This window comes from Methylobacterium sp. C33D (assembly GCF_053345825.1).
In genome coordinates this window covers 1-55,885 of sequence record NZ_JBKFAV010000028.1, presented here as the reverse complement: position 1 = coordinate 55,885, position 55,885 = coordinate 1, and the positions used below count along the sequence as shown (strand labels likewise).

Sequence of the window (55,885 nt, the reverse complement as noted above, 5' to 3'; positions counted from 1 at the left end):
GGGTCGACGCGCCGCCGTTGCCCATCGAGCGGCCGGCGCGCTGCGTGTACATGCGGAAGGCCTGCGGCTCCTCGTGGCGCACGGTCACCAGCCGGTTGCCGCGCAGGATGAAGGTGATGCCGGCCAGCCCCGGCTCCTCGGCGTCGCTGACCTTCGAGAGCACCCGGCCGGTCATGTAGCGGGCGCCGTCCTCGACGTAGAGCAGCTCCGACGGCTCGATGTCCTTCATCTCCTCGCGGGTCGGCACCTCGATGCCCGCGAACGACTCGACCTTCAGTTCCTCCTCGCGGCTCGGGCGGATTAGGTCGAGCCAGACCGTGTCCTCGGGGATCGTGTCCTGGAGATCGATGACGCGGCGCTCAAGCAGCGTGGCTCCGGCGCCGACGGCGGGCTGGTGGATGAAGATCACGTACGGGTCTCGGATGCGGATCGGTCACGGAACAGCGCGGGGCCGCAGCCCGCATCCGGCACCACGATGGCCGATGCAAGCTGTGCCGCGGATGTGGCGCTGTTTTCTGACGCTTCCGTGACATCGCGGTCCGGCCCGTCAGAACAGCTCGATGTCGGGGGCCGCGGGGCCGGCCACAGCCTGGCCGGGGGAGGAGCCTGGGGAGGAGCCGGGGTCTTGGCCGAGGGCCTGCGCGTCGACGCGGCGCTGGATCTGGGTGACGTAGCGCGCCCGCGCGGTCCCGAGGATCTCCGCGGGCGTGATCGCCCGCTCCGGCTCGGTGCCCGAAAGCCGGCGGCGCAGGCCGTCGAGGCAGAGCTGCAGCGTCGCGTTCGCGGCATCGACCGCCTCGATCTGCTGGCGGACGACGTCCTGGAACTGAACCTGGCCGAAGACCGACAGCACCTCGTGGCCCACCGCCGCATTCTGCGCCTTGACCTCGGCGAGGTCCGTCCGCGCCATCCCGAGGAGCACCCGGGTGGTCGTCTCGGCGATCCCGCCGAGTTCGGCCATCAGGGCACGGAGGCGCTCCTGCTCGGTCCGGGTCGCGTCGTCCCCGCGGTCGGCGATCAGCACCCGGCTGATCGTCTGCTGCACTCCGGCCACCTGCAGGCGCGCCTCGGCCATCGCGGTCTGCGCGCTCTGCGCGAGATCCTGGAGTTCCCGGGCGATCACCCGGAAGCCGGACCCCTGGGCACCGGCGCGGGCCGCCTCGATGTTGGCGTTGAGCGCCAGCATCCGGGTCGCCGCCCCGACCTTCTCCAGGCTGAGGATCAGGGCATCGAGCCCGCGCATCTGCTCGACGGCCGCCTCGACGGTGCTGCGCTCCTCGCGCGTCTCGCTCAGGCGCCGGTCGAGATAGGCGCCGAGGGCCGCCGCCAGGGATTGCAGCGCGGCGTCGCTCTGCTCGGCGAAGCCCACGATGCGGTCGTGCGCGCCGCCGATGCAGGCGGCGCTGCGCCCCTGGGCGGCGTCGAGCGTCCGCAGCGAGGCGAGGATCGCGGCGGCGGCCGCCTCCGTCTGCGCGGCGATGCTGCGCAGTTGCTCGCGCGTCACCGCGAAAAAGGGATCGAGGTCGCCGAGATCCCGCGCCACCGCCTCCGCCCGATTCGCTCCGGGTGCCGCGGGAACCGGAACGCCGCTCGTCACGGCTTCCGGCAGGGCCGCCGCCGGCGGGGCGACCGGCCGCGCCGGCGGCCACGGCGGCTGCAGCCCGCGGGCCACCAGGGCCCCGCAGAGCGCCGCGGCGGCCGCGTACAGGAGCTGCGCGGGCGGCGCGAGGCCCAGGACCAGCGGTACGCCCCCGATCGCGCCCCCCGCTGCGGCGCTGAGCAGGAGCGTCCGCAGGTCGGTCTTCGCGGAGGTGAGGGCGGCGGGTCGCATCGGGGGAGCGGACACTCGGTCTGAGGCAAGGGCGGAGGCTGGGCGGAGGCTGGGCGGAGGCGCGGGCCCGGACGGGGCCGAGGCCCGCGGTGCGGGCCTCGGCGGAGGGGGCGCCGCGATCAGGCGGCGCGGCGCTGAAGCGCGGGGGCGACCTGGGTCAGGACCTGCAGCAGCTTGTCCGCCTGGACCGGCTTCACCAGCCAGCCGGTCGCGCCGGCCCGGCGCGCGTCGTCGCGCTTCAGGCCTCGTCGGGCTCGTAGTGCCACGCGGTCAGGGGCGCGCCCGAGGCCGCGGCGCGCGTCCAGGCGGCCTGCCGGTCCGCTTCGGGGAGGTCGCCGAGCCAGGCCGGCGGCCCCTGCCGCTCCGGCACGGCAGGGGCCGCGATCGCCGCGGGGAGCCACGCCCGCAGGGCCGTCACCCGGCCCGCCATCACGGCGTCGGCGTCGACCGGCAGGGCCGCGCGGCTCTCCAGAGCGTCGATCCAGTGGCCGACCAGATCGAGGCTGTCGAGGAGCCCGTCCACGATGGCGGGTTCCAGGACGAGCTTGCCGGCCCGGACCTCGACCAGAAGGTCCTCGGTCGCGTGGACCAGATGGGTCAGCGGCCCGATGTCGAAGAGGCCGGACGTCCCCTTGAGGGTGTGCACCGCTCGGAAGACGTCGTCGAGGGGCTCGGCGCCGGGCGCCTTCTCCAGGGCCAGCATGCCGCTCCCCGCGCGCTCCAGCAGCTCGCGGGCTTCGGGGATGAACTGGGCGAGCAGGGCGTTGGTCACGGTGCGGCTCCGGCCATCACGGTGGCGACCTCGACGAGGGCGTCCGGGCCCACCGGCTTGACGAGGTAGAGGTTGGCGCCGGCCGCGAAGGCGCGCGCGGGGTCGGGGCCGGCGCTCTCCGTGGAGATCATCACGGCCGGCACGGCCTGGAGCTCCGGCATGGTCCGGCCCTGCCGCAGGAAGGCGTAGCCGTCCATCTTGGGCATGTTCACGTCGACGAGGACGAGGTCGAAGCTCTCGGTGACGGCCTTCTCCAGGCCCTCGAAGCCGTTCACGGCCTCCTCGACCGCGAAGCCGGCCTCCTCCAGCACCTCGCGGTAGTACATGCGCACCGTGGTGGCGTCGTCGACGACGAGGATCCGCGCCATGTCAGGCCTCCGCGCTGAGGGGCTTCTGGTAGACGATCGCCTCCGCGAACTTCCGGAGGTCGAACAGCGAGGAGATCCGGCTCATCGACTCGGAATGGCCGAGGCAGACGAAGCCGCCGGGATTGAGCGCCTCGTAGAGGGTCTGGGCGGCGCCGCGGCGGGACGCGTCGTCGAAGTAGATCAGAAGGTTGCGGCAGAACACGACGTCGAAGCCGCGGAACTGCCGGGTCGAGAGCGGGTCCGAGAGGTTGACCCGCGCGAAGGCGATCGAGTCGCGGATGTCGGGGATCACCTCGTGGGCGCCCTGCGCCCGCCGTGTGTAGCGCTCCAGCGTCGCCCGGGGGACGTGCTGGACCGCGCGGTCCCCGTAGAGGCCGCGCCTGGCCTGGTCGAGCACGGCGGTGTCGATGTCCGAGGCGACGATCTCGATGTCGTACCGGTCGACCTCCGGCCACGTGTCGAGGAGCTGGAAGGCGATCGAGTAGGGCTCCTCGCCGGTCGAGCAGGGCACCGACCAGATCCGGACCGGCTCGCCCGGCCGCTTGCGCCGGGTGACCTCCGGCAGGATCGACCGGACGAGGCAGCGAAACTGGTACTCCTCGCGGTAGAAGTAGGTCTCGTTGACGGTCATCAGGTTGACGAGCGTCTGGAACTCCTGGCCGCTGGCCTGGAATCGCAGGGCGTTGAAGTAGTCGCGGAAGACCGGCAGCGCGCTCGCGAGCATCCGCTCCTGCAGGCGCTTGTCGACGAAGTAGCGCTTGTTGTCGGCGAACATGATGCCGGTCTTGCGGTAGAAGAAGTCGCGGAAGCGGACGAAGTCGGCATCGGCGACGACGGGCGTCGGCGGCGGGAACGGTGCGGTCATGCCGGCCGCCGGTCAGGTGATGCGGCGGCAGGCGGCCCTGGCCGCGAAGCGCAGGAACGGCGCGTCGGGGAAGCGCGCGGCGGCGGCCTCGATCTCCGGCATCATGTCGGGCGTGCCGATCTCGGCGAGCACGTCGATGGCGGCGGCGCAGACGTTGACGTGGTCGTCCGCGGCCAGGACGCGGCGGGCGTAGGTCGCGGCCGCCGGGTGGCGCAGCGAGACCAGCACGTTCACCGCGAAGATCCGCCGGTCGCTGTCGGGATCGGTGAGCGCCCGCTCGAGGGCGCCGAGCACCGCCGCGTCCATCTCCTGCAGCGTCTCGATCGCGGCGTTGCGCAGCCAGACATCCTCCGAGCCCAGCAGGTCGAACAGGCGCTCGGCCGCCGCCGGGGTGCCGATGCGGCCGAGGGCGCCGAGGATCGCCTCGCCGACGCTCCGGTCCGCCTCGCGGGCGAGCTGGTCGGCCAGGAGGCCGGCCGCGCCGGGATCGGCGGCCAGGCGATGGGCCGCGTCGCGGCGCCCGGCCGCCGTCGGGCCGTCCAGGGCGGTCCGGGGATCCTCCCGGGTCTCCGCCGGGGCGGCAGGGGTGGGGTGCTTGCGGACGAGGGCCATGGCGGTCTCGGTGGCGATCTCAGGACAGCCAGCCGACGAGCTGGGCCGGGATGGAGCGGGCGGGCAGCGTCAGGGTCGCGCCTCCGAGGCGGATCAGCTCGGCCGGCATCCCGAACACCACGGCGCTGGATTCGGCCTCCGCGATGGTGCGGCCGCCCGCCGCCCGCAGGGCCGCCAGGGCTGCGGCGCCGTCGTCGCCCATGCCGGTGAGTTCGACGCCGATCAGGGCCTCGGGCGGCAGGTGATCCCGGGCGCTGCGGACGAGTCGGTCGACGCTCGGGTGCCAGCGCAGGGCCGGGTCGCTCGGGGCGGTGGCGACCGCGAGCCGGCCGAGCCGGCGCTCGATCACCACGTCGGCGTCGCCCCGGCCGATGTAGACGCGGCCCGCCGCGAGGGGGACCGGGGCGGTCACCTCCACCACCGCCAGGGCGCAGAGGCGGTCCAGGCGCTGGGCGAAGGCGCCCGTGAAGGAGCCCGGCATGTGCTGGGCGACCACGACCGGCCAGGGCAGCTCCGGCAGGATCTCCTCCAGCGTCCGCGGTCCCCCGGTCGACACGCCGATCAGGACGCAGCCCTCGACGTGGGCCGCGGCCCGGGGCGCCGGGCGGCGCTTCACGCTCTCGCCGCGCCCGCGCCGGACCCGCTCGAGGAGGCCACGGGCGCGGCGGGGCTTGGCCCGGGCCGCGACCCGGACCTTGGCGACCATCTCGTCCCGGACCTCGCCGATGTTGAGGGAGACGGTGCCGCCGGGCTTCTCCTCGTAGTCGACGGCGCCGAGCTGCATCGCCTCCAGGGTCACGGCGGCACTCTCGCGGGTCAGCGACGAGACCATGACCACCGGGCGCGGGCGCGCCGCCATGATCTCGCCGAGGCAGGTGAGGCCGTCCATCTCGGGCATGTTGATGTCGAGGGTGACCACGTCGGGCTCGAAGCTCTCGATCTGCTCCAGGGCGTCGCGGCCGTTGCGCGCCGTGCGCACCTCGAACTGGCCCGTCTCCTCGAAGATCAGGCGCAGGTGTTTGCGCATCAGGGCGGAGTCGTCGACGATGAGGAGCTTGGGCATGGCGGGGTGCGTGGGAGGAGCGGGCTCAGACCGGACGCGGCGGGTCAGGCCGCCTCAAGGTCCGCGACCTCGTGCCGGCTGAGGAGCCGGTCGACGTTCACCATCAGGATGATGCGCTTGGCGGCGGCGAGGTTGGCGACCCGCTCCACGGCGTTGTCGTCGTCCTGCGCGAGGTCCGGCGCCTGCACGATGGCCGAGCGGGGGATCTTCAGGACCTCCGAGATCGAGTCGACGATGAATCCGGTCCGCACACCCGCGATCGCGAACACCATGATGCGCTGGCGATCGTTGCGTGCGGCCTCCGGGAGCTGGAAGCGGCGGCGCTGGTCGACCACAGGCAGCACCGCCCCCCGCAGGTTGACGACGCCCTCGATGAAGGCGGGCGTCCGCGGCACGTGGGTGAGCTGCTCGGGCACGCGGACGATCTCGTGCACGGCGTCGATCGGCACGCCGTACTCCTCGTCCGCGAGGCGGAAGACGACGAACTGCTCCTCCTCGTCGGCGCGCGTCGGCGCGGTCGCGGTCTGACGGTCCTGCACGGGTCCCTCCTCTGCGGCTCCGAGGCCGGCGAGGCCGCCGGCGATCCCGGTGGTGGCGAACAGGCGAGCGGCCGACAGGATCGAGACCAGGCGCTTGCCGCCGCCGAGCCGGCAGATCGCCTCGACCTCGCGCAGCGCGTCGCCCTGCGCGAGCAGGTCGGGCAGCGGGTCGACCACCGCGCGGGGCACCCGGAGCACCTCCTTCACCGTGTCGGTGACGATGCCGACGGCGCCGCCGGAATCCCGCGAGGCGGCCACCACGATCCGGTTCTGCTCTCCCAGGGGCGCACCCGGCAGCCCGAACAGTGCCCGCAGGCTGACCAGGGGCAGCAGCTTGTCGCGCAGGTTGATCACGCCGATGACGTGGCGCTCGGCCTTCGGCAGCTCGCTGACGCGGTCGGGGACCTGGACGATCTCCTGCACCTGCTCGATCGGCAGGGCGTATTCCTGCCCGGCGAGCTCGAAGGAGACGAGCTGGATCTCGTCGGAGAGCCCGGCCTCGCCCTCCGGCCGCGCCGAAGTCGCGCCGCCGGCCTCGACCGGGCCGCCCGTCGTCCGCCCCTCCGATCGCCCGCCCGATCGTCGGTCCGCGCCGTCGCGCCCGGACCCGCTGCGCTGCAGCAGGCGCCCGAGATCGATGATCAGCACCATGCCGGCCGACCGCTTGATCACGCCGGCGAGCAGTTCGGTCGCCGCGGTGGCGGTGAGCCCGTCGGTCCCCTCAATTTCGCTGGGCTCGGCGGTGATCACGCTCGCCATCCGGTCGACCACGAAGCCGGAGGTCCCGCCACCCTGGCCCGCGCCCTGGCCGACCACCACCACCCGGGTAGCGTCGTCGTGGGCCTGGTCGGGCAGGCCGAAGAGCCGGCGCAGGCTGGCCACCGGCAGGACCGAGCCGCGCAGGTTGGCCAGCCCCGCCAGGGCCGGGGGTGCCAGGGGAACGTCGACCAGGTCGGGCAGGCGGATGATCTCCTGCACCTCCGCCAGGGGCACCGCGTAGGTCTCGCGGGCGACGTGGAAGGTCACGAACTGCCGCGCGGAGGCGGTCTCCGACCGGTCGGTCGCGGCCGAGGCTGGGGCGTCGTTGGGCATGGCGGGCTCCGGGCTGAGCAGGATTCGGGTGGGGCCGTCCCGGCCGAGCGCGTCTCAGTCCTGGTTCTGGAGTTCGTCGGCCAGCGAGGCGACCTCCTCGATGGCGGCGGCGAGCTCCTCCGCGCCGTTCGCCTGCTCGCGGGCGGCCTGCTGCGCCTCGTTCACCGCCTGGCCGCCCTGGCGGGCCGCCGTGGCGATCTGGTCGACGCCGCGCTTCGCCTCCTCGACGTTGCGGATGATCAGGTCGGTGCCCTGGAGAATCTGCCGGTTGCCGTCGAGGACCACGCCCATGTCGGCGGCGGTGGTCTCGAGGTCGCGGGTGATCGCCCGGTTCTTCTCGACCTCGGCGGCGGCCGCGGCGGAGATCGCCTCCAGGTCCCGGCGGACCACGACGATCTGGTCCTGGATCGCCTTCACGAGATCCTTGATCCGCTCCGCGTTCTCCGAGGAATCCCGGGCCAGGTTCCGGATGTCGGTGGAGACCACCATGAAGCCCTTGCCGAACTCGCCGGCCCGGGCCGCCTCGATCGAGCCGTTCACCGCCAGCATGTTGGTCTGGATCGCCACCGTGGTGATCGCGTCGACGATCTTGTCGATCTTCCGGCTCACCTGCTCCAGGGCGTTGATCTGTTCGCGGCTCCGGTCGGTCTCCGCCAGGGCGTTGCCGACGCCCGCGACCAGCCCGTCCACGGCGGCCCGGTTCTCCTGGAGCTGGCTCGTGATCAGGCCGCCCTTCTCCAGGGCGTCCCGGGCGCTGTCCTGGGCGAGCAGCGCCCCCCGTTCGATCTGCGTGATCGCCGCCGCCGATTGCTGCGCGGCCGCCGTCTGCTGCTGGGCGCCCCGGTCGATCTGGTCGAGCGCGGTGGTGATCTGCGCGGCGGCCCGGTTGATCTCCTCCACCGCCGAGGACAGCTCCTCCGCCGCCGAGGCGACCTCCTCGGCGCTCTTGCCGATGTCGGTGGCGTTCTTCAGCTCGTCCGCCAGGGTCGCGAGCTCGGTGGCGGCCTGCTCGCTCTCCCCGAGGGCGGTGGTCTGCTGCTCGATGGTCTTGAGCGATTCCTGGCAGGCGGAGGACTGCTCCTCGGCCGCCGTCGCGATCAGCTCGGACCCCTTCTGCGCCTCGCCCGCGGCCTTCTCGGACTCGACCGCCGCCCGGGCGATGGCCTCGGCGCCGCGCATGATCTCGACCATGACCTGCCGCACCGCCTCGAGCTGGGCGCTGATCGTCTCGCCCCGCTGGACCTCCTGACGGGCGCCCTCGGACGCGCGGTTGATGCCCTCGGCGATGACCTTCACGTCCTCCTGGATCCGGCCGATCAGCGCCTGGATCTCCTGGGCGCTGCGCTCCGAGGTCTCCGCCAAGGTGCGGACCTCGTCGGCGACCACCGCGAAACCCTTACCGTGCTGGCCGGCCCGGGCCGCCTCGATGGCGGCGTTGAGGGCCAGGAGATTGGTCTGGTCGGCGATGCGGGCGACGGCGCGGACGATGTCGCCGATATTTGCCGCCTGCCGCTCCAGCTCGACGATCAGGGTGACCGAGGCCGCCTGGCGCTCGGCCGCCGTGGCGATCGAGCCGACGCTGAGCCGGATCTGCTGGCTCACGCCGGCGATGAGCCCCTGGAGCGCCTCCGATTTCTGGCGCGAGGTCTCGGCCTCGCTGCGGGCGGTGCCGATCGCCTCCGACACGACCGTGACGGCGCGCTGCGACTGCTCGGAGGCGCCGGCCGCCTCCTCGGCGCCGGCGGCGATCTGCTCCATCGCCTTGCGCAACTCCTCCGCCGCCGACGAGGCCTCCGCCACGCCGCTGGCGAGCTGGGTGGTCGCCGCCGCGATGCGCTCCGCCGCCTTCTGCTGCTTGGCGAAGGTCCGGGCCTTGCGCCGGCTCTCCTCGTTGAGGCGCCCGAGCTGGCTGAGACTGGCCTGCTCACTCTTCAGGGCCCGCGCGTGCGATCCCGACAGAGCGGCTTTCTTGACGAGGGCCATGGTGGCGCTTCCCTCACCTGAAGTCGCGGCTGTACGTCTCCGCCCACCAGGCTAGGACCCGCGATACGTAAGTATTACGAAGCAGAAAGTTGCGAAGCAATAAACGGCATCCGGATTTTTGATTGATAATCCGCCACTTTATAGAGCATTTTATATTAATTAGGGAGATTTTTCCGGAATTTCGAAACAAATATATTGACTTCAAGACAGGATTAATGCCTCCGAATGTGGACTTGTTTTCGGCCAATATGGAAATTTGCGCTGACAACAATCCTGATCGCGCGGCGCTGCTGTATCGGGCGCGCGGTGTGGCCCGGCCCTCCCCACGGCCGGACCGGCGGGGCGGCCGAAGCGGGCGCGATCTGACGTTATATGCCCGACGCCCTGCCGCACCGGATCGCCCGAGGGGCGGCGTGTCGGCGGCGCGCCCACGCGGGCACGCGACGGCGGGGTGCGCCGACGCGGCGATCACCGGGCTTGCCGCGCCGGGACGTCCCGTCTCAGGAGGGCGGGCCGCCGGCCGTTCTCGCGGCCGGGACAGGCCGTCGCCGGATCGGATTCTGGGCCGGAGCGAACGCGGCCGCGACCTCAGTTGCAGCCGTCGCAGATGCTGCCCTCGATCTTGTCGGTCAGGGCGCGCTCGCGCCGCCGCTGCTCGCGGCTCGGCACTTCGCCGGGGCCGAGGGAGGTGCCCGGCGGCTTGGTGACGCCGAAGCTGTTGGTGTTCGGTGCCGTGATCGTCGAGGCCGGGCCGCCGCCCGTGCCGGTCTGGTCGGGGGCCCGCGTCTGCGCCGCGAGCGGCGTGGCGATGGCGAGGCTCAGCGCGCCGAGCGTCGCGGTACCGAGGAATCCGCGGATCATGAAAGCTCTCCCGTCGCCGGGAGAACGTGAAACTTGACCGCAGGTTGCGCGGCCTAGCGCCGCCGCGCGGGTTCGCGCCGGAACACCCCGACCATCTCGACGTGGCCCGAGTGGCGGAACTGGTCGACCGGCGTGACGGTCTCCAGCCGGTACCCGCCGGCGACCAGCGTGGCCGCGTCCCGCGCGAAGGTTCCGGCGTCGCAGGCGACGCCGATCACGAGGGGAACGCGGGCCGCGGCGATCTGGCGGACCTGGGCCTCCGCGCCGGCCCGGGGCGGGTCGAACACCACCGCGTCGAAGGCGTCGAGTTCGGGGGGCAGCAGGGGCCGCCGGAACAGGTCGCGGCGCTCGCTGGTGATCCCGCGCAGGCCCGAGGCGGCGCGCGCGGCGCGGTCGAGGCCCGCGAGGGCGGCAGCGTCGGACTCGACGGCGTGGACCGCGGCCGTCCGGGCGATCGCCAGGGTCAGCGGCCCGCAGCCCGCGAACAGGTCGGCGACGCGCCGGACGCGGGGCCCGAGGGCCGCCAGGGTCAGCTCGCAGAGCGTCGCCTGACCGGCCGCGGTCGCCTGCAGGAAGCCGCCCGGGGCCGGGTAGAGGCGGGCCGCCGCGGCGGTGCTGCCGGCGGGGCCGTCCGCGGTGACCGAGACCGGCTCGGCCTCCATCAGGCGCTCGCCGTGCAGGGACAGTCGGGCGAGGCCGAGGTCGCCGGCGATCCGCACCAGCGCGGCGCCGACGCCGGCACTGACCGGTCCGTGGCCGCGCAGGTCGACGTCGAGGCCCTGATCGGTGGCCGTCACCGCCACGTCGAGGGGCTTGCGCCCGTGGCCCAGCGGGGCGGCGAGGCGGCGCGCCACCTCGGGGGCCGGGTGCAAAGCCGGCACGGTGATCGGGCAACGGTCGATCGGCACCAGCGCGTGGCTGCGCGCCGCCATCAGCCCGGCCTCGGCCCGGCCGCCGATCTCGCGCACGTGCAGGGTGAGGCGGCGGCGTCCCGCCCCGTGGGCGTCCAGGGTCGCCTCGGGCGTCACGTCGAGGCGCGCCTGGGACAGGGCCTGGGCGACGAGGTCGCGCTTCCAGGCGAGTTCCGCGGGCCGCGCGAGGTGCTGGGTGCGGCAGCCGCCGCAGCGCATGTAGTACGGGCAGAACGGCGCGACCCGGTCGGGCGAGGCCTGGGCGATGCCGAGCAGCGCGGCGCGGCGCGCCTCCCGACGGATCTCCGCGCGCTCTCCGGGCAGCGTGTAGGGCACCGGAGTCCCGTCCTCGGCGATCCCGTCGCCGCGGGCGCCGAGCGCCCGGATGATGACCGTCTCGCTGTCCACTGCGTCGCTCACGGCAACCTCGCGCCGATCAGGAACTCGGCATTGCCGTCGCCGCCCGGCACTGGCGAGTCGATCAGGCCCAGGATCGCGGCCCCGAGCCCCTCCAGGGTCCCGCGGACGGCCGCGCAGACCTCGGCGTGGACCGCCGGATCGCGCACGAGGCCGCCGCGGCCGACCCGGGCCCGGCCGGCCTCGAATTGCGGCTTGATCAGCGCGACGATCGGAGACCCCGGCCCGAGCAGGCCCGGCAGGACCGGCAGCACGAGGCGCAGGCCGATGAAGCTCACGTCCACGCTCGCGAGATCGGGGGGCGGCACGAGGGCGTCCGGGCCGAGGCCGCGGATGTCGGTGCCCTCGCGGTTGGTCACGCGCGGGTCCCCGGCGAGGCGCGGATGGAGCTGCCCCCGGCCCACGTCGACGGCGTGGACGTGGCGCGCGCCGCGGGCGAGCAGCACGTCGGTGAAGCCGCCCGTCGAGGCGCCGACGTCGAGGGCGACGCGGCCGGCCGGATCGACGCCGAACGCGTTCAGCGCGGCGGCGAGCTTGAGGCCGCCGCGGGACGCGTAGGGATGCTCGGGCTCCGCCTCGACCCGCGCCCCGGGGGCGATCGGGTCCGAGGCGCGCGCCAGCGGGCGCCCGTCGACCCGCACGAGTCCGGCGCGGATCGCCGCCTGCGCCCGGGCCCGGCTCTCGTAATGACCGCGCGCCACGAGATACAGGTCGGCGCGCCGCGGCGCGGGTGCGTCCGCGGGATCCTCCGCGGGCTCGTCCGCGGGCGACGCGCGGTCCGGGCTGGTCCGGTCTCGGGTCATCGGGGCTTCGTACGGTTCCGGCAGGTCTGTGGCGGAGGTTTCGGGCCGCCGCCCTGTCGAAGGCCGGCGCGCTCCCTAACTAGACCGGGCCGGAAAGGAGAGCCACCGTATGACCCGCACCCTGCCGCTGCTCGCACTGCTCGGGACCGCCGCCGCCGGCGGCGCCCTGGCACAGGAGCCCCCCAAGGACGCGGCCAAGCCGGCGGAGACCTACACGGCGCCGATCAAGAACGCGAAGGGCGACCCGATCGGCACGCTGGCGATCCGCGACGGGGCGAATGCCCTGGTCCTGCGCGTGACGATCCAGCCCGGCGGCCTGCCGCCCGGCTGGCACGGGATGCATTTCCACGCCGTGGGTGACTGCTCGGACCCGAAGTTCATGAACTCCAAGGCGCACGTGAACCACGACCAGAGCAAGCACGGGCTCCTCAACGCGGAGGGTCCCGACGAGGGCGACCTGCCGAACCTCTACGCGGCGCAGGACGGCTCGGCCAACGCCGAGGTCTCCAGCGAGACCCCGCTGAACGGCGAAGGCGGCCTGAAGGACGGCGACGGTGCCGCCCTGATCATCCACGCCAACGAGGACGACCACAACATCCAGCCGATCGGCGGTGCCGGCGATCGCATCGCCTGCGGGGTGATCAAGTAGTCGCGGACGGGGACGGCACGGCCGGCGGGATCGGCCGCGGCCGGCCGTCCTCGTCGATGGCCACGAAAGTGAAGGTGGCCTGCGTGACCCGCTCGCGGACCTGGGTGCAGAACCGCCGTGCCCAGGCCTCCACCTCGATCTTCATCGAGGTCCGGCCGACATGCGACACCCGGGTGTAGACGCACAGCACGTCGCCGACCCGGACCGGCCGGATGAAGGTCATCGATTCGAGCGCCACGGTGACCACCCGGCCCTGCGCGCGGTCGACCCCGGCGATGCCGCCGGCCTGGTCCATCTGCGACAGCACCCAGCCGCCGAAGATGTCGCCGTTGGCGTTGGTGTCGGCCGGCATGGCGATGGTGCGCACCGTCAGGTCGCCCTTGGGCAGATCGACCTCCGCGGGCGGCGGCGCGCCTCCGGCCGGTGAGAGTGCGACGTGCTGCATGCCGTCCATCCGCCCCCCCCCGCGCCGTCAGGACATCAGGCCGGCGAGCTTGAGCCCCGCCGCCAGCAGGACGGCGACCGCGCTCAGGATGCATTCGAGCGGGATGGATTGCCAGAGGTCCGGCGTCGCCGCCGCGGGCTCGGCGCGTTGCGCAATATCGTTCATCGGGCTTCCTCTCGGGCGCGCCGATCTGCCGTCGGCGGTCCCGTTCCCGGCACGATAAAGCAAGGCTCGCGGTCGCGCACCCCGAATCGGGGCGTGAAAAAGCCCGGCGGCTCGATGGAGCCGCCGGGCCGGTCAGATCGGAGAGCCGATCAGTAGTAGAACCGACGGCGCCAGTAGGGGCGACGATAGTAGGGCCGCGGGCCGTAGTAGAACCGGCGGCCGTAGTACGGGCGGCGCCAGTAGGGGCGCGGGCCGTAGAAGCGGCGACGGTAGTAGTACTGGGCCTTCTCGGCCACCGCCGGCGCGGCTTCGGCGGGCAGAGCCAGCCCCGGGCCGATGGGCGCGGCGGACGCGCCCTCCGGCGCCGCGGCCGCGAAGCCCAGCGCCAGCAGGGCCGCGAGCAGGAATTTCCTCAGCACGGTCTCGACTCCCTTTGTGTCATTACGTCCTGGTCGACGAACCGCACAGGGCGACGGGCTCCGCTCGGTCCGAACCGCTGCAACGCGTGGGCGAGCGGAAGCGTTGCAGCTTAACCGCTGCGACGTTTCCGACAGGGTTGACCGCGGGTTGAGACGCGTCGGGTCAGGCGATCTTCGTCGTCATGTCCTCGATGCGCGCCTCGGCGCTCTGGCGCACCAGGGCGATGCCGTGCTCGCAATCCTCGCGGCGGGCATAGCCCTCGCCGGAATCGGCGATCACCTCGCCATTGCGCGCCCGCAGGCGCCACCGCCACTCGCCCTTGGCGTCCCGGTAGAGTTCGAACCGCATGTCGCAGGCCCCCGTATCGTCCACACCCTCAGATGGGGGCGCGCCCGCGCAAGGAAAGGCGGGGCGATGACGGCGCCGCGGGGCGAACGACCTGCCCCGCGGCCCGCCCGCGCGATCCGCCGCGCCGGATTCGAATTAGAATTTTTCTTCCTCTCGTTGTACGCTCCGGCCGCCGGGAGCCGGAACGCCTGAATAATAACGGGACGCCCGCGGCCTGCGAGGGAGAGACCATGAACGAGATCGTCCAGCCCGAGGCCTACTCGGAGGTCTTCTACGGCGCCTGCCCGCACGATTGCCCCGACACCTGCTCGATGCTGTTCGAGGTGAAGGGCGGCGAACTCCTGAGCGTGCGCGGCAATCCCGACCACCCGATGACGCGCGGCACCCTCTGCGTGAAGCTGAAGGACTACGAGAAGCGCCACTACCACCCGGACCGGCTGCTCTACCCGATGAAGCGGGTCGGCCCGAAGGGGTCGAAGCAGTTCGAGCGGATCACCTGGGACGAGGCGCTGGACACCATCGTCACCCGCTGGAAGGCGATCATCGACCAGTACGGGCCGCAGGCGATCGCGCCCTACAGCTATCTCGGCAACCAGGGCCTCGTGCACGGGCTGAACGGCGGCGACGCCTTCTTCAACCGCATGGGCGCCACCGTGACCGAGCGGACCTTCTGCGGCGAGGGCTCGTGCACGGCCTGGCTCCTCACCGTCGGCCCGACGGCCGGCCTGGATCCGGACAGCTACATCCACTCCAAGTACATCGTGATCTGGGCCTGCAACTCGGTCAGCACCAACCTGCACCACTGGGCGATCGTGAAGGACGCGCAGAAGCGGGGCGCCAAGGTCGTGGTCATCGACGCCTACGCGTCCCGCACCGCGAAGGCTGCCGACTGGCACATCGCGCCGAAGCCCGGCACGGACGGCGCGCTCGCCATGGCGCTGATCAACTCGATCATCGCGCAAGGCCTCGTCGACAAGGATTACGTCGACAATTATACGGTCGGCTACGAGGCGCTGAAGGAGCGCGCCGCGGACCGGACGCCCGAATGGGCCGCCGAGATCACCGGCGTTCCCGCGGAGGACATCCGCAAGCTCGCCCGGGACATGGCGACCGAGCAGCCGGTGGGCATCCGCATCGGCGTCGCGCTGGAGCGGCACTACGGCGGCGGCCAGACCATCCGGGCGGTGACCTGCATCCCGGCGCTCACCGGCGCGTGGCGCCATGTCGGCGGCGGCATCACGCAGTTCGGCGTCTGGGAGCACCCGTACAAGTTCGACGTCATCTGCCGCCCGGACCTGATCCCGGAGGGCACCCGGGTCGTCTCGAACCTCCAGATCGGCCGGGCGCTCACCGGCGAGATGCAGCTCGACCCGCCGATCATGTCGATGATGTGCTGGAACTCGAACCCGGTCACGCAGGCGCCAGAGACCGACAAGATCGTCGAGGGGCTGATGCGCGAGGACCTGTTCATGGTCTCGGCCGAGCACTTCATCTCGGACACGGCCTCCTACGCCGACATCCTGCTGCCCGCCGCGATGGGCGCCGAGATGGAGGACATGATCCTGTCCTGGGGCCACCTCTACCTGACCTACAACACCAAGTGCGCCGAGGCGCCCGGCGAGGCGATCCCCAACAACGAGATCTTCCGCAGGTTGGCCGCGCGCCTCGGTTTCGAGGAGGAGAACTTCAAGTGGAGCGATGCCGAGTGCCTTGAGCACTACGTCGACTGGAATGCCCCGGCCTGCGAGGGCATCGACCTCCAGTACATGCGCGAGCACGGCTTCGCCCGGCTGAAGGTCGGCACGCCCGACGACCGGGCGCCGCACCGGGAGGGCAACTTCCCGACGCCGACCGGCAAGTGCATGCTGAAGGTCGAGGGCGCCACGAACTTCGTCGCCCCGCCGTTCCGGCAGATGTACGAGGGCTTCCAGCCGGGCGAGCCGCTCGACCCGCTGCCGGACTACCTGGGCCCGCGCGAGTCGCACACGAACGATCCGGAGCTCGCCAAGCGCTACCCGCTGAACATCGTCTCGCCCAAGAGCCACTACTTCCTGAACTCCTGCTACGCCAACATGGAGGACAAGCAGAAGGGCCAGGGCGAGCAGTTCGTGATGATCAGCCAGCACGACGCCGACGCGCGCGGCATCCGGGACGGCGATCGGGTTCAGGTCGGCAACGACCGCGGCGCCTTCAAGGGCGTCGCGCGGATCACCGACGACGTGAAGGCCGGGATCGTGGTGGCGACGCTGGGCTACTGGCGCCAGCTCAACGAGGGGACGGTGAACAGCATCTCGTCGGGCGCCTTCACCGACATGGGCCACGCGCCGTCGTTCTCCGACAACCTCGTGGAGGTCTCGCGGTCGAACTGAACGCCGCGCCGCGCCGCGCCGCGCGGTCGCGCCGTCATCCGGCGGCGGCGTCGGCGCCCCGCCGCCGGCGGGACCGCCGCGCCGGTCGGAGGTCGCCTCCGGGCGCCGGCAGGCCCCGGCCCTTCACCAGGGCGTAGACCGCCGGGATGACGATCAGGGTCAGGACGGTCGAGGAGACCATCCCGCCGATCATCGGCACCGCGATGCGCTGCATGACCTCCGAGCCGGCGCCCTGGCTCCAGAGGATCGGCAGCAGCCCCGCCATGATGGCCACGACCGTCATCATCTTGGGCCGCACCCGCTCGACCGCGCCGACCATGATGGCCGCCCGCAGATCCGCGCGGGTCAGGGGCCGCCCCGCGCGGGCGCAGGCGGCCCGCGCCGCGTCGAGGGCGTGGTCGAGATAGACCAGCATGATCACCCCGGTCTCCGCGGCGACGCCGGCCAGCGCGATGAAGCCGACCGCCACCGCCACCGACAGGTTGAAGCCCATCCACCAGAGCAGCCAGACCCCGCCGACCAGCGCGAAGGGCAGGGACAGCATGACGATGAGCGTCTCGGTGAGCCGCCGGAAGTTCAGGTAGAGGAGCAGGAACACGAGGAGCAGCGTCAGCGGGACGACGACCGCGAGGCGCGCCTCGGCCCGGGCCAGGGATTCGTACTGCCCGCTCCACTGGAGGGTGGTGCCGGCCGGCAGCGTCACCGCGTCGGCCACCGCCTGCCGCGCCGCCGCGACGTAGCCGCCGAGGTCCCGGCCGGCGATGTCGACGTAGATGTAGACCGCGAGCTGGCCGTTCTCGGTGCGGATCGCCGTCGGCCCGCGGGTCAGCGCCGCGGTCGCGACCTCGCGCAGGGGCACGGTCCCGCCCGCCGGCAGCGGCACCTGCACCGTGCCGGCGATGGCGGCCGGGTCCGAGCGGAAGGCCCGCGGGTAGCGGACGTTGACCGTGTAGCGCTCGCGGCCCTCTATGGTCTCGGTGACGCTCTGGCCGCCCAGCGCGGTGGCGATCACGTCCTGGACGTCCCCCACCCGGAGGCCGTAGCGCCCGAGCGCCTCCCGGTCCGGGGTGATGTCGAGGAAGTATCCGCCGATCACCCGCTCGGCGTAGGCGCTCGACGTGCCCGAAACGGTCCGGAGCGCGGCCTCGACCTGCCGGGCCACCGCCTCCATCGCGGTGAGGTCGGTGCCCAGCACCTTCACCCCCACCGGCGTGCGGATGCCGGTCGCCAGCATGTCGATGCGGGCGCGGATCGGCTGCGTCCAGGCATTCGACACGCCGGGGAACTGCAGCGCCGCGTCCATCTCGGCCCTGAGGCCGGCGAGCGTGAGCCCCGGCCGCCACGCCGCCTTCGGCTTCAGCGCGATGACGGTCTCGAACATCTCCATCGGCGCCGGGTCGGTGGCCGTGGCCGCCCGGCCGGCCTTGCCGTAGACGGAGGCCACCTCCGGGAAGCTCCTGATGATCCGGTCCTGGGTCGCGAGCAGCTCGCCGGCCTTGGTCACCGAGATCCCCGGCAGGGTCGTCGGCATGTAGAGCAGGGTGCCCTCGTCGAGATCCGGCATGAACTCCGAGCCGAGCTGCCGGGCCGGCCACGCGGTCGCCGCCAGGAGGCCCGCGGCGAGCAGGATCGTCGGCACACGGGCCCGCAGCACGGCGGCGATCAGCGGCCGGTAGACGGCGACGAGGAGCCGGTTCAGCGGGTTGCGGTGCTCGGGGACGATCCGCCCGCGCACGCACAGCACCATCAGGGCCGGCACCAGCGTCACCGACAGCAGCGCGGCCGCCGCCATCGCGAAGGTCTTGGTGTAGGCGAGCGGGCCGAACAGGCGGCCCTCCTGGCTCTCCAGGGTGAAGATCGGCAGGAAGCTCACCGTGATCACGAGGAGCGAGAAGAACAGGGACGGGCCGACCTCGGCGGTGGCCGCGACCAGGACCGCGACCCGGTCGCTGCCGGGGGGCGCCCGCTCCAGGTGCTTGTGGGCGTTCTCGATCATCACGATGGCGGCGTCGATCATGGCGCCGACCGCGATGGCGATGCCGCCGAGGCTCATGATGTTGGCGCCGAGCCCCAGGGCCTTCATGCCCGCCAGCGCCATCAGGATCCCCACCGGCAGCATCAGGATCGCGACGAGGGCGCTGCGCACGTGCAGCAGGAACAGCACGCAGACCAGGGAGACGACGAGGCTCTCCTCGACCAGGGTGTGCCGGAGCGTGTCGATCGCGGCCTCGATCAGGCGGGAGCGGTCGTAGACCGGCAGGATCTCGGTGCCCGCCGGCAGGCTCCGGGCGATCTCGGCGAGCTTCGCCTTCGCGCTCTCGATGACCGACAGGGCGTTGGCGCCGAAGCGCTGGATCACGATGCCGCCGGCGACCTCGCCGTCGCCGTTCATCTCGGCGATGCCGCGCCGCTCGTCGGGTCCGAGCTCGACGCGGGCCACGTCCCGCACCCGCAGCGGCGTGCCGCCCGCGCTCTTCAGGACGATGGCCTCGATGTCGGCGACGCCGCGCAGGTAGCCGCGGCCCCGCACCATGAACTCGAACTCGGAGAGCTCGACCGTGCGGCCGCCGACATCGGCGTTGCTCGCCCGGATCGCGTCCCGGAGCGCCGCGAGGGTGATGCCCTGGGCGCGGAGCCGGTTCGGGTCGACCACCACGTTGTACTGCTTCACGAAGCCGCCGAGGCCCGCGACCTCCGCCACGCCCTCGGCGCGTGAGGCCGCGAAGCGGATCACCCAGTCCTGCAGCGAGCGGAGTTCCGCCAGAGTCCGCTCCCGCGCGACCACGACGTACTGGTAGACCCAGCCGACGCCGGTCGCGTCCGGCCCCAGCGTCGGCGTGACGCCGGGCGGCAGGCGCCGGGCCGCGCCGCTGAGGTATTCCAGCACCCGGGAGCGGCCCCAGTACGGGTCGGTGCCGTCCTCGAAGATGACGTAGACGAAGGAGACGCCGAAGAACGAGAAGCCCCGCACCACCTTGGCCCGCGGCACCGTCAGCATGGCGGTGGTGAGCGGGTAGGTGACCTGGTCCTCGACCACCTGCGGCGCCTGGCCGGGATACTCGGTGTAGACGATGGCCTGCACGTCCGAGAGGTCGGGGATGGCGTCCAGCGGCAGCGTCCGGAGTGCCAGGAGGCCGGCGCCGACCGCCAGCGCGGTCCCGACCAGCACCAGCACGAGGTTGCGGGCCGACCAGGCGATGAGGCGGGCGATCACGGCGCGTCTCCCGCGCGGGCCGCCTGCCGGTCGTCCCGCGGTGGGGCGAGGCCCTGGAGCGCCGACTTCAGGTTGCTCTCGGCGTCGATCAGGAAGTTCGCGGCCGTCACCACCCGGTCGCCGGCCGCGAGGCCCGTGCGGATCTCGGTGAAGCCCTCGCCCCGCGCGCCGACCGTCACGGCCCGCGGCTCGAAGCGGCCCTCGCCGCGCTCGAGCAGCACGACCTGGCGCGTGCCCGTGTCGAGGACGGCGTCGTCCGGGACCGCGACCACCGGCTCGGCGCTGCCCGTGGCGATCGCGACGTCGGCGTACATGTCCGGCAGGAGCGTGCCGTCCGGATTCGGCAGCTCGATCCGCACCCGGGTGGCGCGGGTCTCGGGATTCACCTGCGGGTAGATCACCGCCACCCTGCCGGTGACGGTCCGGCCCGGCGCCGAACGCGGGCGCACGGTCGCGACCTGGCCGACCCGGATCCCGGCGAGGTCGCGCTCGGGCACGTCGGCCAGAACCCACAGCACCGCGATGTCGGCGATGCGGAACAGGGTGTCGCCGGCCGCGGCCTTCATGCCCTCCACGGCGTTCCGCTGCAGGACGATGCCGTCCCGGGGCGAGGACCACGTGATGGCCATCGGCACCGTGCGGGTGCGCTCCATCGCGTCGATGACGGTTTCGGAGACATTCAGGTTCTGCAGGCGCCGCCGCGCCCCGTCGAAGCCGGGATTGGCGATGAGCTGGGCCGCGGCCGCGTTGATCTCCGGCGCGTAGATGTGGACCAGGGGCTGGCCGCGGCGGACCCGATCTCCGGTCGTGACGCTCTCGACCCGGTCGACATAGGCGTCGGAGCGGGTCGCCACGACGGTGACGCGGCGCTCGTCGAGGGCCAGGGTGCCGGGCACGCGCACCGGCTGCGCCACCGCGCGCCGCTCCGCGGCCGCGATCCGCACGCCGGTGCGCTGGATCCGGCCGGCCGGGACCGTCACGACCGGGCCGCCCGCATCCGCGTCGGCGTAGACGGGGACGTAGTCCATCCCCATCGAGTCCTTCTTCGGCACCGGCGACGTGTCCGGAAGCCCCATCGGGTTGCGGTAGTAGAGGATCGCGCGCGCGCCCGGGTCGGGCCCGTGGCCCGCGGGCTCCGCGCCGGGGCCGGGCCCGTCGTCCGCGAGATCGAAGCGGACGTCCTCGCTGGCGCGGACCGCCCGGAACTCGTGCCCGTCGGCGGTCATCATCGGCGCGAGCGAGTAGACCGGCTTCCCGTCCGGGTCCCTGTAGTAGACCACCGGACCGGTCGCCGCGGCCGGCGCCGGCGCGGACGGGGCCGGGCCGGTCGGCCACCACGCGGCGAGCCGCGTCCGGGCGGCCGCGACCAGCGTCGGCACGGGGTCGCCCCCGTGCCCCGCGCCGTAGCCGATCCCCCCCGCCGCGAGCGCGGCGAGGGTCCCGGCGAACCAGGCGGTGCGGCTCATTTGGCAGCCTGGACGATCAGCTGGTCGTCGACCGTGCCGGTCTCACCCTGGACCTTCGCGGCGAGCGACAGGCGCCAGCGGCCCTGCATCGAGAGCCTGGCCCTGAACCGGTAGATGCCGGGCTCGGTGGACGGCAGCTGCTCGACCTTGGTGGCCATCTCCTCCATGGCGTCGGGCGCCATGTCGAGTCGCTTGGCGAAGACCACGGCGTCGGGCACCGGCTTGCCGGTCCGTCGGTCGACGAGCCGGACGGCGAGGACCGCCTCGCCGACCTTGGCTTCGGGCTGCACGAGCTCGAAGCGGTAATCCTTGACGTCGGCGCGCGCCGGCAGGGCCGGGACCGACAGGGCGGCACCGAGCAGCGCGGCCGCGGTGGCGCGCGCGAGGGGAAGCTTGATCACGGGTGTTGTCTCCTGAACGCGATGGAAGGTGCGCGCGGACGCGCGTCACCGTGCCGGCGCGGGCGCCGGCGGCATCGGGTTCAGGCTCGGGGAGGCTCGGGCAGCGGGGCTCCCGGCCGGCTGGCGAAGGCCGCGGCCTCGGGCCACCGGGTGCTCAGACCGCGCGCGGTCGGGACGGGGAGGGGGATCGCGGCCGGGAGGAGCGAGGCCAGCCCCGCCAGGCAGAGCGCCATCAGCGGGCAGCCCTTGGCACAGTCGGGTTTGGCCGGCTTCGGGCAGCACGGCATGGCGTCCATGTCCGCCACCGTGCCGGCGTCGTCGGATGCGGAGGCCATCTCCGGCGCGGCGGCGTGGTGGTGGTCCATGTGGCCGTGGGCCGGTGCCGCCATCGGCGCGTGCGGCCCCGCGATGGCCGCGGGCGCGGTCACCGGCGTCAGGGCGAGGCTGATGACCGCGAGGAGCGGCAACAGGCGCCGGAGGGCCGACCAGAGGTGCACGGACTCAGCATGCCAAATTCCGGGCGCGCGCGGAAGGGCCGATCGGGCTCGATCGGCGCCGGAGCGCCGGTTCCCCGCGCGGTGCCCGGAAACGAAGCCGCCCGGGACGGATCCGTCCCGGGCGGCGCGATCGTCATTCAGGAACGGGGCGCCCGCTCCAGCCAGCCGATGCTGCGACCCTCGCCGCCGCCGCCGCTGCGCGGGCGGGCATCGGCGCGCTGGGGACGGCCGTCGCGGTTCGGACGGCCCTGGTTCGGGCGCTCGCCCTGCGGGCGGGCCGGCCGGTCCGCGCGGGCGTCGCGACCCTGCGGGGCGTGGCCGCGGTTGTCGCCGCGGTTGTCGCCGCGGCCGTCCTGGGGCCGACCCTGCCGGGGCGCGCCCTGGCTGGGACCGCCGAAGCCGCGACCACCCTCGGGCCGGCCCTGCTGGGGACGGCCCTGCTGCTGCCGGGGCCGCTGGCCCTGGCGTCCGCCGCCGGGGCGCTGCTGCTGACGCTCGGGCCGGCGCTCCTCCTCGCGGGCGATCTCGGCCGCCTCCTGGCGGGACGGCGGGGTGAAGCCGTCGGGGAAGCCCGCCACCGGCACCTTCTGGCGCGTGATGCGCTCGATATCGCGCAGGTAGGCCTTCTCCTCGTCGTTGCAGAACGAGATGGCGAGGCCGTCGGCGCCGGCGCGGGCGGTGCGGCCGATCCGGTGGACGTAGCTCTCCGGCACGTTCGGCAGGTCGAAGTTGATGACGTGGCTCACGCCCTCGACGTCGATGCCGCGGGCTGCGATGTCGGTGGCGACCAGCACCCGGCAATCGCCGTCGCGGAAGGCCTGGAGCGCCCGCTCGCGCTGGGGCTGGCTCTTGTTGCCGTGGATCGCGGCGGCCGCGATGCCGACCTTGTCGAGCCCGCGCACGACCCGGTCCGCCCCGTGCTTGGTGCGGGTGAAGACGAGCACGCGCTCGATCGCCGGATCGCGCAGGATGTGGCCGAGCAGCGCCTGCTTGGCGCCGGTGTGGACGAAGATCACCTCCTGCTCGACCCGCTCGGCCGTGGTGGCGACCGGCGTCACCGCGACCTGGACCGGATCGGTGAGGTACTGCGCCGCGAGGCCGGCGATGTTCTTCGGCATGGTGGCCGAGAAGAACAGGCTCTGGCGCTGCGCGGGCAGCATCTTCACGATCCGCTTGAGGGCGTGGATGAAGCCGAGATCGAGCATCTGGTCGGCCTCGTCGAGGACGAGGATCTCGACGCCGTCGAGGGTCAGCGAGCGGCGCTCGATCAGGTCGATCAGCCGGCCGGGGGTGGCGACGAGGATGTCGACGCCCGGCGCCAGGGCGCGCTCCTGCCGGCTGATGGTGACGCCGCCGAACACCACCGTGTTGGTGAAGGACAGGTGGCGGCCATAATCGGAGAACGATTCGGCGATCTGGTTGGCGAGCTCGCGGGTCGGCGAGAGCACCAGCACGCGGCAGCCGCGGCGCGGGGCGCGCCGGTCCGAGAGCGAGAGGCGGTGCAGGATCGGCAGCGCGAAGGCCGCGGTCTTGCCGGTGCCGGTCTGGGCGATGCCGCAGAGGTCGCGGCCCGTCATGGCCGGCGGGATCGCCTGGGCCTGGATCGGGGTCGGCGCGACGTAGCCGGCCTCGCTGAGCGCCCGCAGCACGGGCTGGGCGAGGCCGAAATCGGTGAATTGGGTCAAGGATGTATCCGATGCAGCAGGGCCGGCCGGGCCCTCGCGTCTCGCGCGGTGCCGTGTTGGGGCCGGTCCGTTGGCAGGGGGCTGCCCGCGTGATGGGGCGGCCCGGGTGCATGCACGTTATGAAGAGGGGGGCCGGATCACGCCGGGTGGCGCTCGATCCGTCACGCAGCCCCCTCAAGCGGGCCATGACGGCCGCTGACGCTGCGTCGCCGATATGCGTGTGTGCGGCTGCGAAGTCAATGCAGGGCCGGGTTGCGGCCCGGTCAGGCCGAGCGCCGCGCCGTTCGGTACAGCGCCGCCGTCGCGGCGGCGAACAGCGCGAGGCCGGCGATCAGCGCGGGCCCCTGCGCCTCCGGACCGAGCAGTGCCAGGGGCGCGTCGCTGCCCGACAGGTAGACGATCAGCGCGAAGGCGACGCCCCAGAGGCTCTCGCCGACGATCAGGCCGGTCGCCATGAGGGTGCCCATGCGCAGGGCCAGTTCCGGATCGGGCCGTCCCCGGGCCCAGCGGTCGTAGAGGGTGCCGATCGCGGCGCCCGCCACCAGCGGCAGGACCAGCTTCATCGGCAGGTAGATCCCGAGGGCGACGGCGAGCGGCGGCAGGCGCAGGGCATTCAGGCGGCCGAGCGCCGCGTCCAGCCCGACGAGGCCGAGGCCGGCGGCGGCGCCCCAGGCCAGCATGCGCCAGTTGGCGTCGCCGGTCAGGACGCCCCGGGCCAGGGCCGCGATCAGCCCGGCCTGCGGCGCCGCGAGGGCGTTCGGGCCCGCGCCGGGCGCGCCCGCGAAGCCGAAGCTGGCCCCGAGGAGATTCAGCACCGGCGGGATGATGACGGATCCGAAGGCCACCCCGATGACCAGGGCGACCTGCTGCTTCCAGGGCGTCGCACCGACGAGCTGCCCGGTCTTGAGATCCTGCAGATTGTCGTTGGCGATGGTGGCGACCCCGAACACGAATCCCGTGACCGCCAGCGCGTAGGCGACCAGCGCCCGGGTGCCCTCCGGGTCGGTCCCGCGACCGAACAGGCCCAGGAGAAGGGCCGCGCTCGCCAGGACGGCCAGGATCCCGACGCCCGACAGGGGAGAGTTCGAGGCGCCGATCAGCCCGGCCATGTAGCCGGTCACTGCGGCGACGCAGAGCCCGATCACGAGGATGAACAGCAGGGCGCCGGCGATCAGCGGGAGCGCTCGGTCTTCCAGCGGCGTCCCGGCCAGCACGGTCCACAGCAGCCAGCCGATCGGCGCCAGCAGGGCCAGCGAGCCCAGCACCACCGCGGCGATCGGCAGGTCGCGCTCCGCGACGCCGAGCGCCGCGCCGGCGCCGCGGGCGCGCCCCGCGGCCAGCGCCGAGCGGATGCCGCCGAGCACAGGGCCGGCGATCCGGACCAGGGTCCAGACCGCCGCGACGCCCATCGCGCCGGCGCCGAAGAAGCGCACGTCCTGGCGGAACACCGTGCCGACCCACGCCTCCAGGTCGCCGCCCGGCACCGGCTGCGCGGCGGTCAGCAGTGGGACGAGTCCGCCCCAGGCGATCGCCAGCCCCAGGGCCATCGCGGCCCCGACCGAGGGCCCGACGAGGTGGCCGACGCCGATCAGCGCGAAGGACAGGTTGCCGGCGATCCCGGTGGCGCCCGCGCCGACCCGGAACCACGCGCCCGCGCTGTCGAGGACCAGCCGGGTCTGCGCCAGCGCCGCGAAGGCCGCCGAGACGAGGCCGTTCCACGCGAGGAGCCGCAGGCCGCGGGCGCTGTCGGCTTCCCCGGCGCGGCTGCCCGAGCCCACCGCCAGCACCTCGGCGGCGGCCCGGCCCTCGGGAAAGGGCAGGTCGGTCTGGACCACGAGGGCGCGGCGCAGGGGCACGGAGAACATCACCCCGAGGATCCCGCCCGTCGCGGTGATGCCCGCGGTGGTGAGCCACGGGAAGCCCTGCCACCAGCCGATCATCACGAGGCCGGGCAGCACGAAGATGATCGCCGACAGGGTACCGGCCGCGGAGGCGACGGTCTGGACGATGTTGTTCTCCAGGACCGTGGCACCGGGCAGGCGGCGCAGGATCGCCATGGAGATGACGGCGGCCGGGATCGAGGTGGCGAAGGTCAGGCCGACCTTGAGGCCGAGATAGACGTTCGCGGCGGTGAAGATCAGCGTGATCGCGCCGCCGAGCGCGATGCCGCGCAGCGTCAGTTCGGCGGGCTGGGTAGCGCTGGGCATGCGGCGCGGCCTCGGCTTCGGGAGGCCGCCAGTCTAGGAATGGGATCCGGAAAAGGACAGCCGCCACGCCAGCGAGACTACGGTCCCGACACGGCGTGTCAGATCAGATGAGGCTGTGTCGTGATCGGCGGCGTACCGCCCTGTCATGCACCACATCCGGGCTGCCGCAGGTCAGGGCAACCGAAACAATGTGGTGCGGCCAAGAGGACTCGAACCTCCACCCCTCGCGGGACTAGCACCTCAAGCTAGCGCGTCTACCAATTCCGCCATGGCCGCATCGGACGCGAAGACCGGTCCGCTTGCCCGACCGTCGCGCCCCGCGGGAGAACCCGGGGCCGCTTTCGTGTCGCGCGGCGCAGCGGATAACAGATCGTCCGGCCGCCGACAAGCGCAGTCACGGGGAATCGTAGCCGCCCTCCAAGAATGGTGCCGCGCCGTCGCCGATGCTGACGCCCGGCTCGACGATCGAGGCCGCCTTCCGGATCAGCTCGGTCACCTCCACGGAGATGCGGTCGCCCGTGACCACGATCTGCCCACGGGCGATCGGGTGGTCGTTGGCGAGGATCTCGACCATGTCACTGTCGCTGGCCTCCAGCTCGATCACGGCGCCGCGGCCCATGCGCAGCAGCATGTGCAGCGGCATGCGGGCGCGGCCCAGCACCACCGTCAGATCGACCTTCAGGGTCTCGAAGACCGCCACCGCGCGCCATCCCGTCTCGCCGCCGGTCCGGTTCGGGCAAGCCCTCGCAGCAAGCCCTTGCAGCAAGCCCTTGCAACCGCCGGCCGCGGGTGTTGAAGGCTTCGACCATCGACGCAGGATGGTGAACTCTTGGTAAACGCGCCCCGCCTCACGGTCAGCCCGCACGCTTTCCCGAAGCGGCCCGGCACCGATCCGGTCGCCGGGCCGGTGGGCTGGCGCGTGAGCGACGGGCCGGTGGCGTACGCCGCCGCCCTCGCCTGGATGGAGGCGCGCGCGGAGGTGATCGCCCGCGGCACGGCGCCCGAATGCGTCTGGCTGCTGGAGCACCCGCCGCTCTACACGGCGGGCACGTCGGCCCGGCCCGAGGATCTCGTGGCGCCGGACCGCTTCCCGGTCCACGCGACGGGGCGGGGCGGGCAGTACACCTATCACGGCCCCGGCCAGCGGGTGGCCTACGTGATGCTCGACCTCGACCGGCGCAGCCGCGACCTGCGCGCCTACGTGGCGAGCCTGGAGGCGTGGCTCATCGAGACGCTGGCCGCCTTCAACGTCCGCGCCGAGCGCCGCGAGGACCGGGTCGGCGTCTGGGTGCGCCGGCCCGAGAAGGGGCCCGGCGTCGAGGACAAGATCGCGGCGATCGGCATCCGGGTGCGCCGCTGGGTCAGCTTCCACGGCATCAGCCTGAACGTGGAGCCCGATCTCGCGCATTTCGATGGGATCGTGCCGTGCGGCGTCCGGGAGCACGGCGTGACGAGCCTCGTCGACCTCGGCCTGCCGGTGAGCATGGCCGAGGTCGACATGCAGCTCCGCGCCGCCTTCGAGGATATTTTCGGGGCGACCTCGATGGAGGCCGCGGCGTGAGCCGGGAAGCGGCCGCACCGCCGGGCGACACCGCGCTCATCGCGGGCGCAGCGCTGTGACCCAGGGTCGCGCGCCGTCCCGAGCCCCGACTGGATCGCTTCGCTCCGCGCGGGAAGACGGATCGTGTCCGAGCGCTCCGGCCGGGGGCCGCCTGACCGGCGCCGATCAGAAATCCGCGTGCAGCCGCGAGGCGAAGAAGTGCGCGGGCCCGCGGTCGCGGTTGTATCCGGGATTGTCGATGAACTGGTAGTCGAAGGTCAGGGTGACGAACTTCGTGAGGTTGAGGGCGTAGTAGGTCTCCACCGCGCGCTCGGTGCCGTAGTTCAGGCGCCCGTCGCCGATCAGCAGGCCGAGATAGCCCGCCGCGAAGGCGGCCCGGTGCGAGGGCGACAGCCCGTTCATCGCGGCGCCGATGCCGACCGTGTCGTCGGGCCGGTCCCACGCCTTGCCCTTCAGCGACAGGCCGCCGGAGAAGCTCTGGTCGATATCGGTGAACGAGATGTTCTCGGTGCGCCCGTCGTTCAGGCTCGCCCGGGCGAACAGCCCGAGCTCGGGCGTCAGCGCCTGCTCCAGGTTGATGTAGCCGCCGGTCTTGCGGCGGGGACGCCGGGTCGCCGCGACGGCGTCGTTGATGTCGTCGAACAGGCCGAGCTGCGTCAGGGTGACCACGTCGCGGTTGTTGGCCGAGACGCCGACATTCGAGAACAGCCCGATGCGGACCTTGCCGGGCTGCTCCAGCCACGGGAGGACGTGGCGCTCCTCGAACTCGACGTTCAGCCCGGCGCGCCGGAACACCCGCGGGTCGAGCACGTCGCTCGACGGCTCCTTGGGCACCTGCGTGTAGGCCGCGCGGATCGCGAATTCCGGCCGGTTGTACTCGGCGTAGACGCCCTGCGTGAAGCCCGGGAGATTGGCCGGGAAGTCCCAGGCCGAGGAGCCCCAGAGCGACCAGTTGAAGAAGTCTACGCGCGGGTCGTGCGCGTAGATGTTGCCGTCGAAGAAATCGCCCAGGGCGAACTTGCCGGTGATCAGCGTGATCCGCTCGGCGTCGTAGCGGGTGGCCACCTGGTTCGGGCCGTCCGGGACCTCCACGGTCTCGCCGCCCAGCCCGAAGGTCTGCTTCACGTAGTAGCGGTTCGAGCGCAGCTTCGGGAACGGGGCGCCGGCCTTCTGCGCCTCGCCGTTGACGAAGCCGGCGACGCCGAGCGTCCGCGACAGGCCGAAGCCCTGGCTGAACTCGGGGTTGTAGTAGACCTCGGTGCTGTCGGTGAGCTTGAGGCCGAGGAAGATCGTCGCCGTGGTGGTCTGCCGGGCCTGATGGGGGATCAGGCTCTGCGCGCCCTCGTAGGGCGAGCGGAAGCCGGGCACGCCCTGCGCGATCAGCGTCGTCTGGCCGTGCAGCGAGAACCGGCCGGTGTCGCCGTTGTCGGGATCGTGCGGGGCGGTCTCGTCCGGGTCCGGCGGGACCTTCAGCCCGCCCGGGAACCACATCAGCCGCGCGAACAGCTGGTTGGAGCTGAAGCGCGCCCGGGTCGTGACCGGCCCGCCCGCGTCGCCCGGCACCGCGCCCAGCGGGAAGCGCCGGCTGCCGCCGAGATCGACGTAGCGGTAGTCGATGCCCAGGGCGAGGCTGTCGGTGATCGCGTACTGCACGCCCGCGCCGAGGGTGAAGCCGACATAGTCGAGGTCCCGCCGCGCCGTGGTCTGCCCGCCCGCGTCGAGGTCCGGGTAGTCCGCCAGGATGCGCGCGTTCGCCCCCGCGAGGCCGAAGGTGCCGTAGATCAGGTAGCGGTCGAAGCTGTAGCCGAGCCGGGCGCGGAGGGTTCCGTAGAGATCCGTCTTGGCGCGCACGATGTTGAAGGCCGGGTCCGCGTTTGCGTAGCCGAAGCCCGCGATGGTCGACGGGACGGGCCGCTTCAGATTCGCCGCGTCGAGACTCGCCTCGACGCCGTAGACCCACGGCCCGCTCTGCCAGTTCCAGCCGCCGAACAGGCCGCCGACCGCCGTCGTGGCGTTCTTGCCCTGGTCGCTGCGGCCGGTGGAATCGCCGCTCTTGAAGGCCGAGACCGGTCGCCCGCCGATCGTCGTGGGGCCGAAATTGTACGCGCCGTAGGAGCCGCCGGCGCTCCCCTCGAGGCCGAGATAGCCGCCCGACCAGTCGGCGTAGGCCGGCGCTGCGGTGGCGGGGCGCGGGGCCGACAGGTCGGCCGCCCGCGCGACGACGGGGGCGAGGAACGGCGCGGCCAGGACGAGCGCCGCGGTGCGGGCCAGGGGTACGGAACGAGCTCTCATCCGACTCACAGAAAAGTATAGCACGTGCTAAAACGCGGCGCCGCGGCGTGCAAGCGGCGCCGCGCCGTCCCGCCGCAGGCCGCCGCGCAGATTAGGGTCGTCCCGCCCCGCATCATCGGCTCCCTGCATGGCGCTGGCATGACGATCCAGGCCGGGCCGGATGCGTCAAGATCCACCGGGACATTGTGGCATGAACATCTTCGTGAGATCGCGTGGTGAGTGAGTCGATCTCCCGGTAAGACATGCGAATACGGACCTGTCGATCCGACGAGGTCTCAGATTAGAATTGTTATTATTTGATACTGGTGCGATTCCGGTTTGAACTTCGGGCCGGGTGGATTATGTGCGGTCGCATGCACGCCTCGCACATCCTCCCGGTTCTTCGCGGCCTCGCCGCGGCCTCGCTCCTCGCGGTCGCGGGCGCCGCCACGGCCAAGGAGGTGCCGATCGGTCCGCACGTGACGCGGAACGGCCTCGAGGTCGCCGCCGTCTATCTCCAGCCGATCGAGATGGACCCGCCCGGCATGATGCGCGAGGCCGCCAAGTCGGACATTCACCTCGAGACCGACATCCGTGCCGCCAAGGACAACCGCAACGGCTTCGCCGAGGGGGACTGGGTCCCGGCGCTCGACGTCCGCTTCGAGGCGGTGAAGCTCGACGGCGACAAGCCGACCGACCAGACGGTGTCGGGCATGCTGATGCCGATGGTCGCCAATGACGGCCCGCATTACGGCGACAACGTCAAGCTGTTCGGCCCCGGTCGATACCGCTTGAAGGTCACCGTCGCGCCCCCGGGCAAGGACAGTCATTTCGGCCGCCACGTCGACAAGGAGACGGGTGTGGGCCCGTGGTTCGAGCCCTTCGAGATCACCCAGGACTTCACCTTCGCCGGCGTCGGCAAGAAGGGCGCCTACTGAGAGTGCCGGAGCTGACCGTGTCCCGCCCGCCGCGCGCCCTCGTCCGAGCCATCCCGCTGCTGCTGGCCGCTGCCGCGTCGGCCTCCGCGCCCGCGCGCGCCGACGACATGCCGGTCATCAAGGTGGAGATGCGCGACGGCGCGATCATCCCGACGGTGATCGAGGTCCCGGCCAACACCCGGTTCAAGCTCGAGATCTCGAATACCGGCCAGACGCCGGTGGAGTTCGAGAGCACGGAACTCCGGCGCGAGAAGGCGCTCGCCGCGGGCTCGACCTCGGCGATCGTGTTCCGCACCCTCGATGCCGGCACCTACCAAGTGTTCGACGATTTCCATCCGGAGGCGAAGGCGACCCTGGTGGCCAAATGAGCGCCTCCACGACAGCGCCCGGTCCCTTGGCCCTGACCCGCGCCGCGCCGCGCCGGTCCGCGGTCGACGCGCGCCTCGCCCGGTTCGGCGACCTGCTGCGCCGGTACGGCTGGATCATCCGGTCCGTGCAGTGGCTGATCGTCGGCGTCTACGCGGTGCTGGTGATCGTCCCGGCCCTGCTGCCGCTGCCCGACAATGCCGCCCATATCTGGACCAACCTGACGCTGGCCGCCCAGTTCGCCTTCTGGGGGATCTGGTGGCCGTTCGTGCTGGTCAGCATGGTGCTGGTCGGCCGGGCCTGGTGCGGCGTGCTCTGCCCGGAGGGGGCCCTCAGCGAGTTCGCGAGCCGGTGGAGCCGCGGCTACGCCGTGCCGCGCTGGATCACCTGGCAGGGCTGGCCGTTCGTGGCCTTCGCCGGAACCACCGTCTACGGGCAGATGACCAGCGTCTACGGCTACCCGAAGCCGGTGCTCGCGGTGCTCGGCGGCTCGACCCTCGCGGCGATCGTGGTCGGCCTGCTCTACGGGCGCAACAAGCGCGTCTGGTGCCGCTACCTCTGCCCGGTCAACGGCGTCTTCGCCGTGCTGTCGAAGCTCGCGCCGGTGAGCTTCCAGGTCGACCGCGCCGCCTGGGCGGCCTCGCCCAAGCCCGTCCGGGGCACCGAGGCGTTCAACTGCGCCCCCCTCGTGCCGGTCAAGACCATGCGGGGCGCGGGCGCCTGCCACATGTGCGGGCGCTGCAGCGGCCATCGCGGCGCCGTGCGCCTCGCCCTGCGCTCGCCCAACCACGAGATCGTGCACGTGGCCGGCGCGGAGCCGAGCCTCGACCAGACCATGCTGATCCTGTTCGGCATGCTGGCGCTGGCGGTCGGTGCCTTCCAGTGGTCCTCGAGCCCCTGGTACGTCGACGCCAAGCAGTGGCTGGCCACGTGGCTCATCGAGCGCGGGACGACGTGGCCCCTGGAGCACTCGGCGCCGTGGTTCGTGCTGACGAACTACCCCGACCGCAACGACGTCATGACGCTCCTCGACGGCGGGCTGCTGCTGGCCTACATCGGCGCCGCGACCGTCGTGCTCGGGCTCGTCCTGTCGGGGATCGTGGCGCTCGCGACCCTGAGTCTCGGCGGCTGGTCGCTGCGGCGCTTCCACCACCTGACCCAGACGCTGATCCCGGTGGCGGGCTGCGGCGTCTTCCTGGGCCTGTCGGCGCTCACCGTGACGTTCCTGCGCGGCGACGGCATCGTCATCCCCTACGTGGCCGAGATCCGCGCGGGCCTGCTCGCCGGCGCGAGCCTGTGGAGCGTCTGGCTGGCCTGGCGGGTGGCGGGTCTCGCCGCCGGCGGCCTCCGCCGCGCGGCGGCCTCGGCCTGCATCGCCGGCGCGGCCGCCCTCTCGGTGGCCAACTGGGTGCTGCTGTTCTGGATCTGGTAGCGCGCGGTTCGCGCGCGACGCGTCACACGACCTCACAACCGCTGGAGACCGCCATGATCGGCGCCTTCGTCATCGCCTTCCGCGAAGTCATCGAGGCAGGCCTCATCATCTCCATCGTGCTGGCGGCGACCCGCGGCATCCCGGGCCGGATGCGCTGGGTCCTGCTCGGCATCGCCGGCGGCCTCGCGGGGGCCGCGCTGGTGGCGCTGTTCGCGGAGAAGATCTCGGACGCCTTCGAGGGCAGTGGGCAGGACATCCTGAACGCCGCGGTCCTGATCGTCGCCGTGCTGCTGCTGGTCTGGCACAACACCTGGATGAGCAAGCACGGCAAGGAGCTGGCGGGCGAGCTGCGCGCCGCCGGCGCGGCGGTGCGCTCGGGCGAGCGGGAGGCCGCGGCCCTGTCGATCGTGATCGGCGCCGCGATCCTGCGCGAGGGGGCCGAGCTGGTCCTGTTCCTGTACGGCCTGGTGGCCTCGGGCACCTCGGGCGCCGACATCCAGTTCGGTGCGGTCGCCGGCATCGGCGCGGGCGCGCTTCTCTCGGCGGTGACCTATCTCGGGCTCGCCTCGATCCCGAGCCGCTACGTCTTCTCGGTGACCAGCGTCCTGATCGTCTTCCTCGCGGCCGGCCTCGCCGCGCAGGCGGCGCAGTTCCTGGCCAATGCCGGCGTCGTGGATGTCCTCGGCAGTACGCTCTGGAACAGCTCCGGCGTGATCGCCGAGAACTCCTGGCCGGGCCGCGTCCTGCACGCCCTGGTCGGCTACACCGATCGTCCGACCGCTCTCCAGGGGCTGGTCTACGTCGCCACCATCGCGGTGATGGTCGGACTCATGCAGTGGAGCGCCGCCGACAAGCGCCGCGCGGTGCGGGCGGCGTAGCGGACCGGCCGGCGCGGGGACAGATCCGACACTGCGGCGTCGAGGTGCCGGGCCGCGTGGCGGCCCGGCTGCGCATCCCCGGCGCTGCGCGGCGGGGCCCGCCGCACCGTCCGTCGATGCGGCGGGTCGGTCGGCGGCCCTCAGGCCAGCACGGCCCACTTCGCCGGGTCGGCCGGCTTCTCCTTGTAGATCGCGCCGGCGAAGTCGACGTGCAGTTCCGTCGCCGCGCGGTCGCTCCGGCGTGCCAGCACCTCGAAATGCTTCGGCTTGCGGCGCGGCGCGTCCGCCACCGCCCACCCCGCCGCGGCCACCGCCGCCAGAGCGCGCGCGGGATCGGCCGGGACGTCCGTTGCCCCGCCCGGCCGCCCGGCGCCGGGCGCGTGGTGGGGCTTCCTGTGATGGATCTCCACCGCATCCCGGCCCTCCGCCGAGATCCGCGTGACCTTGATCTCCGACGGGCGACGCTCGCCCGTGAGGGTGACGTGCAGGCCGCTCGCGAGCGGGAAGGCTTCCGCACCCTTCGGGCCGAGATCGGCGAGGTGCGTCTCGCCGCCCGCCTCGACGGTGAAGCGATGGGCGAAGACGTGTCGAATCGTGCCCGAGAGGGCGGTGGTGTCGTGATGCGGCATGATTTTCTCCGTGGGGCGCCCAACCGCAGGCGCTATCGATATATCGAAATCGATCACGGAGCTTTCAAGCGGGCGATTGAAGCGGCCCGGTCACCTCGGCAGGCCCGGAGGTCCGGAGGGCCGCCCCTCAGGGGCCGGTCGCCACCGCCCGGGCCGGGTCGGCGCCCCATTCCGACCAGGAGCCGTCGTAGAGGCCCCGCGCCGGGCGGCCCATGGTCTCCAGCGCCAGCGCGATGATCGCCGCGGTCACGCCCGAGCCGCAGGTGGTCACGATCGGCCGGTCCGGATCGACGCCGTTCTCGGCGAAGACCGCCTTCAGCTCGTCGGGGCTCTTCATCCGGCCGTCGCGCTGGAGGGCCGCGTAGTGCAGGTTGCGCGCGCCGGGCATGTGCCCGGGCCTGACGCCGGGGCGGGGCTCCGGCTCCTCGCCGCGGAACCGCGTGCCCGAGCGGGCATCGACCACCTGCGCCGAGCCGGTGTCGAGGGCCCGGGCGACGTCGTTCGCGTCCGCCACGGCGCCGTGATCGAGGCGGGCGGTGAAGTGCCGGCGCTCGTGCGGGCGCGGCTCGCCCTCCTCGGTCGGGTAGCCGGCCGCCACCCAGGCCGGCAGGCCGCCGTCCAGCACCAGCGCGTCGCGCACCCCGAAGGCCTTGAGCATCCACCAGACCCGCGGGGCCGAGAACAGCCCCTGCCCGTCGTAGACAACGATCTGCATGCCGTCGCCGATCCCGAGCGCGCGCATCCGGGCCGCGAACACCTCGGGCCGCGGCAGCATGTGCGGCAGGCTCGACTCGGTGTCGCTCATGGCGTCGAGATCGAAGCGGCGGGCGCCGGGGATGTGGGCCGCGCGGAACTCGGCCTCGGGATCGCGGCCGGCGGCCGGGAGATACCACGAGGTGTCGAGCACGACGATGTCGGGGGCCGCGAGGCGGTCGTGCAGCCATTCGGGTGACACGAGGGGCGCATGGGCCATGGTCGGCGGATCCGGCACTGTTCGCGTTGCGGCGGGCTCACAGAACCACAGGTCGCACCGCGTTGCACGTCCGGGCCGCCGCGGGACGGCGGCGTTCGCGCGGATTCGTCAGTTGCGCCGGTGCTGGCCAATGCCAATCGAGCGCCAATCGAGCACGCGCGGGAACGGGGGAGCTACGCATCCCGCACCGTGGTCCGATGCATCCAGCGCAGGCTGGTCTTGTTTTAAAGAGCCGTAACCCCAGTTACGACACCATGATGACGCCAATCGCGTCGGCCGTCCGGCCGGCATCGTGTTGGCCGCCCCGGACGCCCCGCTTGCGGACGCGAGACGGGGACGTCGCCCGAACGAGATGCGTTCAAACCTTCCCTGTCTGCCCGGGCGCCCGACCCACCGTGCAGGATGCTTATTGAGCCGATCGATACCATGAATCAACTCGTCCGCATGTCCCAGATCGGCGACGCCGAGTCCGTCGAGGAGCCGTCGGCCGACCTGCGCGTGCCCTTCGCGCAGTCCGGCGCCTTCGTGTGCAAGTACATCATCGGCGAGCCGAACGACCGCGCCATCTGCTGCGGCGCCCCCGTGTCCGACGGCAAGAGCTGGTGCGCCTATCACCGCCGCATCGTGTTCGAGCCGACCCGGCCCGGCCGCATCCGGTGAGGCGGGACCTGTAACAGCCCCTGCCGCTGTCCCTCGCGCATCCCCCGGCGCGTTCCGGCCGTCACTGCGTCCGCATGATCTGGATGACCGCCGGGGTGATGATGACCACGAACAGCACCGGCAGGAAGAACAGGATCATCGGCACGGTGAGCTTCGGCGGCAGCCCGGCCGCCTTCTTCTCGGCCTCGTTCATGCGCATGTCGCGGCTCTCCTGGCTCAGCACGCGCAGCGCCTGGCCGACCGGCGTGCCGTAGCGCTCGGCCTGGATCAGCGCCGTCGCCACGGATTTCACCGGCTCGAGCCCGGTGCGCATCACGAGGTTCTCGTAGGCCTGGCGCCGGTCGGGCAGGAACGACATCTCGGCCGTCATCAGGGCGAGTTCCTCGGCCAGCACGACCGAGGACGTGGCGATCTCGGTGCTCACCTTCCGGAACGCGTTCTCGATCGCCATGCCGGATTCCACGCAGATCAGCGTCAGGTCGAGGGCGTCCGGCCACGCCTTGCGGATCTCGGTCTGGCGCTTCTTGGCCGTGTTCACCAGGAACAGCTCGGGCGCCTTGATGCCCATGTAGGCCGCGCCGATCACCAGCCCGAACCGCATCAGGTACGAGGCGTCGAGCACCTCCAGCACGAACAGGTAGAACAGGGCCGCGATCACCGCCGCGACCGGCACGACGAGACGGAAGAACAGGAACGCCGTCTCCGCCCCCTGGCCGCGGTAGCCCGCCTGCATCAGCTTGCGCTTGGCCGTTTCGGTGCCGAGCCAGCGGCGCAGCTGGTACTTCTCGACGACAGACTTCATGTAGGCCTTCGGCTCCGTGCGCAGCGTCGCCCGGTTGCCGGTCCGCTCCGCGCTCAGCCGCTCGCGCCGCCGGATCTGCTCGCGCTCGTCGCTGACGAGCTTCATCCGCTTGCCGAGCCGGTCGGTCTCCAGGAAGGGCTGCGCCACCGCGTAGGCGGTCGCGGCCGCCGCGATGGCGGTCAGGAACGTGCCCATGAAGCGGGGATCGAACAGCTTCTCGGCGATGGCGTCGATCATCGGGCGGGATCCGGCAGACGGCGCACCGCGCCTAGAACTCGAAGGCGATCATCTTCTTGATCGTGAAGATGCCGATGGACATCCAGATCGCCGCGCCGACCAGGGCGATCTTGCCCGTATCGGTGGTCCAGAGCAGCGAGATGTAGTCGGGGCTGGTGAGCGCGGTGATGCCCGCCACCGCGAAGGGCAGGCAGGCGATGATCGAGGCCGAGGCCTTGGCCTCCATGCTCATCGCCTGGACCTTGCCGCGCATCTTGGCGCGGTCGCGCAGCACCGTGGACAGGTTGTTCAGCGCCTCGGACAGGTTGCCGCCCGATTGCTGCTGGATGTTGATCACGATGGCGAAGAAGTTCACCTCGGCGGTGGGCACCCGCTCGAACAGGCGCGTGCAGGCCTCGCCGAGCGACAGGCCCATCGCCTGGGTCTCGACCACGGTCCGGAACTCGCTGCGCACCGGCTCCTCGGCCTCGCGCGAGACCATGCGGAAGCAGTCGCCCACCGGGATGCCGGTGCGGATGCCGCGGACCACCACGTCGACGGCGTTGGGCAGCTCCTTGTTGAACTTCGCGATGCGCTTGAGCCGCAGGTGGCGCAGCAGGTAGGCCGGCAGGCCGAAGCCGCCCGCGAAGGCGGCGCCGAGCGCCGCCAGGGCGTTGTCGGCGACGACGAAGAGCAGGAGCCCGAAGACGACGCCGCTCAGGGCCGAGACCCCGTAGAAGGTCTGCTTCGTCCAGCCGAGGCCGGCGCGGGCGAGCTTCAGCTCGACGCTGGCCTTCGAGGCGCCCTTGGCCTTCGCCTCGATCTCGCTCAGCGTCTTGGCGACCTGCTCGCGCCGGTTGACCGCGACGCCCCGGGTCGCCGCCCCCGAGGCGGAGACGCTGATCGTCTTCAGGCGCTTGCTGGCCCGGCGCTCGCCGCCGAGCAGGGGCAGGACCGCCACGTAGGCGACGGCGGCGACCGCGATGCCGACGAGGCCGGCGGCGATCGGCAGGTTGGAGGCGTCCGCCATCGGCTCAGCTCCGGTCGACGACCTCGGCGGCGTCGAGCGCCTCGCCGAGCCGCTGCTCCAGGCCGTAGTAGCGGGCGCGCTCCCAGAATTTCGGCCGGCCGACGCCGGTGGAGCGGTGGCGCCCGATCAGCTTGCCGTTCGCGTCCTCGCCGACGATGTCGTAGAGGAACACGTCCTGGGTCGTGATGACGTCGCCCTCCATGCCGAGCACCTCGGTGATGTGGGTGATGCGCCGGGAGCCGTCGCGCAGGCGCATCGCCTGGATCACGACGTCGATCGAGCCGCAGATCATCTCGCGCAGGGTCCGCGACGGCAGGGTGAAGCCGCCCATCGAGATCATCGATTCGATACGCGACAGGCACTCGCGCGGGCTGTTGGCGTGCAGCGTGCCCATCGAGCCGTCGTGGCCGGTGTTCATCGCCTGGAGCAGGTCGAACGCCTCCGGTCCGCGCACCTCGCCGACGATGATCCGCTCCGGACGCATGCGCAGGCAGTTCTTCACGAGGTCGCGCATGGTGACCTGCCCCTGGCCCTCCATGTTGGGCGGGCGCGTCTCCAGGCGCACGACGTGCGGCTGCTGGAGCTGGAGTTCCGCCGCGTCCTCGCAGGTGATGACCCGCTCGTCGTGCTCGATGAAGGCGGTGAGGCAGTTCAGCAGCGTGGTCTTGCCCGAGCCGGTGCCGCCCGAGATGACGACGTTGCAGCGCGACTGGCCGATGATCTTGAGAACCTCGGCGCCCTCGGGCGAGATCGCCCCGAAGCGCACGAGCTGCTCCAGCGTCAGCTTGTCCTTCTTGAACTTGCGGATCGTCAGCGCCGGGCCGTCGATGGCGAGCGGCGGCGCGATGACGTTGACGCGGGACCCGTCCGGCAGGCGGGCGTCGCAGATCGGCGAGGCGTCGTCGACGCGGCGGCCCACCTGGCTGACGATCCGCTGGCAGATGTTCATCAGCTGCTGGTTGTCGCGGAACCGGACGCTGGTCAGCTGGATCTTGCCGCCGACCTCGATGAAGGTCCGGTGGGCGCCGTTGACCATGATGTCGGCGATGTCGTCGCGGGCGAGCAGCGGCTCCAGCGGGCCGTAGCCCAGCACGTCGTTGCAGATGTCGTCGAGCAGTTCCTCCTGCTCGGAGATCGACAGGACGATGTTCTTGAGCCCGATGATCTCCGTGACGATGTCGCGGATCTCCTCGCGCGCGGTCTCGGCGTCGAGGCGCGAGAGCTGCGTCAGGTCGATCGCCTCGATGAGGGCGCCGAAGATCAGGCTCTTGGTGCGGTAGTAATCCTCCGAGCGCGCGGTCTCGACCACGACCGGGGCCGCCGGGGCCGGGCGCTGGGCCGGCGCGGGCGCCGGCGCGTCGCGCAGCACCGGCGTGGCCGGAGCCGGGGTCCGCATCTGCGGGATCGGCGGGGGCGCTGCCGACGCCCCGCCGGATTGTCGCCTACCGAACATGGGTCAGAGCCCCGACGCTGACCCGCGGAACCGGCCGGGTGAGGGATCGCGTCCGCATCAGGATGCCTTGCGGCCGGAAAGCTTGGCGAGCAGCGGCTCCAGCAGGCTCGGACGCCCCCGCCGGGTCTCGGGACGCCCGAGGGTGATGGCCGCCAGATCGTTGAACAGCTCCGCCACCTTCGAACCGGCCTGGATCTCGGCGATCATCTGTCCGTTGTTGGCCGCCGTGCCGAACAGGGTCGGCTCGAAGGGGATCGTCAGGGCCACCGGCGCCTCCAGGGCCTTGGCGAACTCGGCGGTGCCGATCTCGGGCCGCTTGGGGACGCCGACGCCGTTGAGCAGGATCCGGGGCGGCTGGTCGTTCGGGCGGCCGTGCTTGAGCGCGCCGAGGAGGTTCTTGGCGTTGCGCAGGCAGGCGAGGTCCGGCCCGGCGACGATCAGGATCTCGTCGGCCGCCGTCAGGACGCGCTTCGTCCACGCGTTCCACTGGTGGGGGATGTCGAGGACCACGCACGGCACGCTCGCCCGCATGTGCTCGATCAGGGTGTCGAAGGCCGGCTCGGACAGGTCGATGGTCCGGTCGAGGCTCGCCGGGGCCGAGAGCAGGCTCAGGTTGTCGCTGCACTTGGACAGCAGCCGCTCGACCAGGGCCGAATCCAGGCGCTCGGGGGCGAATACCGCCTCGGCGATGCCCTGCGGCGGGTCCTGGTTGAAGTTGAGCGAGGCGGTGCCGAAGGCGATGTCGAGATCGGCGATCACCGTCTGGACGCCCTGGCCCCGGGCCACCGACCACGCGAAATTGTGCGCCACGGTCGAGGCGCCGATGCCGCCCTTGACGCCGTAGACCGCCACGGTCCGGCCCACCGGCTTGACGCCCGGCGCCGTGAACAGGTCGGAGATCGCCGCGATGAGCGTCAGTGGCTCGACCGGGGCCATCAGGTAATCGGACACGCCGCGCTGGATCAGCTGCCGGTACAGCATCACGTCGTTGACGTGGCCGATCACCAGGACGCGGGTGCCCTCGTCGCAGACCTCGGCCAGGGCGTCGAGGCACTCGATCGGCCTCGAGCGCGCGCCCTGGATCTCGATGATGATGACGTTGGGCGTCGGCGCGTGCCGGTAGGCCTCGATCGCCGCGGCACCGCCGCCCATCCGGACCTTGACCTGCGCCTTCTGCATGCGCCGGTCGAGGGCCGCGCCCTCGATCATCGCCGCGGTCTCGCCGGTCTCGCAGAATGCCTGGATGGTGATCCGGGGCACCGGGGCGATCGTGCGCTCGGTCGTCTCGGACAGCTCTGCCATGACGGCGCTTTCGGGTTCGCGTGCGGGGCGCGGCGTTGCGGTCGGCGGCGGGGCTGCCCATCCCCGGCGCCGGCAGTCTCAGTTCGCGACCTGAGACTTCACGGCGGTCTGCCCATCTTGCCGCCATGTGGTTGACGGATCCTTGCCGTCCCGCAACTGGCCAATGTCCCGGACCCGCTTGACCGTGTCGATGCGGCCCTCGGGCCGGCCGCGCACGAGGTCGATCGGGTCGGCGACCTGGGCGGCCACGTTGGACTGCATGGCGCAGCCCAGGTTCCAGCTCGGCTGATTGCTGTAGTCGCTCGCGAAGCCGCGGGCTCCGAGGTCCTGGGGCCAGAGGCCGCAGGCGTCGGCAACCTTGGCCTGCATGCGCTGGAAGCTCAGCCGGATCGGCGAAGCGAGGGTCGGCGCGGCCACCGCGTAGCCGCTGACCGCGATCTCGCGGCCGTTGACGCCGTTCTGCGTGCCGAGCCGGCCGAGCACCGAAGCGGTCCGCTCCACGGCGACGACCTGGTCGGCCGGGACGCCCTGCGGCACCTGCATCAGCAGGCTTCCGCGGCCGTAGCGCCGGTATTCCAGCATGAAGGCGTCGACATCGTTGGCCTGGCGCGGGTCCAGATGACCCGTTCCGGTGGGGAACACGTCGAGGGTGCGATTCCCGTCGGTCAGGACGATCGGGTGGCGCGCGCGGTAATCCGTCACGTCGATGCCGCCCGTCGTGACGGGATCGGTCTTGCAGGCCGACGCGAGGGCGCCCAGTGCGCAGGCGGCGAGCACGCTCGCGGCGCGGCGGTGCGGGGCGGGCGTGTGACGTCCGGTCATGGGTCCGATCCTGAAGGCGCGGCGGGGCGCTACTCGACGATGAAGCCGACGCGGCCGCGGTAGGTGCGGCCGAGCGGCGCCGCGGCGGCCGCGCCGGGCGGGGCGACCTTGCCGTAGATGCGGTTGATCTGGCCGAGCAGCACGGTCTGGCCGTCGCTGGCATCGACGAAATTGTCGTCGGGCCGGCTGACCTGCTTCGGCTCCATCGGCCGGGCGATGTAGGGCGTGCACATGATCATCAGCTCGGTCTCCTGGCGCTGGTAGTCGCGGGAGCGGAACAGCGCGCCGAGGATCGGGAGGTTGATCAGGCCGGGCAGGCCGGCGATCGCCTGCTTGTTGAACTGCTGGATCAGGCCGGCGGTCATCATCACGCCGCCGGACGGCAGCTCGACGGTGGTCTCGGAGCGGCGCACCCGGGTGCCCGGCACCGCGACCGAGGTGTTGCCGACGACGTAGCTGAAGCTCTGCGTCGGATCGATCTCGGTCACGTCCGTGGCGACGCGGATCGAGATCCGGTTGTCGGCCAGCACCGTCGGGGTGAACGACAGGGCGACGCCGTAGGGCTTGTAGGTGATCCCGGGCGTGCAGGCGCCGTTGACCGCGCAGGTGGCCGAGGACGGGACCGCGAACTCGCCGCCGGCCAGGAACTTGGCGGCCTCGCCCGAGATGGCGGTGAGCGTCGGCTCGGCCAGGATGCGCGAGACGCCGGCCTGCTCGAACGCCTTCAGGGTCGCCTGGAGCGACAGGCCGCCCGCCTGAACGGAGGCCTGGATCTGGTTTCCGCTGGGCGTGTTCGGGTTGATCGTGAAGGGCAGGTTGTTGGTCAGGACGTTCGGGAGGTTCGCCGGCACCGACGCGGCGGCGGCGGTCCCGCTGTTCACGATCGTCTGCCCGACGGTCCCGACCGGGTTCAGCGCCGCCCAGTTGCCGGTCATGTTGATGCCGAACTGCTTCACGACGTTGCGGGACACCTCCACCACGGTGACGCGGAGCATCACCTGATCCTTGTTGCGGATCGTGAGGTTGTTGATCACCGCGCCCCGCGAACCGGCGGCGACGCCGCCACTCGCCGCCCCGGCCGGACCGGCGGCCCCGCCGCCGCCCAGGCCCACGAAGGCGTTGGCGATGTCGATCGCCTGCTGCGCGTCCGCCGAGGAGTTGACCGAGCCCGACAGGAGCACCGAGGCACCCGAGGAGCGCACGTCGAAGCGGCCGCCCGGGATGCTCTGGCTGAGCAGCTCGCGCAGGGTCCCGAGGTTGAGGTCCCGCGCCACCGTCACGTCGAGGGCGGCGATCTGGCGGCCCTCGGCATCCATGATGAAGATCGAGGTCGCGCCGTCGGCCATGCCGATCACGAAGACCTTGCGGGTCGAGCGGACCACGGCGTTGGCGACCGCGGGGTTGGCCACGAACACCTCCTTGGCGTCCCGCGGCAGGTCGACGATGACGGAGCGGCCGGCGGTCAGCTCGACCCGCCGGGTGGTGTTGGCCTCCGCGGCCCCGACCGTCAGGACCGGTGCGGGACCGAAGGTCTGGCGGTCCTGGGCGGAGGCCGGCCCGCTGAGGGCGGCCAGCAGGGCGAGGGCGCCGGCCGAGCGGCGGCGCGGGCCGCGGTCGGAGCGCCGCGGCGGGCGGGCGTCGGGCAGCGAAGCGGGCGGCGGAGCGATCATGGCGGTCACGGCGTCTGCTGCCGCGCGACGCCGAAGCGCACCACGGTCAGGGCGGGTTCGGGCATCTGCGCGGCGGACGCGTCGGCCAGCGGCGTGGCTTCGGGCGGCCGCCCGGCATCGGCGAGGCTGCGCAGGGAGAGGGTCAGGGCGCCGACCTTCTGGGCGAGGGCCAGGGTCTCGGCCTGCGCGGGCGTGACGGCCAGCGTCGCGGTCTCGCCGGTGACGACGTTGGTGCCGTTCTTCTCCTGGACCAGCTGACCGATCGCCAGGACGCGGATGTCGGTCAGGATGGTCTGGGAGAGCTGCACGTCGCTGTTGTTGGCCCGCGAGTTGGACTCGTCGCGGAAGGTGCGGATCACGTCGACGCGGTCGTTCGGCAGGATGAAGCCGCCGGCCGAGTTCGTGCCGCGGCTGTCGGTGACGATGGCGACCGCGCGCATGCCGGGCGGCAGGATCGCCGCCATGAACCCGCTCTCCGGCCGCACCAGCTTCTGCGCGCGGATCGGCTCGCCCGTCAGGAAGCCCGAGCGCACGGACGCGCCCACGGTCTCCTCGAGCGCCTTGGGGTTGATCTTGCGGGTCATGTAGCCGTTGGCCACGGCGCCGTCAGGCCAGGGTTGCCAGCGCAGGTCCGCGGCCCGGAGCACCTGACCCATGGGCATGTCGATGGCCGCCACGAGCACGTCGGTCGTCGGCTGCGGCGGCGCCTCGGCCTTCGGCGGTGGCGGCGGCGGCGGCGGGTCGCCGCCGCTCATCAGGAAGGCCGCCCCGGTCCCCGCCGCGAGGGCGATACCGAGGACGGCGAAACGGGCTGGGTTCATCGCATCGCCACGCGCCGGAGACGGCCGGATTGCCGTCCATGACCGGAACCTGCGCGGGGATTCGTGTAATTATGGTTAAGGTATTATAACCTCTGCCGTTGCCGCCGGTCCGGAAACGGGGCGATCGGAACCGCGTCACAATCCGCGGAAACCTTCAGCCTCCGCTCGACCTCGGCCGTGGCGCGGCGCCGGGTCGTCCCCTATCGTGCCGCCGGAACCGCCTCAGAAGCGGGCACTCGGGCGAACCGGGGGGAGACATGATCAGGACAATCGGCGGCGCGGTTGTGGCGGCCGCCCTCGCAGGGACCGCGCTCGGCTCCGCTCCGGCGGCCGCGCAGGGAAGCTTCTCCGACAACGCGATACGGATCGGCGTCCTCAACGACCAGTCCGGCCTCTACGCCGAGTACGGCGGCCAGGGCTCGGTCGAGGCCGCCCGGATGGCGGTGGAGGACATGGGCGGCAAGATCGGCAGCGTGCCGATCGAGATCCTCACGGCCGACCACCAGAACAAGCCCGACATCGCCTCGGCGATCGCCCGGCAATGGTACGATCGCGACGGCGTCGACGCGATCATGGAGCTGACCACCTCCTCGGTCGCGCTGGCGGTCCAGGGCCTGTCCAAGGAGAAGAAGAAGATCACCATCACCACCGGGGCGGCGACCAGCGACCTCACCGGCAAGGCCTGCACGCCATACGGCTACCACTGGGCCTTCGACACGCGGGCACTGGCGGTGGGCACCGGCGGCGCGCTGACCCGGGCGGGCGGCAACACGTGGTTCTTCCTCACGGCCGACTACGCATTCGGCTCGGCGCTGGAGGCCGACACCAGCAAGGTCGTGCTGGCCAACGGCGGCAAGGTGCTGGGCAGCGTCCGGCACCCGCTCTCGAACCAGGACTTCTCGTCCTTCCTGCTCCAGGCGCAGGGCTCGAAGGCCAAGGTGATCGGGCTCGCCAATGCCGGCCTCGACACCTCGAACGCGATCAAGCAGGCCGCGGAATACGGGATCGTGGACGGCGGCCAGAAGCTCGCGGCCCTGCTGTTCACCCTCTCGGAGGTGCACGGGCTCGGCCTCAAGGTCGCCCAGGGCCTGACGCTCACCGAGGGCTGGTACTGGGACGCCAACGACGAGACCCGCGCCTTCGGCCAGCGCTACATGAAGCGCACCGGCCGGATGCCCAACATGATCCAGGCCGGCACCTACTCGGCGGTCCTGTCCTACCTGAAGGCCGTCAAGGCGGCCGGCACCGACGAGACCGACGCGGTCAACGCCAAGCTCAAGGAGCTGCCGGTCGACGACGTCTTCGCCCATGGCGGCATCGTGCAGCCGAACGGCCGCATGGTCCACGACATGTACCTGTTCGAGGTGAAGAAGCCGGCCGAGTCGAAGGGTCCGTGGGACCTCTACAAGCTGATCTCGACCATTCCCGGCAAGGAGGCCTTCGCCACCGCGGCCGAGAGCGGCTGCCCGCTGACGGCGGCGAAGTAGGCCTCACCCCGTCATCGCGGGGGCAGCGCAGCGACCCGGGGCAGCGCGACATCTGTTCGCGTGGCGCTGCCCGCTTGCTTCCCTCCCCTCGCGAAGACGGCGGCCGGTCGAATGTCCCGTCTCGGGATCCGCTCTGCCCCGCGGGGTATCACCCCGCCCAGACGCGCCGGTACAGCGCCACGATCTCGTCGGCACTGGGCTCCACCGGGTTGTTGGCGGGCGAGCCGGAGGCCAGCGCCTGGGCCGCCATGGTGGGCAGCAGCGCCTCCCAGCGGGCCGGGTCGATGCCGTATTCCTGCGGTCCCGGCACGTCGAGGTCGTCGTTCAGCGCCTCGAGCTCGGCCACCAGGGCCGAGACCGCCGAGCGGTCGTCGGTGTCCGGGCCGGCGATCTTCATGGCGCGGGCGCAGGCGGCGTAGCGGTCGATGGCGGCCGGGGCCGAGAAGGCCGTCACCGCCGGCAGCAACATCGCGTTCGAGAGCCCGTGAGCCACGTGGAAATGGGCGCCGATCGGCCGGCTCATGCCGTGGACGAGCGCCACCGAGGCGTTCGAGAACGCGATGCCCGCCTGGGTGGCGCCGAGCATCATCGCCTCGCGCGCCGCCCGGTCGCCGGGATCGGTCCAGACCCGGCGCAGGTTCGGTGCGATCAGCCGCATGGCCTGCAGCGCCAGCCCGTCGGAGAACAGGTTGGACTTGCGCGAGACGTAGGCCTCGATCGCGTGGGTCAGGGCGTCGATGCCGGTATCGGCGGTGAGCCGCTTCGGCTTGGTCAGCGTCAGCTCGTAATCGACCAGCGCCGCCACCGGCAGGTAGGCGAGGCCGATGCAGAGCATCTTCTCGTCCGAGGCCTCGTCGGTCACGATGGTGAAGCGGGTCGCCTCCGAGCCGGTGCCGGCGGTGGTCGGGATCGCCACGATCGGCAGGCCGGGCTCGTCCTGCTGGCGCGGCGCCTTGTAGTCGCGCATGTGGCCGCCGTGGCGGGCCAGCACCGCCACCGCCTTGGCGGTGTCCATCGGGCTGCCGCCGCCGAAGCCGACCACGCAGTCGAAATCGCCCGCCTGGAGGGCGGCCAGCGCCGCCTCCACCGAGGCCACGGTCGGGTCCGGCACGGTCTCGGAGAAGATCGTGGCCTGCGCGCCCGCGCTTTTGAGACGCTCGAGCAGCGTGTCGGTGCGGCCGCTGCCGGCGAGGTAGGGATCGGTGACCACGAAGGGCCGCGACAGGCCGAGCTGGCCGAGCACCTCCGGCAGGAGCCGCGAGGCGCCGGCGCCGACGCGCATCAGCCGGGGCAGGGCGATCGAGGCGACCATACTCTTGCTTCTCCCACCCGGCGCCTCTGCTGGTGCGCCGGGACCGCGATCTTAGGACCTGCGCCCGCCGGGCGAAACTGCCGGCGCTTACATGGCCGGCCCGGCGAACAGGCCGGCGGCCGCCTCCACCTCGCCCGCGATGAACCCCGCCACCGCGCGGATATGGGCGGCCTTCCGGTGGTCCTCGTGGATGTGCATGTGGAACGAGCGCGTCAGTGACACCGCCCCGGGCAGCACCGGCACGAGCCCCGGATGGGCCGCCGCGATGAAGGCCGGCAGCACGCAGAGGCCGGCGCCGCCGAGCGTCGCGTGGACCTGCGCCAGGAGGTTGGTGGAGCGCAGCCGCGCGGAGACCGGCGGCCCCAGGGCGCCGAGATAGTTCAGCTCGCGCGTGAACAGCATGTCCTCGATGTAGCCGACGAAGGGGTGCCCCGAGAGGTCCCCGACCTCCGCGATCGGGCCGGCCTCCGCGAGGTAGGATTCGGCCGCGTAGACGAGCAGCCGGTAATCGGTGAGCCGGCGCGCCACCACCCGGGCCTGCTGCGGGCCGGAGAGGCTGATGACGATGTCGGCCTCGCGCTTCGACAGGCTGAAGATCCGGGCGGTCGCCATGATCTCGACCTCCAGTCCCGGATGGCGCGCGGTGAGCCGGTGCATCCGGGGGGCCAGGAACACGCTGCCGAACCCGTCCGGCGCGCCGATCCGCACCGTCCCCGAGACAGCCTGGGCGGCCTCCGTGGCGGCGCTGGCCGACAGGAACGCGCTCTCCATGGCCTCGGCGACGCCGAGCAGGTTCGCGCCGTCCTCGGTGAGCGCGTAGCCGAGGTTGCTGCGGTGGAACAGCCGGGCGCCGAGCCCTTCCTCCAGGGCGCGGATCCGGCGCCCGACCGTCGTGTGCTCGGTGCCGGTGCGGGCCCCGGCGGCGCTCAGCGTTCCGGTCCGCGCCACCGCGAGGAAGAAGCGGAGGTCGTCCCACTTGGGCCCCGTCCTGGCCATGATCGCACCCTCGCTGTGCATCGATGCACGACGGCTGTAAGCGCATCCGGCTTTATCGCTCAAACGATCCTGATAGGGTGCGCCAAAATCGAACGCCACATCACAGGGAGGCGCGCATGCGCACGATCGGACACTACATCGGCGGCCGGAACGTCGGCGGTGAGAGCGGGCGGTTCGCCGACGTGTTCCATCCCTCGACCGGCGAGGTCCAGGCCAAGGTCGCGCTGGCCAGCAAGGCCGAGATGCGCGCCGCCGTCGAGAACGCCAAGGCGGCCCAGCCGGCCTGGGCGGCGACCAACCCGCAGAAGCGCGCCCGGGTGATGATGCGCTTCCTCGAGCTGATCCGCGGCGAGAACGACGCGCTCGCCGAGCTGCTCGCCTCCGAGCACGGCAAGACCGTGCCGGACGCCAAGGGCGATATCCAGCGCGGCGTCGAGGTCGTGGAGTTCGCCTGCGGCATCCCGCACCTGCTCAAGGGCGAGTACACCGAAGGTGCCGGGCCCGGGATCGACGTCTACTCCCTGCGTCAGCCGCTCGGCGTCGTGGCGGGCATCACGCCGTTCAACTTCCCGGCCATGATCCCGCTGTGGAAATGCGCCCCGGCCATCGCCTGCGGCAACGCCTTCATCCTGAAGCCGTCCGAGCGCGACCCGAGCGTGCCGATCCGCATCGCCGAGATCTTCCTGGAGGCGGGCCTGCCGCCGGGGATCCTCAACGTCGTCAACGGCGACAAGGAGGCGGTCGACGCCATCCTCGACGACGAGGACATCAAGGCGGTGGGCTTCGTCGGCTCCTCGCACATCGCCGAGTACATCTACGTGCGCGCCGCCGAGACGGGCAAGCGCGCCCAGTGCTTCGGCGGCGCCAAGAACCACATGATCATCATGCCGGACGCCGACATGGGCCAGGCGGTCGACGCGCTGATCGGCGCCGGCTACGGCTCGGCCGGCGAGCGCTGCATGGCGATCTCGGTGGCGGTGCCGGTGGGCGAGCAGACCGCCGACCGCCTGATGGAGAAGCTGATCCCGCGGGTCGAGTCGCTCAAGATCGGGCCCTCGCACGACGGCTCGGCCGATTACGGCCCGCTGGTCACCCGGGAGGCCGTGCAGAAGGTCGCAAGCTACATCGACAAGGGCGTTGCCGAGGGCGCGCAGCTCGCCGTCGACGGCCGCGGCTTCAAGCTCCAGGGCTACGAGAACGGCTTCTACATGGGCGGCTCGCTGTTCGACCGCGTGACGCCCGACATGACGATCTACAAGGAGGAGATCTTCGGCCCCGTGCTCTCGGTGGTGCGGGCCAAGGATTACGAGGAGGCTTTGGCGCTGCCCTCGACCCACCAGTACGGCAACGGCGTGGCGATCTTCACCCAGGACGGCGACGCGGCCCGCGACTTCACCGCACGGGTCAACGTCGGCATGGTCGGCGTCAACGTGCCGATCCCGGTCCCGATCGCCTACCACACCTTCGGCGGCTGGAAGCGCTCGGGCTTCGGCGACCTGAACCAGCACGGGCCGGACTCGATCCGCTTCTACACCAAGACCAAGACCGTGACGCAGCGCTGGCCGAGCGGCATCAAGAGCGGGGCGGAATTCTCCATCCCGACGATGCGGTAGCGCCGCTTTTTCTCTCCTCCCCCCTTGTGGGGAGGAGCCGGAGGTGGGGGTGGTGCAGACGGCACCGGGACGTTCGATCCTGCACCACCCCCACCCCTGACCCCTCCCCACAAGGGGGGAGGGGAATGCGCCTGTTCTTCCAGGTGCATCCGTTCTGAACTGTTGGAGCCACGCCCATGAGTTTCGGGCTCGACGAGGACCGGACCGCGATCCGCGAGATGGCCCTCGGCTTCGCGGCCGAGCACATCGCGCCGCACGCCCTCGACTGGGACCGCGACAAGACCTTCCCGGTCGAGACCCTGCGGGAAGCGGCCGCCCTCGGCATGGCGGGCATCTACGTCCGCGAGGATGTCGGCGGGTCGGGCCTGTCGCGCCTCGACGCGACGCTGATCTTCGAGGCGCTGAGCACCGGCTGCCCGACCGTGGCGGCGTTCCTGTCGATCCACAACATGTGCGCCTGGATGATCGACGCCTACGGCGGCGACTATCAGCGCCGCCGCTGGCTGCCGTCGCTCATGGGCATGGAGCGGATCGCCAGCTACTGCCTCACCGAGCCGGGCTCGGGCTCCGACGCCGCGGCCCTCCGCACCCGCGCCGAGCGGGACGGCGACCATTACGTGCTCTCCGGCGAGAAGCAGTTCATCTCGGGCGCCGGGGCCAGCGACCTCTACGTCTGCATGGTCCGCACCGGCGAGGCCGGCCCGGCGGGGATCTCCGCGATCGTGGTCGAGAAGGGCACGCCCGGCCTGTCCTTCGGGGCCGACGAGCGCAAGATGGGCTGGAACGCCCAGCCGACCCGCGCGGTGCGCTTCGACGGCTGCCGGGTGCCGGTGGAGAACCGCCTCGGCGCCGAGGGCCAGGGCTTCAAGATCGCCATGAGCGGCCTCGACGGGGGCCGTCTCAACATCGCGGCCTGCTCGCTCGGCGGCGCGCAGGCGGCCCTCGACAGGGCGCTCGCCTACATGGGCGACCGCCGCGCCTTCGGGGCGCGGCTGACCGATTTCCAGGCGCTGCAGTTCCGGCTCGCCGACATGGCGACGAGCCTCGAGGTCTCGCGGACCTTCCTGCGCCACGCGGCCGCCGCGCTCGACGCCAAGGACCCGGCCGCGACCCAGCTCTGCGCCATGGCCAAGCGCCACGTCACCGACGCGGCCTTCGAGGTCGCCAACCAGGCGCTGCAGCTTCACGGCGGCTACGGCTACCTCGCCGAGTACGGCGTCGAGAAGATCGTCCGGGACCTGCGGGTCCACCAGATCCTGGAGGGCACGAACGAGATCATGCGGGTGATCATCGCCCGCGGGCTGACCGGGGGTCGCCGATGAGCGACGTCATCGTCGAGCGGGTCGGCGCGCTGGGCCGCCTGCGGCTCAACCGGCCGAAGGCCCTCAACGCCCTGACCCACGGCATGGTCGGCGAGATCGACCGGGCCCTCGACGGCTTCTCCGCCGATCCGGGCATCGCCGCGGTGCTGCTCACCGGCGAGGGCGAGCGCGGCCTGTGCGCCGGCGGCGACCTGCGCTCCCTCTACGACAGCCCCGACACCGCCTTCGCCGAGACCTTCTGGCGGGACGAGTACAGGCTCGATTCCCGCATCGCCGCCTACGGGAAGCCCTTCGTGGCGGTGATGGACGGTATCACCATGGGCGGCGGCGTCGGGCTCGCGGGCCACGCCGCGCACCGCATCGTCACCGAGCGCTCCCGCGTCGCCATGCCGGAAACCGGCATCGGCTACCTGCCGGATGTCGGCGGCACGTGGCTGCTGCCGCGCGCGCCCGGAGAGCTCGGCACCTATCTCGGCCTGACCGGCGAGCCGGTCGGCGCGGCCGACGCACTGCTCTGCAGCCTCGCGGACGCGATGGTGCCGTCCGCGGCTCTGCCGGATCTGATCGAGGCCCTCGCGGCTCTGGCGCCCGATGCCGGCGCGGAGGGCGTGCGGGACGCGATCGCGCGCCGTGCGCGGGATCCCGGCCCGGCGCCCCTGGCCGCGCGCCGCGCGGTGATCGACCGCTGCTTCGCCTTCGACATGGTCGACGAGATCCTGTCGGCCCTGGCGGCGAACGGCTCGGACTTCGCTGCCGCGACCCGGGCGACGCTCCTGAGCAAGGCGCCGTCGAGCCTCGTCCTGACGCTGTGCCTCCTGCGCCTCGGCCGCGGCGCGCCGAACCTGGAGGCCTGCCTGGAACGCGAGTTCCACGCCTCGCTGGCGCTGCTGGCGGAGGGCGACTTCCGCGAGGGCATCCGCGCCGCGGTGATCGACAAGGACAAGAGCCCGCGCTGGAACCCTCCGACCCTCGACGGGGTCGATCCGGCGCGGATCGCCCGCTGGCTGGAGAAGCGGGCGGAGCCAGTTTTCTCGGAATCGCGCACGGGGCCGGTTTGATGTGAGGGGCCTCGTCCCGGATCCCTGACGGTCGGCGCTTTCGGATCTTCACGGAAGCGCCGGTCCCCTCTCCCGTGCGGGAGAGGACAGGGTGAGGGCCCAGGTCTTTCCGGAGAAGGCGTATCCCTCACCCCGCCCCTCTCCCGCACGGGAGAGGGGTACGTCGAGCCCGTCATGGTTCGGCAGGGCTGGCCGTCGGGGCGGGAGGAGCGGGACACAAGACAGGGAGGGTTGGATGGCGCAGACCATCGGGTTCATCGGTCTCGGCAACATGGGCGGGCCCATGGCGGCCAACCTCGTGAAGGCGGGCCACACGGTGCGCGGCTTCGATCTCGTGCCGGCCTCGCTGGAGGCGGCGCGCGCCGGGGGCGTCGCGGTCGCGGGCTCGGCCCTTGAGGCGGCCGAAGGGGCAGACGTCGTCATCACCATGCTGCCCGCCGGCCGGCACGTGGTCGAGGTCTGGACGCAGCTCGCCGAGGCGCTGCCCGCCGGCACGCTGCTGATCGATTCCTCCACCGTCGACGTCGAGAGCGCCCGCAAGGCCCACGCCCTCGCGGAGGCGCGGGACTGCCTGTCGGTGGACGCGCCGGTCTCCGGCGGCACCGGCGGTGCCAAGGCCGGGACGCTGACCTTCATGGCCGGCGGCGCCGCGGCCGCCTTCGCCAAGGCCGAGCCGCTGCTGAAGGCGATGGGCAAGAACGTGTTCCATTGCGGCGATGCCGGGGCCGGGCAGGCGGCCAAGATCTGCAACAACATGATCCTCGGCATCTCGATGATCGGCGTCAGCGAGGCCTTCGCGCTCGGCGAGAAGCTCGGCCTGTCGCACCAGGCGCTCTACGACGTGGCCTCGGTCTCCTCGGGCCAGTGCTGGTCGCTGACAACCTACTGCCCGGTGCCGGGCCCGGTGCCGACCTCGCCGGCCAACACCGGCTACAAGCCGGGCTTCGCCGCCGCGCTGATGCTCAAGGACCTCCGGCTCGCCCAGGCCGCCGCCAACGCCGCGGGCGCGGCGACGCCGCTGGGCGCCGAGGCCGCGCAGATCTACGGTCTGTTCGAGGGCGCGGGCCACGGGGGAGAGGACTTTTCCGCCATCATCCGTATGCTCCGCGGGCAGGGAGGCGAGTCGTGAGCGACCCATACGAGACGATCCTGACGGAGACGCGCGGGCGCGTCCTGCTGATCACCCTCAACCGGCCGAAGGCGCTGAACGCCCTCAACGCGCAGCTCACCCGCGAGGTGATCCGGGCGGCGACCGAGGCGGATGCCGATCCGGGGATCGGCTGCATCGTCCTCACCGGCTCGGCCAAGGCCTTCGCGGCCGGCGCCGACATCAAGGAGATGCAGCACGCCACCTACGCGGAGATGTACGCCGGCGACCGGTTCGCCGACTGGGACCGCTTCGTCGCCGTGCGCAAGCCGATCATCGCCGCGGTGGCGGGCTACGCGCTGGGTGGCGGCTGCGAGCTCGCCATGATGTGCGACATCATCCTGGCGGCCGACACCGCGCAGTTCGGCCAGCCCGAGATCAAGCTCGGGGTGATGCCGGGGATCGGCGGCAGCCAGCGGCTGACCCGGTTCGTGGGCAAGGCCAAGGCCATGGAGATGTGCCTCACCGGCCGGATGATGGACGCCGCCGAGGCGGAGCGCGCCGGCCTCGTCTCGCGGGTGATCGCCGCCGACCAGCTCCTCGACGAGGCGCTGAAGGCGGCCGAGACCATCGCGTCGATGTCGCTGCCGATCGCCATGATGACCAAGGAGGCGGTCAACCGGTCCTATGAGACCACGCTGACCGAGGGGATCCGGTTCGAGCGGCGGGTCTTCCACGCGATGTTCGCCACCCAGGACCAGAAGGAGGGCATGGCCGCCTTCGTGGAGAAGCGGCCGCCCCGGTTCGAGAACACCTGAGGCCGCGGTCCGCCCCCGCCGATGGGGCGGCCCGCCAAGACCACAAGACGGGGAGGGAACGACCATGCCGAGCTTCCGGGAGGCCCGCGACCTTCTGCTGGCCCACCGCACCGACTACGCCGCCGCCGTCGCGGCCTTCGCGTGGCCGGACCCGGTGCCGTTCAACTGGGCGCTCGACTGGTTCGACGCCGTCCTCGCCGGCCCCGTGAGCCGCGACCGCGCCGCCCTGCGGATCGTCGAGGCCGGCAGCGGGGCCGAGCAGAGTCTCACCTTCGGCGAGCTCGCGGCACGGTCCAACCAGGTGGCCAACCACCTGCGGCAGCTCGGCCTGAGGCGCGGCGACCACCTGCTCCTGCTGCTCGGCAACGTGCCGGCCCTGTGGGAGACCATGCTGGCCGCGATGAAGCTCGGCGCCGTGGTCATCCCGGCGACCACGCTGCTCACCGCCGACGAGCTCGCCGACCGCCTCGCGCGCGGCCGCCCGCGGGCGATCGTGGCCGGGCCGGAGCAGATCGCGCGGTTCGCCGGCCTCGATACGGGCGGCGCCGTCCGCCTCGTCACCGGCGCTGCGACGGCGGGCTGGGCGGCCTACGACGATGCGTTCGGCGCGTCCGAGACCTTCGCGCCCGACGGGCCCACCGGCGCCGACGACCCGCTGCTCCTGTACTTCACCTCCGGCACCACGGCGAAGCCGAAGCTGGTGCGCCACAGCCACCGCTCCTACCCGGTGGGGGCGCTCTCGACGATGTACTGGCTCGGCCTCCAGCCGGGGGACGTGCACTGCAACGTCTCCTCGCCGGGCTGGGCGAAGCACGCGTGGTCCTCGTTCTTCGCGCCCTGGAACGCCGGGGCGACGATCCTAGTGATCAACCAGGCGCCGTTCAACGCGGCCGCGCTGCTGGCCCAGCTGGAGCGCACCGGCGCCACCACGCTCTGCGCGCCGCCGACCGTCTGGCGCATGATCATCCAGGAGGACCTGACCGGGAAGCGGCTCGCCCTGCGCGAGGTCTGCGCGGCCGGCGAGCCCCTGAACCCCGAGGTGATCGAGCGCGTGAAGACCGCCTGGGGGCTCACGATCCGCGACGGCTACGGCCAGACCGAGACCACCGCGCTCATGGCCAACACGCCGGGGCAGCCGGTGGTGCCGGGCGCCCTGGGCCGGCCCCTCCCGGGCTACCGGGTGCGCGTCCTCGACCTCGACGGCCAGCCGGCGGCGGAGGGCGAGGTCTGCCTCGAGCTCGGGCCCCACAGGCCCGCCGGCCTGATGCAGGGCTACGACGACGGCCAGGGCCGCCTGTCCGGTGCGGACGGCGACCTCTACCACACCGGCGACGTCGCCTTCGTGGACGCTCAGGGCTGCTACACGTTCGTGGGCCGCGCCGACGACGTGTTCAAGTCGTCGGGCTACCGGATCAGCCCCTTCGAGCTGGAGAGCGTGCTGATCGAGCACCCGGCCGTGGCCGAGGCGGCGGTGGTGCCGGTGCCCGACCCGATGCGTCACACCATCCCGAAGGCCTACGTCTCCCTGGTCGCCGGAGCCAGCCCGGGGCCCGAGACGGCGCTCGACATCTTCCGCTTCACGAACGCCCGCCTCGCGACCTTCAAGCGCCTGCGCGGGCTCGAGTTCGTCACCGACCTGCCCAAGACGATCTCGGGCAAGATCCGGCGGGTGCAGCTCCGCCGCCTGGAGCACGAGGGCATCACGGAGGACCCGCACCGGGGCCGCGCCTACACGCAGGCGGATTTCCCGGAGCTGAGGGGCGAGGCCGAGCGCAAGCTGGACCAGACGGCGGGCTGAGCGTTTCCGCCCCGTCATCGCGGGCGCAGCGAGGCGACCCAGGGCGGCGCGACATCGGTCGGCGTGGCCCACGTGGCGCAGTCCCGGACGGCTTCGCGTCGTCCGGAAAGACGGCGGCGTACCTGAAGGCTCGGGTCTACAGGTGACGAACCCTCAAGGTTTCCGTTTCCCGAAGCCGAAGCCGCCGATTTACAGGGGTTCTCAAGTCTCCCGTCGACGCTGTCGCGCGTGACCGGGCCCGCACCGGCGAATCGGTAAAATTGCGCGCATCCGCTTCAGCGCCGCGGAGGCTCTGCGGCGCAATCCTGTCCTCAACAACGGGGACGGGTTCGATGGGCGCGGGGCTTCTCAGGACGGTTCGGGGGATGCTGGTCGGGGCGGCGACGCTGCTCGGCCTCGCCGCTCCGGCTCAGGCGCAGACGCTGGCGAGCCTGCCCGCGGACGTGGGCGCCCAGATCCTGGGCGACGCCAAGCCGATCGCGGCGTGGGTGACGTTCTGCCAGACCTACGCGGCGGAGTGCGCGCTGGACCGGGGCGAGCCGGCCCGGATCAGCCTGACGCCCGCGACCTGGGCGACGATCGTGTCG

At 72.2% G+C, this 55,885-nt stretch carries 51 protein-coding genes, 1 tRNA gene and 1 pseudogene (1 of these 53 cut by a window edge); 16 read left to right on the top strand and 37 right to left on the bottom strand.

What is annotated here, in order from left to right; all coding sequences use genetic code 11:
* The 13 genes from ACLBXO_RS21505 to ACLBXO_RS21445 form a co-directional block, all read right to left on the bottom strand.
* A protein-coding gene (locus tag ACLBXO_RS21505; protein WP_012320756.1) for a magnesium transporter CorA family protein crosses the window boundary here: on the bottom strand, positions 1-409 show its 5' end (the start). The gene continues 596 nt to the left of window position 1, outside the view; the window shows 409 of its 1,005 coding nt (coding positions 1-409); it begins with the start codon at positions 407-409; the stop codon falls past the left edge of the window.
* 138 nt (positions 410-547) lie between these two features.
* Positions 548-1,831: a methyl-accepting chemotaxis protein gene (locus ACLBXO_RS21500; protein WP_447686614.1), complete on the bottom strand. Its 1,284-nt coding sequence runs from the start codon at positions 1,829-1,831 to the stop codon at positions 548-550.
* Positions 1,832-1,950: 119 nt separating this feature from the next.
* Entirely contained in the window at positions 1,951-2,097 is a 147-nt protein-coding gene (locus ACLBXO_RS21495) for a hypothetical protein (protein ID WP_447686613.1), read from the bottom strand.
* Positions 2,070-2,603 carry an Hpt domain-containing protein gene (locus ACLBXO_RS21490; RefSeq protein WP_447686612.1) on the bottom strand — a complete coding sequence of 178 codons (534 nt, stop codon included), beginning with the start codon at positions 2,601-2,603 and terminating at the stop codon, positions 2,070-2,072. Before ACLBXO_RS21490 ends, ACLBXO_RS21495 begins: the two co-directional genes overlap by 28 nt.
* Entirely contained in the window at positions 2,600-2,971 is a 372-nt protein-coding gene (locus tag ACLBXO_RS21485) for a response regulator (RefSeq protein ID WP_447686611.1), read from the bottom strand. The genes ACLBXO_RS21490 and ACLBXO_RS21485 overlap by 4 nt, the downstream gene beginning before the upstream one ends.
* Before the next feature lies 1 nt (position 2,972).
* A complete protein-coding gene (locus ACLBXO_RS21480; protein ID WP_447686610.1) occupies positions 2,973-3,836 on the bottom strand; it encodes a CheR family methyltransferase in 864 nt (287 codons plus the stop codon).
* Positions 3,837-3,848: 12 nt separating this feature from the next.
* Complete coding sequence (locus ACLBXO_RS21475; RefSeq protein ID WP_447686609.1) at positions 3,849-4,448, bottom strand: HEAT repeat domain-containing protein; 600 nt, start codon at positions 4,446-4,448, stop codon at positions 3,849-3,851.
* Positions 4,449-4,467: 19 nt separating this feature from the next.
* Entirely contained in the window at positions 4,468-5,511 is a 1,044-nt protein-coding gene (gene cheB, locus ACLBXO_RS21470) for a chemotaxis-specific protein-glutamate methyltransferase CheB (protein WP_447686608.1), read from the bottom strand.
* Between the two features lie 44 nt (positions 5,512-5,555).
* Positions 5,556-7,142, bottom strand: coding sequence for a chemotaxis protein CheW (locus ACLBXO_RS21465; RefSeq protein ID WP_447686607.1), 1,587 nt, complete (start codon positions 7,140-7,142; stop codon positions 5,556-5,558).
* A gap of 54 nt (positions 7,143-7,196) precedes the next feature.
* Positions 7,197-9,125, bottom strand: coding sequence for a methyl-accepting chemotaxis protein (locus ACLBXO_RS21460; protein ID WP_447686606.1), 1,929 nt, complete (start codon positions 9,123-9,125; stop codon positions 7,197-7,199).
* A gap of 588 nt (positions 9,126-9,713) precedes the next feature.
* Entirely contained in the window at positions 9,714-9,986 is a 273-nt protein-coding gene (locus ACLBXO_RS21455) for a hypothetical protein (protein WP_331312640.1), read from the bottom strand.
* A 53-nt stretch (positions 9,987-10,039) separates the two neighbouring features.
* Positions 10,040-11,317: a class I SAM-dependent RNA methyltransferase gene (locus ACLBXO_RS21450; protein ID WP_447686605.1), complete on the bottom strand. Its 1,278-nt coding sequence runs from the start codon at positions 11,315-11,317 to the stop codon at positions 10,040-10,042.
* Positions 11,314-12,117, bottom strand: coding sequence for a TlyA family RNA methyltransferase (locus tag ACLBXO_RS21445; RefSeq protein WP_447686604.1), 804 nt, complete (start codon positions 12,115-12,117; stop codon positions 11,314-11,316). The genes ACLBXO_RS21450 and ACLBXO_RS21445 overlap by 4 nt, the downstream gene beginning before the upstream one ends.
* A 109-nt stretch (positions 12,118-12,226) precedes the next feature.
* Between ACLBXO_RS21445 and ACLBXO_RS21440 the strand changes: the two genes are divergently transcribed.
* On the top strand, positions 12,227-12,766 hold the full coding sequence (locus ACLBXO_RS21440) for a superoxide dismutase family protein (protein WP_447686603.1): 540 nt from the start codon (positions 12,227-12,229) through the stop codon (positions 12,764-12,766).
* On the opposite strand, the gene ACLBXO_RS21435 is transcribed toward ACLBXO_RS21440, so the two are convergent.
* The 4 genes from ACLBXO_RS21435 to ACLBXO_RS21420 all read right to left on the bottom strand — a co-directional run bounded on the left by ACLBXO_RS21435 (position 12,759) and on the right by ACLBXO_RS21420 (position 14,144).
* Positions 12,759-13,211, bottom strand: a complete 453-nt coding sequence (locus tag ACLBXO_RS21435) for an acyl-CoA thioesterase (protein ID WP_331312635.1) — start codon at positions 13,209-13,211, stop codon at positions 12,759-12,761. The two genes, ACLBXO_RS21440 and ACLBXO_RS21435, sit on opposite strands and share 8 nt — an antisense overlap.
* Positions 13,212-13,238: 27 nt before the next feature.
* Positions 13,239-13,376: a hypothetical protein gene (locus ACLBXO_RS21430; protein WP_164706365.1), complete on the bottom strand. Its 138-nt coding sequence runs from the start codon at positions 13,374-13,376 to the stop codon at positions 13,239-13,241.
* A 149-nt stretch (positions 13,377-13,525) separates the two neighbouring features.
* On the bottom strand, positions 13,526-13,795 hold the full coding sequence (locus ACLBXO_RS21425) for a hypothetical protein (RefSeq protein WP_020095628.1): 270 nt from the start codon (positions 13,793-13,795) through the stop codon (positions 13,526-13,528).
* A gap of 163 nt (positions 13,796-13,958) precedes the next feature.
* Positions 13,959-14,144 (bottom strand): YegP family protein, encoded by a 186-nt coding sequence (locus tag ACLBXO_RS21420; protein ID WP_331312743.1) that lies wholly within the window; start codon positions 14,142-14,144, stop codon positions 13,959-13,961.
* Positions 14,145-14,374: 230 nt separating this feature from the next.
* On the opposite strand from ACLBXO_RS21420, the gene ACLBXO_RS21415 reads away from it, so the two are divergent.
* Positions 14,375-16,513 (top strand): molybdopterin-containing oxidoreductase family protein, encoded by a 2,139-nt coding sequence (locus ACLBXO_RS21415; protein WP_447686602.1) that lies wholly within the window; start codon positions 14,375-14,377, stop codon positions 16,511-16,513.
* 34 nt (positions 16,514-16,547) lie between these two features.
* On the opposite strand, the gene ACLBXO_RS21410 is transcribed toward ACLBXO_RS21415, so the two are convergent.
* The 8 genes from ACLBXO_RS21410 to ACLBXO_RS21375 all read right to left on the bottom strand — a co-directional run bounded on the left by ACLBXO_RS21410 (position 16,548) and on the right by ACLBXO_RS21375 (position 26,683).
* Positions 16,548-19,727 (bottom strand): efflux RND transporter permease subunit, encoded by a 3,180-nt coding sequence (locus ACLBXO_RS21410; protein WP_447686601.1) that lies wholly within the window; start codon positions 19,725-19,727, stop codon positions 16,548-16,550.
* Complete coding sequence (locus tag ACLBXO_RS21405) at positions 19,724-21,193, bottom strand: efflux RND transporter periplasmic adaptor subunit (RefSeq protein WP_447686600.1); 1,470 nt, start codon at positions 21,191-21,193, stop codon at positions 19,724-19,726. The genes ACLBXO_RS21410 and ACLBXO_RS21405 overlap by 4 nt, the downstream gene beginning before the upstream one ends.
* A complete protein-coding gene (locus ACLBXO_RS21400) occupies positions 21,190-21,594 on the bottom strand; it encodes a FixH family protein (RefSeq protein ID WP_447686599.1) in 405 nt (134 codons plus the stop codon). Before ACLBXO_RS21400 ends, ACLBXO_RS21405 begins: the two co-directional genes overlap by 4 nt.
* An 80-nt stretch (positions 21,595-21,674) precedes the next feature.
* Positions 21,675-22,091 (bottom strand): hypothetical protein, encoded by a 417-nt coding sequence (locus tag ACLBXO_RS21395; protein ID WP_447686598.1) that lies wholly within the window; start codon positions 22,089-22,091, stop codon positions 21,675-21,677.
* A 137-nt stretch (positions 22,092-22,228) separates the two neighbouring features.
* Positions 22,229-23,776, bottom strand: coding sequence for a DEAD/DEAH box helicase (locus tag ACLBXO_RS21390; RefSeq protein WP_447686597.1), 1,548 nt, complete (start codon positions 23,774-23,776; stop codon positions 22,229-22,231).
* A gap of 263 nt (positions 23,777-24,039) precedes the next feature.
* Positions 24,040-25,983 carry an OPT family oligopeptide transporter gene (locus tag ACLBXO_RS21385; protein ID WP_447686596.1) on the bottom strand — a complete coding sequence of 648 codons (1,944 nt, stop codon included), beginning with the start codon at positions 25,981-25,983 and terminating at the stop codon, positions 24,040-24,042.
* 191 nt (positions 25,984-26,174) lie between these two features.
* Positions 26,175-26,259: transfer RNA gene (locus tag ACLBXO_RS21380), tRNA-Leu, on the bottom strand.
* Positions 26,260-26,377: 118 nt separating this feature from the next.
* Positions 26,378-26,683: a FliM/FliN family flagellar motor switch protein gene (locus ACLBXO_RS21375; protein WP_020095633.1), complete on the bottom strand. Its 306-nt coding sequence runs from the start codon at positions 26,681-26,683 to the stop codon at positions 26,378-26,380.
* Between the two features lie 129 nt (positions 26,684-26,812).
* Here ACLBXO_RS21375 and lipB point away from each other — a divergent pair, with 129 nt between their 5' ends.
* Entirely contained in the window at positions 26,813-27,544 is a 732-nt protein-coding gene (lipB, locus tag ACLBXO_RS21370) for a lipoyl(octanoyl) transferase LipB (protein WP_447686595.1), read from the top strand.
* 165 nt (positions 27,545-27,709) lie between these two features.
* On the opposite strand, the gene ACLBXO_RS21365 is transcribed toward lipB, so the two are convergent.
* Entirely contained in the window at positions 27,710-29,836 is a 2,127-nt protein-coding gene (locus ACLBXO_RS21365; protein WP_447686594.1) for a carbohydrate porin, read from the bottom strand.
* Between the two features lie 353 nt (positions 29,837-30,189).
* Between ACLBXO_RS21365 and ACLBXO_RS21360 the strand changes: the two genes are divergently transcribed.
* Genes ACLBXO_RS21360 through ACLBXO_RS21345 form a run of 4 tightly spaced genes read left to right on the top strand, consistent with a single transcriptional unit; the run spans position 30,190 to position 33,429 of the window.
* On the top strand, positions 30,190-30,753 hold the full coding sequence (locus tag ACLBXO_RS21360; RefSeq protein WP_331314899.1) for an iron transporter: 564 nt from the start codon (positions 30,190-30,192) through the stop codon (positions 30,751-30,753).
* Between the two features lie 17 nt (positions 30,754-30,770).
* Positions 30,771-31,121 carry a cupredoxin domain-containing protein gene (locus tag ACLBXO_RS21355; RefSeq protein WP_331314898.1) on the top strand — a complete coding sequence of 117 codons (351 nt, stop codon included), beginning with the start codon at positions 30,771-30,773 and terminating at the stop codon, positions 31,119-31,121.
* Positions 31,118-32,551 (top strand): 4Fe-4S binding protein, encoded by a 1,434-nt coding sequence (locus tag ACLBXO_RS21350; protein ID WP_331314896.1) that lies wholly within the window; start codon positions 31,118-31,120, stop codon positions 32,549-32,551. The genes ACLBXO_RS21355 and ACLBXO_RS21350 overlap by 4 nt, the downstream gene beginning before the upstream one ends.
* Positions 32,552-32,604: 53 nt before the next feature.
* Positions 32,605-33,429: an FTR1 family iron permease gene (locus ACLBXO_RS21345; RefSeq protein ID WP_331314895.1), complete on the top strand. Its 825-nt coding sequence runs from the start codon at positions 32,605-32,607 to the stop codon at positions 33,427-33,429.
* A gap of 140 nt (positions 33,430-33,569) precedes the next feature.
* Here ACLBXO_RS21345 and ACLBXO_RS21340 read toward each other — a convergent pair whose 3' ends face one another.
* Both ACLBXO_RS21340 and sseA read right to left on the bottom strand, forming a co-directional pair.
* Positions 33,570-34,058, bottom strand: a complete 489-nt coding sequence (locus ACLBXO_RS21340) for a hypothetical protein (RefSeq protein WP_447686593.1) — start codon at positions 34,056-34,058, stop codon at positions 33,570-33,572.
* 127 nt (positions 34,059-34,185) lie between these two features.
* A complete protein-coding gene (gene sseA / locus ACLBXO_RS21335; RefSeq protein WP_331314892.1) occupies positions 34,186-35,031 on the bottom strand; it encodes a 3-mercaptopyruvate sulfurtransferase in 846 nt (281 codons plus the stop codon).
* Positions 35,032-35,457: 426 nt separating this feature from the next.
* Between sseA and ACLBXO_RS21330 the strand changes: the two genes are divergently transcribed.
* Positions 35,458-35,691, top strand: coding sequence for a GcrA family cell cycle regulator (locus ACLBXO_RS21330; RefSeq protein ID WP_331314890.1), 234 nt, complete (start codon positions 35,458-35,460; stop codon positions 35,689-35,691).
* A gap of 61 nt (positions 35,692-35,752) precedes the next feature.
* On the opposite strand, the gene ACLBXO_RS21325 is transcribed toward ACLBXO_RS21330, so the two are convergent.
* The 7 genes from ACLBXO_RS21325 to cpaB all read right to left on the bottom strand — a co-directional run bounded on the left by ACLBXO_RS21325 (position 35,753) and on the right by cpaB (position 43,807).
* On the bottom strand, positions 35,753-36,730 hold the full coding sequence (locus tag ACLBXO_RS21325; protein WP_331314889.1) for a type II secretion system F family protein: 978 nt from the start codon (positions 36,728-36,730) through the stop codon (positions 35,753-35,755).
* 31 nt (positions 36,731-36,761) lie between these two features.
* Complete coding sequence (locus ACLBXO_RS21320) at positions 36,762-37,739, bottom strand: type II secretion system F family protein (RefSeq protein WP_447686592.1); 978 nt, start codon at positions 37,737-37,739, stop codon at positions 36,762-36,764.
* A 4-nt stretch (positions 37,740-37,743) separates the two neighbouring features.
* Positions 37,744-39,192 (bottom strand): CpaF family protein, encoded by a 1,449-nt coding sequence (locus ACLBXO_RS21315; RefSeq protein WP_331314885.1) that lies wholly within the window; start codon positions 39,190-39,192, stop codon positions 37,744-37,746.
* Between the two features lie 57 nt (positions 39,193-39,249).
* The gene (locus tag ACLBXO_RS21310; protein ID WP_447686591.1) at positions 39,250-40,494 is read right to left on the bottom strand and encodes an AAA family ATPase; all 1,245 of its coding nucleotides are present in this window, start codon (positions 40,492-40,494) and stop codon (positions 39,250-39,252) included.
* Positions 40,495-40,572: 78 nt separating this feature from the next.
* Entirely contained in the window at positions 40,573-41,316 is a 744-nt protein-coding gene (locus ACLBXO_RS21305) for a CpaD family pilus assembly protein (RefSeq protein WP_331314879.1), read from the bottom strand.
* A gap of 29 nt (positions 41,317-41,345) precedes the next feature.
* Entirely contained in the window at positions 41,346-42,986 is a 1,641-nt protein-coding gene (locus ACLBXO_RS21300; protein ID WP_331314927.1) for a type II and III secretion system protein family protein, read from the bottom strand.
* A 5-nt stretch (positions 42,987-42,991) separates the two neighbouring features.
* Positions 42,992-43,807: a Flp pilus assembly protein CpaB gene (gene cpaB / locus ACLBXO_RS21295; RefSeq protein ID WP_447686590.1), complete on the bottom strand. Its 816-nt coding sequence runs from the start codon at positions 43,805-43,807 to the stop codon at positions 42,992-42,994.
* 257 nt (positions 43,808-44,064) lie between these two features.
* On the opposite strand from cpaB, the gene ACLBXO_RS21290 reads away from it, so the two are divergent.
* Positions 44,065-45,294 carry an ABC transporter substrate-binding protein gene (locus tag ACLBXO_RS21290; RefSeq protein ID WP_331314875.1) on the top strand — a complete coding sequence of 410 codons (1,230 nt, stop codon included), beginning with the start codon at positions 44,065-44,067 and terminating at the stop codon, positions 45,292-45,294.
* Positions 45,295-45,442: 148 nt separating this feature from the next.
* Here the strand turns inward: ACLBXO_RS21290 and ACLBXO_RS21285 are convergent, their stop codons facing one another.
* Complete coding sequence (locus ACLBXO_RS21285; protein ID WP_331314873.1) at positions 45,443-46,606, bottom strand: iron-containing alcohol dehydrogenase; 1,164 nt, start codon at positions 46,604-46,606, stop codon at positions 45,443-45,445.
* Positions 46,607-46,693: 87 nt separating this feature from the next.
* Complete coding sequence (locus ACLBXO_RS21280; protein ID WP_447686589.1) at positions 46,694-47,602, bottom strand: LysR family transcriptional regulator; 909 nt, start codon at positions 47,600-47,602, stop codon at positions 46,694-46,696.
* A 116-nt stretch (positions 47,603-47,718) separates the two neighbouring features.
* On the opposite strand from ACLBXO_RS21280, the gene ACLBXO_RS21275 reads away from it, so the two are divergent.
* The 7 genes and pseudogenes from ACLBXO_RS21275 to ACLBXO_RS21245 form a co-directional block, all read left to right on the top strand.
* Positions 47,719-49,215 (top strand): CoA-acylating methylmalonate-semialdehyde dehydrogenase, encoded by a 1,497-nt coding sequence (locus tag ACLBXO_RS21275; protein WP_447686588.1) that lies wholly within the window; start codon positions 47,719-47,721, stop codon positions 49,213-49,215.
* Positions 49,216-49,391: 176 nt separating this feature from the next.
* Positions 49,392-50,537 carry an isobutyryl-CoA dehydrogenase gene (locus ACLBXO_RS21270; protein WP_447686587.1) on the top strand — a complete coding sequence of 382 codons (1,146 nt, stop codon included), beginning with the start codon at positions 49,392-49,394 and terminating at the stop codon, positions 50,535-50,537.
* Positions 50,534-51,595, top strand: coding sequence for an enoyl-CoA hydratase/isomerase family protein (locus ACLBXO_RS21265; RefSeq protein ID WP_447686586.1), 1,062 nt, complete (start codon positions 50,534-50,536; stop codon positions 51,593-51,595). Before ACLBXO_RS21270 ends, ACLBXO_RS21265 begins: the two co-directional genes overlap by 4 nt.
* Before the next feature lie 235 nt (positions 51,596-51,830).
* The gene (gene mmsB, locus ACLBXO_RS21260) at positions 51,831-52,724 is read left to right on the top strand and encodes a 3-hydroxyisobutyrate dehydrogenase (RefSeq protein WP_447686585.1); all 894 of its coding nucleotides are present in this window, start codon (positions 51,831-51,833) and stop codon (positions 52,722-52,724) included.
* A complete protein-coding gene (locus ACLBXO_RS21255) occupies positions 52,721-53,500 on the top strand; it encodes an enoyl-CoA hydratase (protein ID WP_447686584.1) in 780 nt (259 codons plus the stop codon). The genes mmsB and ACLBXO_RS21255 overlap by 4 nt, the downstream gene beginning before the upstream one ends.
* 64 nt (positions 53,501-53,564) lie before the next feature.
* A complete protein-coding gene (locus tag ACLBXO_RS21250) occupies positions 53,565-55,298 on the top strand; it encodes an AMP-binding protein (RefSeq protein WP_447686583.1) in 1,734 nt (577 codons plus the stop codon).
* Positions 55,299-55,630: 332 nt separating this feature from the next.
* Positions 55,631-55,885: pseudogene (locus ACLBXO_RS21245) on the top strand (transglutaminase-like cysteine peptidase); the annotation flags it as partial.

Excerpts from the sequence above, each read along its gene's own strand:
- ACLBXO_RS21480 (WP_447686610.1), bottom strand. The coding sequence starts at position 3,836 with ATGACCGCACCGTTCCCGCCGCCGACGCCCGTCGTCGCCGATGCCGAC.
- cheB (WP_447686608.1), bottom strand. The coding sequence starts at position 5,511 with ATGCCCAAGCTCCTCATCGTCGACGACTCCGCCCTGATGCGCAAACAC.
- ACLBXO_RS21365 (WP_447686594.1), bottom strand. The coding sequence starts at position 29,836 with ATGAGAGCTCGTTCCGTACCCCTGGCCCGCACCGCGGCGCTCGTCCTG.
- ACLBXO_RS21325 (WP_331314889.1), bottom strand. The coding sequence starts at position 36,730 with ATGATCGACGCCATCGCCGAGAAGCTGTTCGATCCCCGCTTCATGGGC.
- ACLBXO_RS21485 (WP_447686611.1), bottom strand. The coding sequence starts at position 2,971 with ATGGCGCGGATCCTCGTCGTCGACGACGCCACCACGGTGCGCATGTAC.
- ACLBXO_RS21345 (WP_331314895.1), top strand. The coding sequence starts at position 32,605 with ATGATCGGCGCCTTCGTCATCGCCTTCCGCGAAGTCATCGAGGCAGGC.
- ACLBXO_RS21250 (WP_447686583.1), top strand. The coding sequence starts at position 53,565 with ATGCCGAGCTTCCGGGAGGCCCGCGACCTTCTGCTGGCCCACCGCACC.
- ACLBXO_RS21475 (WP_447686609.1), bottom strand. The coding sequence starts at position 4,448 with ATGGCCCTCGTCCGCAAGCACCCCACCCCTGCCGCCCCGGCGGAGACC.
- ACLBXO_RS21445 (WP_447686604.1), bottom strand. The coding sequence starts at position 12,117 with ATGACCCGAGACCGGACCAGCCCGGACCGCGCGTCGCCCGCGGACGAG.
- ACLBXO_RS21265 (WP_447686586.1), top strand. The coding sequence starts at position 50,534 with ATGAGCGACGTCATCGTCGAGCGGGTCGGCGCGCTGGGCCGCCTGCGG.
- ACLBXO_RS21280 (WP_447686589.1), bottom strand. The coding sequence starts at position 47,602 with ATGGCCAGGACGGGGCCCAAGTGGGACGACCTCCGCTTCTTCCTCGCG.
- ACLBXO_RS21285 (WP_331314873.1), bottom strand. The coding sequence starts at position 46,606 with ATGGTCGCCTCGATCGCCCTGCCCCGGCTGATGCGCGTCGGCGCCGGC.
- ACLBXO_RS21270 (WP_447686587.1), top strand. The coding sequence starts at position 49,392 with ATGAGTTTCGGGCTCGACGAGGACCGGACCGCGATCCGCGAGATGGCC.
- ACLBXO_RS21275 (WP_447686588.1), top strand. The coding sequence starts at position 47,719 with ATGCGCACGATCGGACACTACATCGGCGGCCGGAACGTCGGCGGTGAG.
- ACLBXO_RS21330 (WP_331314890.1), top strand. The coding sequence starts at position 35,458 with ATGAATCAACTCGTCCGCATGTCCCAGATCGGCGACGCCGAGTCCGTC.
- ACLBXO_RS21415 (WP_447686602.1), top strand. The coding sequence starts at position 14,375 with ATGAACGAGATCGTCCAGCCCGAGGCCTACTCGGAGGTCTTCTACGGC.
- ACLBXO_RS21290 (WP_331314875.1), top strand. The coding sequence starts at position 44,065 with ATGATCAGGACAATCGGCGGCGCGGTTGTGGCGGCCGCCCTCGCAGGG.
- ACLBXO_RS21350 (WP_331314896.1), top strand. The coding sequence starts at position 31,118 with ATGAGCGCCTCCACGACAGCGCCCGGTCCCTTGGCCCTGACCCGCGCC.
- ACLBXO_RS21340 (WP_447686593.1), bottom strand. The coding sequence starts at position 34,058 with ATGCCGCATCACGACACCACCGCCCTCTCGGGCACGATTCGACACGTC.
- ACLBXO_RS21440 (WP_447686603.1), top strand. The coding sequence starts at position 12,227 with ATGACCCGCACCCTGCCGCTGCTCGCACTGCTCGGGACCGCCGCCGCC.
- ACLBXO_RS21385 (WP_447686596.1), bottom strand. The coding sequence starts at position 25,983 with ATGCCCAGCGCTACCCAGCCCGCCGAACTGACGCTGCGCGGCATCGCG.
- ACLBXO_RS21360 (WP_331314899.1), top strand. The coding sequence starts at position 30,190 with ATGCACGCCTCGCACATCCTCCCGGTTCTTCGCGGCCTCGCCGCGGCC.
- ACLBXO_RS21305 (WP_331314879.1), bottom strand. The coding sequence starts at position 41,316 with ATGACCGGACGTCACACGCCCGCCCCGCACCGCCGCGCCGCGAGCGTG.
- mmsB (WP_447686585.1), top strand. The coding sequence starts at position 51,831 with ATGGCGCAGACCATCGGGTTCATCGGTCTCGGCAACATGGGCGGGCCC.
- ACLBXO_RS21310 (WP_447686591.1), bottom strand. The coding sequence starts at position 40,494 with ATGGCAGAGCTGTCCGAGACGACCGAGCGCACGATCGCCCCGGTGCCC.
- ACLBXO_RS21430 (WP_164706365.1), bottom strand. The coding sequence starts at position 13,376 with ATGAACGATATTGCGCAACGCGCCGAGCCCGCGGCGGCGACGCCGGAC.
- sseA (WP_331314892.1), bottom strand. The coding sequence starts at position 35,031 with ATGGCCCATGCGCCCCTCGTGTCACCCGAATGGCTGCACGACCGCCTC.
- ACLBXO_RS21320 (WP_447686592.1), bottom strand. The coding sequence starts at position 37,739 with ATGGCGGACGCCTCCAACCTGCCGATCGCCGCCGGCCTCGTCGGCATC.
- ACLBXO_RS21500 (WP_447686614.1), bottom strand. The coding sequence starts at position 1,831 with ATGCGACCCGCCGCCCTCACCTCCGCGAAGACCGACCTGCGGACGCTC.
- ACLBXO_RS21455 (WP_331312640.1), bottom strand. The coding sequence starts at position 9,986 with ATGATCCGCGGATTCCTCGGTACCGCGACGCTCGGCGCGCTGAGCCTC.
- cpaB (WP_447686590.1), bottom strand. The coding sequence starts at position 43,807 with ATGAACCCAGCCCGTTTCGCCGTCCTCGGTATCGCCCTCGCGGCGGGG.
- ACLBXO_RS21435 (WP_331312635.1), bottom strand. The coding sequence starts at position 13,211 with ATGCAGCACGTCGCACTCTCACCGGCCGGAGGCGCGCCGCCGCCCGCG.
- ACLBXO_RS21460 (WP_447686606.1), bottom strand. The coding sequence starts at position 9,125 with ATGGCCCTCGTCAAGAAAGCCGCTCTGTCGGGATCGCACGCGCGGGCC.
- ACLBXO_RS21465 (WP_447686607.1), bottom strand. The coding sequence starts at position 7,142 with ATGCCCAACGACGCCCCAGCCTCGGCCGCGACCGACCGGTCGGAGACC.
- ACLBXO_RS21405 (WP_447686600.1), bottom strand. The coding sequence starts at position 21,193 with ATGAGCCGCACCGCCTGGTTCGCCGGGACCCTCGCCGCGCTCGCGGCG.
- ACLBXO_RS21300 (WP_331314927.1), bottom strand. The coding sequence starts at position 42,986 with ATGATCGCTCCGCCGCCCGCTTCGCTGCCCGACGCCCGCCCGCCGCGG.
- ACLBXO_RS21420 (WP_331312743.1), bottom strand. The coding sequence starts at position 14,144 with ATGCGGTTCGAACTCTACCGGGACGCCAAGGGCGAGTGGCGGTGGCGC.
- ACLBXO_RS21315 (WP_331314885.1), bottom strand. The coding sequence starts at position 39,192 with ATGTTCGGTAGGCGACAATCCGGCGGGGCGTCGGCAGCGCCCCCGCCG.